Annotated in this window: 42 protein-coding genes (1 of these 42 running past the window's edge); 23 read left to right on the forward strand and 19 right to left on the reverse strand. The window is 49.3% G+C overall.

Annotated elements, in window-relative coordinates:
• The first annotated feature begins 1,010 nt into the window (after positions 1-1,010).
• From QUW60_RS10580 to QUW60_RS10610, 7 genes are all read left to right on the forward strand, one after another.
• Positions 1,011-4,175 (forward strand): SusC/RagA family TonB-linked outer membrane protein, encoded by a 3,165-nt coding sequence (locus QUW60_RS10580; RefSeq protein WP_289560341.1) that lies wholly within the window; start codon positions 1,011-1,013, stop codon positions 4,173-4,175.
• Between the two features lie 22 nt (positions 4,176-4,197).
• Positions 4,198-6,093: a RagB/SusD family nutrient uptake outer membrane protein gene (locus QUW60_RS10585; RefSeq protein WP_289560344.1), complete on the forward strand. Its 1,896-nt coding sequence runs from the start codon at positions 4,198-4,200 to the stop codon at positions 6,091-6,093.
• Between the two features lie 26 nt (positions 6,094-6,119).
• Positions 6,120-7,481: a DUF1735 domain-containing protein gene (locus QUW60_RS10590; protein WP_289560346.1), complete on the forward strand. Its 1,362-nt coding sequence runs from the start codon at positions 6,120-6,122 to the stop codon at positions 7,479-7,481.
• A 164-nt stretch (positions 7,482-7,645) separates the two neighbouring features.
• On the forward strand, positions 7,646-10,510 hold the full coding sequence (locus QUW60_RS10595) for a M60 family metallopeptidase (RefSeq protein ID WP_289560348.1): 2,865 nt from the start codon (positions 7,646-7,648) through the stop codon (positions 10,508-10,510).
• A gap of 734 nt (positions 10,511-11,244) precedes the next feature.
• Positions 11,245-13,914 carry a glycosyl hydrolase family 95 catalytic domain-containing protein gene (locus QUW60_RS10600; RefSeq protein WP_289560350.1) on the forward strand — a complete coding sequence of 890 codons (2,670 nt, stop codon included), beginning with the start codon at positions 11,245-11,247 and terminating at the stop codon, positions 13,912-13,914.
• A 134-nt stretch (positions 13,915-14,048) separates the two neighbouring features.
• Positions 14,049-14,588, forward strand: coding sequence for a GNAT family N-acetyltransferase (locus QUW60_RS10605; protein WP_289560352.1), 540 nt, complete (start codon positions 14,049-14,051; stop codon positions 14,586-14,588).
• 51 nt (positions 14,589-14,639) lie between these two features.
• The gene (locus tag QUW60_RS10610) at positions 14,640-16,043 is read left to right on the forward strand and encodes a methyltransferase RsmF C-terminal domain-like protein (protein WP_289560354.1); all 1,404 of its coding nucleotides are present in this window, start codon (positions 14,640-14,642) and stop codon (positions 16,041-16,043) included.
• A gap of 873 nt (positions 16,044-16,916) precedes the next feature.
• On the opposite strand, the gene gloA2 is transcribed toward QUW60_RS10610, so the two are convergent.
• Genes gloA2 through QUW60_RS10640 form a run of 6 tightly spaced genes read right to left on the reverse strand, consistent with a single transcriptional unit; the run spans position 16,917 to position 23,013 of the window.
• Positions 16,917-17,303 (reverse strand): SMU1112c/YaeR family gloxylase I-like metalloprotein, encoded by a 387-nt coding sequence (gloA2, locus tag QUW60_RS10615; RefSeq protein WP_289560356.1) that lies wholly within the window; start codon positions 17,301-17,303, stop codon positions 16,917-16,919.
• Between the two features lie 19 nt (positions 17,304-17,322).
• Complete coding sequence (locus tag QUW60_RS10620; RefSeq protein ID WP_289560358.1) at positions 17,323-18,657, reverse strand: TolC family protein; 1,335 nt, start codon at positions 18,655-18,657, stop codon at positions 17,323-17,325.
• A gap of 3 nt (positions 18,658-18,660) precedes the next feature.
• Entirely contained in the window at positions 18,661-19,758 is a 1,098-nt protein-coding gene (locus QUW60_RS10625; protein WP_258338144.1) for an efflux RND transporter periplasmic adaptor subunit, read from the reverse strand.
• Positions 19,759-19,790: 32 nt separating this feature from the next.
• A complete protein-coding gene (locus tag QUW60_RS10630) occupies positions 19,791-21,035 on the reverse strand; it encodes an ABC transporter permease (protein WP_258338145.1) in 1,245 nt (414 codons plus the stop codon).
• Between the two features lie 2 nt (positions 21,036-21,037).
• The gene (locus tag QUW60_RS10635) at positions 21,038-22,288 is read right to left on the reverse strand and encodes an ABC transporter permease (protein WP_258338146.1); all 1,251 of its coding nucleotides are present in this window, start codon (positions 22,286-22,288) and stop codon (positions 21,038-21,040) included.
• 5 nt (positions 22,289-22,293) lie between these two features.
• Positions 22,294-23,013, reverse strand: a complete 720-nt coding sequence (locus QUW60_RS10640) for an ABC transporter ATP-binding protein (RefSeq protein WP_258338147.1) — start codon at positions 23,011-23,013, stop codon at positions 22,294-22,296.
• A 168-nt stretch (positions 23,014-23,181) separates the two neighbouring features.
• On the opposite strand from QUW60_RS10640, the gene QUW60_RS10645 reads away from it, so the two are divergent.
• From QUW60_RS10645 to QUW60_RS10665, 5 genes are all read left to right on the forward strand, one after another.
• Positions 23,182-24,159, forward strand: a complete 978-nt coding sequence (locus QUW60_RS10645; protein ID WP_258338148.1) for an ROK family protein — start codon at positions 23,182-23,184, stop codon at positions 24,157-24,159.
• 231 nt (positions 24,160-24,390) lie between these two features.
• A complete protein-coding gene (locus tag QUW60_RS10650) occupies positions 24,391-25,248 on the forward strand; it encodes an enoyl-ACP reductase FabI (protein ID WP_258338149.1) in 858 nt (285 codons plus the stop codon).
• Positions 25,249-26,244: a gliding motility protein GldB-related protein gene (locus QUW60_RS10655; RefSeq protein WP_289560362.1), complete on the forward strand. Its 996-nt coding sequence runs from the start codon at positions 25,249-25,251 to the stop codon at positions 26,242-26,244. It abuts the gene before it with no gap.
• A gap of 16 nt (positions 26,245-26,260) precedes the next feature.
• Complete coding sequence (locus QUW60_RS10660; protein WP_289560364.1) at positions 26,261-26,965, forward strand: SAM-dependent methyltransferase; 705 nt, start codon at positions 26,261-26,263, stop codon at positions 26,963-26,965.
• Between the two features lie 61 nt (positions 26,966-27,026).
• Positions 27,027-28,421, forward strand: a complete 1,395-nt coding sequence (locus tag QUW60_RS10665; protein ID WP_289560366.1) for an alpha-L-fucosidase — start codon at positions 27,027-27,029, stop codon at positions 28,419-28,421.
• 134 nt (positions 28,422-28,555) lie between these two features.
• Here the strand turns inward: QUW60_RS10665 and QUW60_RS10670 are convergent, their stop codons facing one another.
• From QUW60_RS10670 to QUW60_RS10720, 11 genes are all read right to left on the reverse strand, one after another.
• The gene (locus QUW60_RS10670; RefSeq protein ID WP_289560368.1) at positions 28,556-29,551 is read right to left on the reverse strand and encodes a hypothetical protein; all 996 of its coding nucleotides are present in this window, start codon (positions 29,549-29,551) and stop codon (positions 28,556-28,558) included.
• 346 nt (positions 29,552-29,897) lie between these two features.
• Positions 29,898-30,740 carry a lipoyl synthase gene (gene lipA / locus QUW60_RS10675; RefSeq protein ID WP_289560370.1) on the reverse strand — a complete coding sequence of 281 codons (843 nt, stop codon included), beginning with the start codon at positions 30,738-30,740 and terminating at the stop codon, positions 29,898-29,900.
• A 9-nt stretch (positions 30,741-30,749) separates the two neighbouring features.
• Complete coding sequence (locus QUW60_RS10680) at positions 30,750-32,954, reverse strand: S9 family peptidase (RefSeq protein ID WP_434736866.1); 2,205 nt, start codon at positions 32,952-32,954, stop codon at positions 30,750-30,752.
• A 21-nt stretch (positions 32,955-32,975) separates the two neighbouring features.
• Entirely contained in the window at positions 32,976-34,313 is a 1,338-nt protein-coding gene (locus QUW60_RS10685) for a TonB family protein (protein ID WP_289560374.1), read from the reverse strand.
• A 94-nt stretch (positions 34,314-34,407) separates the two neighbouring features.
• Entirely contained in the window at positions 34,408-35,667 is a 1,260-nt protein-coding gene (locus QUW60_RS10690; RefSeq protein ID WP_289560376.1) for an ABC transporter permease, read from the reverse strand.
• Positions 35,668-35,679: 12 nt separating this feature from the next.
• On the reverse strand, positions 35,680-36,843 hold the full coding sequence (locus QUW60_RS10695; protein ID WP_375337972.1) for an ABC transporter permease: 1,164 nt from the start codon (positions 36,841-36,843) through the stop codon (positions 35,680-35,682).
• A gap of 21 nt (positions 36,844-36,864) precedes the next feature.
• Positions 36,865-37,848 carry an HlyD family secretion protein gene (locus QUW60_RS10700; RefSeq protein ID WP_258338159.1) on the reverse strand — a complete coding sequence of 328 codons (984 nt, stop codon included), beginning with the start codon at positions 37,846-37,848 and terminating at the stop codon, positions 36,865-36,867.
• A gap of 7 nt (positions 37,849-37,855) precedes the next feature.
• Complete coding sequence (locus tag QUW60_RS10705) at positions 37,856-39,322, reverse strand: TolC family protein (RefSeq protein ID WP_258338160.1); 1,467 nt, start codon at positions 39,320-39,322, stop codon at positions 37,856-37,858.
• 139 nt (positions 39,323-39,461) lie between these two features.
• Complete coding sequence (locus QUW60_RS10710; protein ID WP_289560379.1) at positions 39,462-40,904, reverse strand: S41 family peptidase; 1,443 nt, start codon at positions 40,902-40,904, stop codon at positions 39,462-39,464.
• A 10-nt stretch (positions 40,905-40,914) separates the two neighbouring features.
• Positions 40,915-41,787 (reverse strand): DUF8429 coiled-coil domain-containing protein, encoded by an 873-nt coding sequence (locus tag QUW60_RS10715; protein WP_258338162.1) that lies wholly within the window; start codon positions 41,785-41,787, stop codon positions 40,915-40,917.
• Between the two features lie 83 nt (positions 41,788-41,870).
• The gene (locus QUW60_RS10720; RefSeq protein ID WP_289560381.1) at positions 41,871-43,631 is read right to left on the reverse strand and encodes a fimbrillin family protein; all 1,761 of its coding nucleotides are present in this window, start codon (positions 43,629-43,631) and stop codon (positions 41,871-41,873) included.
• Positions 43,632-43,983: 352 nt separating this feature from the next.
• Between QUW60_RS10720 and trmB the strand changes: the two genes are divergently transcribed.
• Both trmB and QUW60_RS10730 read left to right on the forward strand, forming a co-directional pair.
• Entirely contained in the window at positions 43,984-44,742 is a 759-nt protein-coding gene (gene trmB, locus QUW60_RS10725) for a tRNA (guanosine(46)-N7)-methyltransferase TrmB (RefSeq protein WP_289560383.1), read from the forward strand.
• A 36-nt stretch (positions 44,743-44,778) separates the two neighbouring features.
• On the forward strand, positions 44,779-45,879 hold the full coding sequence (locus tag QUW60_RS10730; RefSeq protein ID WP_258338165.1) for an Mrp/NBP35 family ATP-binding protein: 1,101 nt from the start codon (positions 44,779-44,781) through the stop codon (positions 45,877-45,879).
• Between the two features lie 96 nt (positions 45,880-45,975).
• Here the strand turns inward: QUW60_RS10730 and dinB are convergent, their stop codons facing one another.
• A complete protein-coding gene (gene dinB / locus QUW60_RS10735) occupies positions 45,976-47,076 on the reverse strand; it encodes a DNA polymerase IV (RefSeq protein ID WP_258338166.1) in 1,101 nt (366 codons plus the stop codon).
• A gap of 132 nt (positions 47,077-47,208) precedes the next feature.
• Between dinB and QUW60_RS10740 the strand changes: the two genes are divergently transcribed.
• From QUW60_RS10740 to fmt, 3 genes are read left to right on the forward strand one after another with little or no spacing between them, the layout of a single operon-like run.
• Positions 47,209-47,772, forward strand: a complete 564-nt coding sequence (locus QUW60_RS10740) for an L-threonylcarbamoyladenylate synthase (RefSeq protein ID WP_258338188.1) — start codon at positions 47,209-47,211, stop codon at positions 47,770-47,772.
• A 10-nt stretch (positions 47,773-47,782) separates the two neighbouring features.
• Entirely contained in the window at positions 47,783-49,582 is a 1,800-nt protein-coding gene (locus QUW60_RS10745) for a chloride channel protein (protein WP_258338167.1), read from the forward strand.
• A 16-nt stretch (positions 49,583-49,598) separates the two neighbouring features.
• Positions 49,599-50,567 carry a methionyl-tRNA formyltransferase gene (gene fmt, locus QUW60_RS10750; RefSeq protein WP_289560388.1) on the forward strand — a complete coding sequence of 323 codons (969 nt, stop codon included), beginning with the start codon at positions 49,599-49,601 and terminating at the stop codon, positions 50,565-50,567.
• A gap of 14 nt (positions 50,568-50,581) precedes the next feature.
• Here the strand turns inward: fmt and QUW60_RS10755 are convergent, their stop codons facing one another.
• Entirely contained in the window at positions 50,582-51,364 is a 783-nt protein-coding gene (locus QUW60_RS10755; protein WP_289560390.1) for a NigD1/NigD2 family lipoprotein, read from the reverse strand.
• Positions 51,365-51,514: 150 nt separating this feature from the next.
• On the opposite strand from QUW60_RS10755, the gene QUW60_RS10760 reads away from it, so the two are divergent.
• From QUW60_RS10760 to bamK, 6 genes are all read left to right on the forward strand, one after another.
• The gene (locus tag QUW60_RS10760) at positions 51,515-52,063 is read left to right on the forward strand and encodes an RNA polymerase sigma factor (RefSeq protein WP_289560392.1); all 549 of its coding nucleotides are present in this window, start codon (positions 51,515-51,517) and stop codon (positions 52,061-52,063) included.
• Positions 52,060-53,379 (forward strand): outer membrane beta-barrel protein, encoded by a 1,320-nt coding sequence (locus tag QUW60_RS10765; RefSeq protein WP_289560394.1) that lies wholly within the window; start codon positions 52,060-52,062, stop codon positions 53,377-53,379. Before QUW60_RS10760 ends, QUW60_RS10765 begins: the two co-directional genes overlap by 4 nt.
• Positions 53,380-53,459: 80 nt before the next feature.
• On the forward strand, positions 53,460-54,116 hold the full coding sequence (gene rpe, locus QUW60_RS10770; RefSeq protein ID WP_289560396.1) for a ribulose-phosphate 3-epimerase: 657 nt from the start codon (positions 53,460-53,462) through the stop codon (positions 54,114-54,116).
• A gap of 7 nt (positions 54,117-54,123) precedes the next feature.
• On the forward strand, positions 54,124-56,109 hold the full coding sequence (locus QUW60_RS10775) for a ComEC/Rec2 family competence protein (protein ID WP_289560398.1): 1,986 nt from the start codon (positions 54,124-54,126) through the stop codon (positions 56,107-56,109).
• A 64-nt stretch (positions 56,110-56,173) separates the two neighbouring features.
• On the forward strand, positions 56,174-57,211 hold the full coding sequence (locus QUW60_RS10780; protein ID WP_289560400.1) for a DHH family phosphoesterase: 1,038 nt from the start codon (positions 56,174-56,176) through the stop codon (positions 57,209-57,211).
• Between the two features lie 100 nt (positions 57,212-57,311).
• A protein-coding gene (bamK, locus tag QUW60_RS10785) for a BamK family beta-barrel-assembly machinery protein (protein ID WP_289560402.1) crosses the window boundary here: on the forward strand, positions 57,312-57,671 show its 5' portion. It continues 306 nt past the right edge of the window; the window shows 360 of its 666 coding nt (coding positions 1-360); the start codon lies at positions 57,312-57,314; its stop codon lies off the right edge, out of view.

Consider the following 57,671-nt stretch of genomic DNA (forward strand, 5'->3'; position numbering starts at 1 on the left):
CATATGTTGGTTGTATATGGCCGTTCGTCTTCCGTGGTTTGCTCCATGTTTTTCCGGAATCCATTGAATACATAATTGTTTTAGGTATGGTAACTTAAAAATAGTCTTTTTTATAAAAGAAGAAACACTTTTCAACTTTCAAAATTCAAAATTTAAACAAGGTTTTAGTTCCTGGGATATGATGATAATCACTTAAATGTTATATTTGTCATTGTAAGTTTGACACTTCTATTTTTACATTTCTGATTTTCAGGGAAATAATTATGTTTCTTATATCAAGTTCACACAAAGATAAAAATTATTTTATAGAAATCCTTTGTAGTGTATAAAATTTGCGTATATTTGTAGAAAATGACAAAAAAATAGGTGAAGAGCCTATAGACTTTTATCAAATGCAAATCAATACTATGATTGCCATCATTCATAGTGCAAAGGTAACACGGACATTATGAAGGCCAGATAAGCACAACACTTTCGGCTGTCAGTTGCTTTCACGAGCCGCAAATTTCTGTAAAAATCCCGCATGGTTGGCAAATGAATTGAAAAGCAGAAGTAAAAGAATGAATGTCGTAAAGAGCCAGTGAAATTTTGTAGAAAGGGTATGTTGGGTTTCATCGAGTATATGGAACCGGGTTTCATTCCCGCTGGAACCGACTGCCAAGCAGTAGACCTGATTGCGAGCATTCATCAAGAAAGAGTTGCTATAAAAAAGCGCAGGCAGAAAGGCAAGGACAAATGTCTATGTCGCGCGGATAACCATATTTGCTAGAGAACCATGGGAAATAGAGTACCTGTCATTATCCGACACCAATTCTGGTAGTAATTGGAGGTCTGTTCGGGAGGCAAGCGCCAGCAACAGTTTCCGGGCAGACAAGACCGATTGTAACAACCCGGGCGGCGGGAAAAGGACAGTTCCGCTCGTCCCGTTGGAAATAACAAACCAATATAAACCTATTGTCTAACCCTAAAACAATGAACTAATGAAACGATTCTTACGTAGTAAACAGTACATGGCAGCGTGTATTGTTTTGTCGTTGCTTCTTTCGCCCACCACGTTGCGGGCTGTTACAGGAACGGGCGACAGCGAAAGCGAAACGGTTGCAGGCGTAGAGCAGCAACAAACCAAGCGCACCATCACCGGAACCGTGGTAACCGGCGACACCAATGAACCGGCTGTCGGCGCCACTGTTTATCTGCGCAACAGTACGACAGGAACCATTACCGATACCGACGGTAAGTTCTCCATCACGGTTGAAGGACTGGGCGGAGTGCTTGATTTCTCGTATATCGGCTACAAATCTCAGGAAGTAGCGCTTGTAGGCCAGACCAGTATCAACGTTACTTTGCAGCCAGACAACGAGGTGCTGGACGAAGTCGTCGTTGTGGGCTATGGCAGCCAGCGCAAGGAAAGCGTCGTGGGAGCCATCTCTACACTGGACGTGACGAAATTGATTGTGCCCACATCCAACCTCTCTACAGCTTTGGCTGGACAGCTTTCAGGTATTGTCGCCATGAGCCGTTCGGGTGAGCCGGGCAAGAACAGTGCAGCCGATTTTTACATCCGAGGTGTATCTTCGTTTACCGGCAATACTTCTCCACTGGTATTGGTGGACGGTGTTGAGCGCGACCTCGACCTGGTAGACACGGAAGACATCGCTTCGTTCTCCATCCTGAAGGATGCATCAGCCTCAGCCGTTTACGGTGTGCGCGGTGCCAACGGTGTTATTTTGATTACCACCAAAAAAGGAGCGGTGGGCAAGCCGCAAGTAAACGTACGTACGGAGTTCGGCTTTACACAGCCTACCAAGAAGCCTAAGATGGTTAATTCGGCACAGTGGGCGGAACTCTACAACGAAGCCTACAGTACCAATTACTACTCGGCCGAAGACATTGAAATGTATCGCTCGGGAGCAGATCCCGATTTGTATCCCAATGTGGACTGGTTTGACACCATGTTTAATAATATGGCTGCCAACCAGCGTGTTAACCTGAATATTACGGGTGGTAGCGACATTGTGCGTTACTACGTTGCCGGCTCGTTCTATAACGAAAGCTCCATCTACAAAAATGCGGGCAACATTTACGGCTACGACTCGTCTATCCGTTACAACAAGTTCAATTTCCGCGCCAATGTGGACCTGAACCTGACCAAGAGTACGGTTATCAATCTGAATCTGGCAAACATCTATGAGAAGTCGTTCGGTCCGGGCTTTGGCGACACTGACTCTGATATCTGGTCGTATCTTTTCATGACCTCGCCTAACGCTTTCCCTGTGGAATATTCCGACGGCCGCCTGTCCGGTCCCTCAACCGACTCGGGTTATAACCCGTGGAATATGCTGGTACACTCAGGCTACCGCGAGCAATTCTGGAACTCCGCCCAGTCGCTCATCGGCGTAACCCAAGACATCGGTGCCTTGTGGGAGCCGCTGAAAGGTTTGACCGCCAATATCAAGTTCTCATGGGACGCATGGAACACCACTTTGCAACGCCGTTCCAAGTCGCCGACCTTCTATCATGCGCGCGGACGTGCTGAAGACGGGAGCTTGATTTATGACGATGAAAACGGGGACGGCATATGGGAACCCGTGCATACGGGTGACGAAACGCTGTCCTACGGCATAGGCAGAAGTGGTACCATGACCCGCTATGTGGAAGGATCGCTGACCTACAACCGTCTGTTCGGCGAGCACCGCGTGGGAGCCCTGTTCTTGTACAACCATAAGATTTATACCGATACGCAGGCGGGCAGTTCATCAGCATCGCTGCCCTACAAGGACCAGGGTATCGCGGGCCGTCTGACTTACGCTTTCCGCGATACTTACTTCCTTGAAGTGAACATGGGTTACAACGGCTCCGAGAACTTTGCGCGCGGCCACCGTTTCGGTTTCTTCCCTGCCGTGGCTTTGGGATGGATGATGTCCAGTGAAAAATGGTTTGAACCCGCTACCAAGGTGATTGACATGCTGAAGTGGAAAGCTTCTTACGGAAAGGTTGGTAACGATGATATCGGCGGTACCCGCCGTTGGGTTTATGAGCCTACGATTGTGACTGGCGGCAGCTGGTCCTACGGACAAAGCGGCAACCAAGGCGGCAGTGGCATCCGCGTGGGCGAAGTGGAAAACCTGGAGGCTTCGTGGGAAGAGGCCCTGAAACTGAATGCGGGTGTGGAATTCTCGCTGTTCAACAAGGTGCGCGTGCAGGCCGACTACTTCCGTGAAAAACGTCAGGGTATTTTCCTGAAACGTGCCGGATTGCCTGCTATCGTAGGTGTATCTACCGTTCCTTACGTGAACATCGGTGAAACCCTGAACCAAGGTTTCGATGCTACCGTCGAATACATGCATAAAGTGAATGACGATTTGTTTATTACCGCACGCGGTAACTTCACTTTCAACCGCAACAAACTCATCAACAATGATGAACCCGATTGGGAATACAGATACCAGAACCGTATCGGCAAGCCTTTCGGCTCAGGCGGTTCTACGCAGCCGTTCGGACTGATAGCCCTTGGTTTGTTTGAAAGCGAAGAAGAAATCGCCAATAGTCCGGTACAGAACTTTGGTGAATACCGTGTGGGAGATATCAAGTATCAGGACGTAAACGGTGATGGCATTGTAGACGAACAGGATGCTGTAGCCATCGGCTACACCAACCTGCCGGAAATAACCTATGGCTTCGGTGCAACCGCGCAGTGGAAAGGTTGGGACTTCAATCTCTTCTTTCAGGGCGTAGCACGCACCAGCTTCTTCCTTTCGGGCAGCAGCATCCGCTCGCCGTTCTCAACGGGCAACATGGAACGTGCTGCCATCAATGAGGACGTGTATGGCAACGTATGGATGTCTACCAATACTGCCGAACAGAACGCTGGCGTTACCTATCCGCGTCTTAGCGCAGGAAGTGGAGGCGCAGGCTCTACCAACAACAACCGCGCTTCTACGTGGTGGTTGCGCGATGGTTCTTTCCTGCGTCTGAAGAGCATGGAAATCGGTTATTCGCTGCCGCAGCATATCCTGCAGAAGTCGTTCATCAAGTCGCTGCGCTTCTACATTTCCGGCAACAACCTGCTTTGCTTCAGTCCCTTCAAACTGTGGGATCCCGAAAAGGGAACATCCGACGGTTCGGGTTATCCGCTTAACCGCACATTCTCCATCGGTTTCAATGCTAATTTCTAACACCAACATACGAATTAAAGACATGAAAAATCTGATTAAATACTTCACCATGGGTTGCTTCGCCGCAGGCACACTGCTTTGCACCTCGTGCGAAGACTTCCTGGACAGACAGGAGGATGAAAACCTTACTTTTGATGAAATTTGGCTGTCGCGCAACTACGTGCGTCAGTACTGGCTGAACTGCATGTCGTTCCTGCCTAACTTTGACGGTTCTTTCATTGGCGATTCTGATCCATATCTTGGGGCTTCGGACGAGTGTACCATCACTTACGACCGCGCCTACCGTTATATCAACTTCGGCACGTGGAATGCTTCTACCGTGCCCTACTACAAGATGGACAGCTATTATCAGGGTATCCGCGAGTGCAACATCTTCATGCAGAACGTGTACAACTGTACCGACCCCGACGTGACGAAGGCAGAGCTTGACAAATGGTATTGGCAGACACGCTTTGCCCGTGCCTACTACTACTTCCTGATGATGTGTGATTATGGTCCCGTGTTCCTGGTGGGTGATGAACTGCTTGACTTTACCGCCAGTACAGAGGAACTCTACCGTCCGCGCAACACGTGGGAACAATGTGTGGACTATGTGGTAAGCGAAATGACCGAATGTGAGAAAGCCGACGCTGTGCAGCTTCAATACGGAGAAACCGAATACGGGCTTGCTACCAAAGGTACGTGCCGGGCTGTAATTTCACGCCTGCTGCTCTACTCAGCACGCGACCTGTTCAACGGCAACACGCTGTATCGCGACTTGCGCAATCCTGAAACACCGGACTTCCCTGAGCAGTCGGGTCAGAACCTCTTCCCGCAGACCTACGAGGCCAACAAGTGGCTGAAAGCTGCCGATGCTGCCAAAGCGGTGATGGATCTTGGCTATAGTCTGTACCGCGCAGGCAACGATAACCCCTACGAAGACTATTATGGCATAACCAACGTGACCTGGAACAGTGAGCTGATCTGGACAAACCGATATAACAATCGTTACTATTGGGGTATAAACACAGTGCCGGCTGGTGTCAGTGGATACGGTGGTGTTGGCCCCACGCAGCAACAGGTTGACGCCTACGCCATGAAAACGGGAATTTATCCTATTACCGGCTATGAGTCAGACGGTACTCCGATTGCTGACCCGGCTTCGGGCTACAATGTTGCAGCCGAATTGGAACTTTCCACTTGGAATTATCCAAGCTCCGGATGGAGTCTTATTGGCAACTACGATGTCACTGCTCCCAATATGTACAAGGACCGCGAACCGCGCTTCTACGTCACTGTGTTCTTTGGCGGTAACTATTGGCTGGCTGGAAGCAGTTCTTATGGTCCCATCTCCTTTGCCAGCGGTGGAAACGGCAACCAAAGTCACGACTATCCAAAGTCAGGTTATCTGGTGAATCGCTTTTACGACCATACGTTGAACAGCACGCAGGGCAATTGGGGCAACATCACCTTCCCGGTATTCCGTCTGGGCGAAATTTATCTGAACTTCATCGAATCCGTGCTGGAGTGCAAGAACCGCGGTGTAGCTCTGCCTTCCGGCTACGAAGATCTGGCTATGGAAGTTTGGGCTGACTTGCGTGACCGTGCCGGACTTGATCCCATCACCGATGTTTATCCCAATGCGAGCACTGCACAGCTTATTGATCTCTGCCGCAAGGAACGCCGTGTGGAACTGGCTTTCGAACGCCATCGCTACTTCGACACGCGCACATGGATGATTGCCCCCGAAACTGACGGAGGGCCCATGTATGGCATGAATACCAATGCTACTGCCGGAGGTTCAACCAATACGCCTGAGGAATTCTGGCAACGCACGGTGTTCGAGACCCGCGTCTTCAACAACAACCATTATCTCTATCCGTTCTCGCAACGCGAACTGGACCGTAACCGCTTGCTTGTACAGAATTACGGATGGTAATGCAAACCTTATAAAAATGACGATTCATGAAGAAGAATATATTATTAACAGCACTTGCCGTTGGCCTTCTGATAGTACCCACGGCATGCGAAGACAACAGGGATGAGTTCCTGAGCGACTTCAGTACCATCCTCTATTTCCGGAATAGTGGAGAAATTGCGGTAACGCTCTATAAAACAGGAGAAAATACCGACTATAATCTAACGGTAAACAAATCGGGGTCCAACTTAGGTGCCACTACTACCGCTACAATAACAGCCATGAGTGAAGCCGCATTGCAGGCTTACAACTTATCGCATGGCTACAACTATCAGGCATTGCCTGCCACTTGCTATACGTATACCGGAGGAGAAGTGACATTCGGATCTTCCGACCTTTACAAACAGGTGACAGTGTCGATGAATCCTGAACTTGTCGAAGAAAATATTGGTGCTGACGGCATTTACGTCATCCCGTTCGAAATTACTAGCAGCGCTGATTCTATCAATGCAGACAAACGGTATGCGTTTATCGTGCCCGAGGTGGAAACGCCTTCCATCGGGTTTGCCAATGCAGGTTACCACCAGACAGACATCACAAGCGACGGGGCTGTGACCATTACGCAAAACATTATAATGCCTATTGCTAACCAATGGAATTTCGATTGCGCCGTAGATGTAGACCAAAGTCTGCTGGACGAATACAATGCATCGGTTTACCCAGACTATACGCTGCTTCCTTCGAACAGCTACAGTTTGGAAGTAGGTTCTTTCGTTGTAGGTTCAAATACCGCTACGCTATCACTAACCGTTGATCGATCACAGTTGGGCTATGGACTGTATGCATTGCCGTTGCGACTGACTGGGGCATCAAACGAAAACTTTGAAATTAATACAGCCGGCCAGACGCTTATTTTGGGCATCAACTCTACAGTAGAGCGGAGTGAATTGGCCCAGATACCGCTGTCGCTCGACATGCTTTCTGGTTACGGCATCGCCGACTATGATGGTACCGGCCTCGCCGGTTTGTTTGATGGGCGTGGCAGTGCCTTGTTCATGCATGGCGACTATTATTATGGAGAAAACGATCCTGTTTATGGGCAATACGTAGACTTTGCATTGAACACACCTATCCAACATTTCGCCTACAACTTCTGGACCCGTTATTCCAATGCCGACGGAGCACCCGTCAACACGGTGATTTACGCCAGCAACAATGGAGAAACTTGGCACTGCATCGGTCAGGTAACTAATGCGTTTACTGCAGGCGATGAAGAGTATGACTCTGGCGTGTTTTCGTCAAATGAGCCGTTTACTCACGTACGTTTCTCCGTTACTGAGAGTAACGCTGGAAATGTATGCACCGGGTCTTATTGGAACTGTGGTGAAATGCAAATCTTCGGCAATTAATTGATCTCTGAATCTCTATAGGGTATGTCATGATGCAAGGCTGCTATCATTCTGTCACCTTGAGCGTGGTCGAAAGGGCTCAGGTGAAGATGACAAAATGATATGACAATTGAACTATGGCATGCCCTTATTTCCTTTCTATGTTTTACTTTAACTTCACCCCAATGAAAAGAATCATCTTTTTGTCTATCTGCATCATCTGCACAGCTTTTGTTTTGGCAGCCTGTAGCGATGATGAAGGCAATTTCGGCGGGACTCCGGTATTCAGCATCGACGAGCAGCATCTGCAGCAAGATTTTGAGCAGGGAGCATCGTATGTATCCATTCCCGTCAATACCAATATGGAACTCTCGCAATGGAGCGTCGCTTCGTCTGATGAAACCTGGTGTCTCGTGTCGCAGGAAAAACCCACATCAACCTCGTCGTCCATTCTGATTTCGGTGCGGGAAAGCGAGGAACCGGATGTGCGCACGGCAACTGTCAGCGTGACCTCCGGTGTGGCAAACTATACGATACAGGTGCGCCAGCTGGGCTATGGCCCTGCCATCCTGTTGAAAGATGAGAACCCCACAGTCTCTGCAGACGGCGGCGGACTGGACATCACGGTGACATCGAACGTTGAATATACCATAGACCTGCCTGCTGAATGTAACTGGATGCGCGAAGTGCCTACGCGCGCCCTGACCGACAAGGTGTACCGTTACACGGTGGATGCCAATCCCACGTATGAGGAACGCACGGTAACGCTGACCTATACTTATACTGAAGACCCCTCGGTAACAGCCGTCTGCACGGTAACGCAGGAAGCAAAGACATCGGGCGTGGACGATGTGGAGGTGGAAGGCGACGTGCAGGCATTTCCTACGGGTGCACAGGCCAGTGAGTACCAGCAGGGAAATGGGATAGAGTACACTTACGACGGACGGATAGACGAAAACCATTACCATTCCGTTTGGGGTCAATCGGCAGATTTTCCTGTGACGCTGGAATACTTCTTCGAGCAGAAGCCCGACATTGACTACATCGTGTATAACACGCGGAGCGGCAACGGCAACTTCGGTGAAGTGGATGTCTATGTAGCCACGGAGGAGAACCCCGACTATCAGCTGCAAGGTTCGTACAACTTTAGGATGCAGAACGCAGCGAGCCGCGTTACTTTCTCGCCCTCGTACAGCAAGGTTACTAAAATCAAGTTCTCCGTCAAGTCCGGACTGGGCGGTTTTGTGAGCTGTTCGGAAATGCAGTTCTTCCAGAAGAATCCGGACAACAAACTGGAGCGTCAACTGCTGGAAGTGTTTACCGACATAACCTGTACGGAAGTGAAGGACGATGCCACCGACGCACAGATACAGGCGCTGCCGGGATATTTTGCAAGTCTTGCCACACAACTGCGCAGAGGCACATACGACCCGTGGGAAAAGGAATTCCGCGTACAGGCATACAAACCCTACAGCGATGTGGAAGTATGGGCGGAGAAGCTGATGACCAGCCGCTACAGCAATCTGGACAATCCCACCGGCATTTATGTGGAACCGGGCGATTCGGTCATCGTACTGGTGGGCGACACGCACGGACAGTCCGTTAGCATCCAGTGCATCGGCGAAGAAACCACGAGTGATGGCACTACAAACTATGTGCAGACGGCAGCCTCGGGTGAAACACGTTTCCTGGAAGAAGGCGTGAACAAGGTTGGATTCAGCCAGCGGGGCATGCTGTTTGTCATGTATACCGCTGACCTGCTTAATCCCACTGCCCAGCCGATAACCATCCATATCCCGCCCGGCAGCGGTATCGTGAGCGGCTTCTTTGACCTGGAGACGCATAAAACAAACGACAAGTATGCCGAACTGATCGGGAAAGCAAACTACAAGTACTTCTGTGTGCGCGGCGAACGTATCATGTTCTACTTCCATCGCGTGCAGATGCAGCAGGCTGTACCCTATGATATCCTCTCTGCCATCAACCTGTGGGATGACATCATCGGCTGGCAGCAGGAACTGATGGGCATCGAAGACGTGCGTCCCTCTCAGGTCAATAACCACCTCTTCGCCATCTCGCCCGAAGGCAGCTACATGTGGGCTTCAGACTACCGCGTGGCTTTCGTCTACACGTACCTGAACAATATCTTGCTGTATGACAATGTGATGGCAGCCAAAGACAACGCCTGGGGACCTGCCCACGAAATAGGGCACGTACATCAGAAGGCCATCAACTGGCCCAGTTCAACCGAGTCTTCCAACAATTTGTTCTCCAACTACATCCTTTATAAGCTGGGCAAGTACTGTTCGCGCGGCGAGGAACTGAGTGCCCTTGCCACCGCTCATTGCATCAACCGCCAAGGCTGGTATAACATGGGCAGTGCAACCCACCAGAACGAGGACGCAGAGCTGCACATGCGCATGAACTGGCAGTTGTGGAACTATTATCACCGTTGCGGCCACAAGCCCGACTTCTGGCCCACGCTGTTCAAACTGCTGCGCGAAGACCGTATCGTGGAGAGCGATCCGGGAGCTGGACAGCTGAAGTTTGCCATGAAAGCTTGTCAGGCAGCAAACGAAAACCTCACGGACTTTTTCGAGATGTGGGGCTTCTTCGAGCCGGTAAATACTACCATCGAGCAGTACGGCACATGGAACTACGTGGTGGATGAATCCATGATTGAATCTGCCAAGCAATACATGAAGCAGTTCCCCGCGCCCAAACATGCTTTCTATTACCTGGAAGACCGCAAGAACGGCGATGTGGGCATCGAAAGCTATCAGGTGGGCGATGTAGGATATTACACGCAGTTTGAAGGCGAAGGGACGAAAATCACGAAGGAGGTGAGCTATACGCGCTCGGGCAACCGTATCAGCATCACTGACGGCGATGAGGCCGTAGCCTTTGAGATACGCCAGTCGCCAAGCAGCGAACTGCTCTACTTCTCCAACTTCCTGACATTTGATGTGCCCTCGTCTGTTGCGCTGGACGGTGCAAAGGTATATGCCGTACAGGCAGACGGAACACGCATTGAGTGCAAGAAGCGGTAACAGCCGGGCTGACAGATTCTTTTCTGGCTGTCCGAGAACCATTCAAATGCAGACATTTGGTCTGGTTAGATTTTGGCGACACGGTTATGCACTTCGGGTGCTGGCGTGTTGAGCCGCGAAGAATCTCCCACGAGCATCATGCAAGTGGGAGATTTTTTTGCATCGATTGTATAATCTGTTGGCAGTAGATTGAATGCCGTTGGCGCATTGATTTGTCTGTCCCTTGCTCTTTTATGCTTTGGCATAAGGATACATATCTGTCTAATGAGGGGATGTATTGTGTGCTGTATTAATGTTAATAACCTGTGTAAAAGATGGTTACGAAGTGAAAGATGGAGCCGGACTTTCCGCGCAGTAAAGTCTTTGTTCGTTTCATGCCTTGTTTTATGAAAAATGAAAGAAAAAGCTAAAAAGCGAATCTGATACGTACAGGTATGTATATTTGGACGCAATCTGCCGCGATGTTTTAAGATAACAGCTATTTTTATCAAAGAGTTAGCGGTTGTTTGACGTGAACTTCAAGAAAGAACTGCCGGCATTCCGTTTGTGAGTGTCCGGTCTGGCGAATCGATCAGATATTGTTAGACCGGGATTGTTGTTCTGTTAAATTCTGCATCTTTAGTCTGGAGATATGTATCTTCAGTTTAGAAATGTATATCTTTAGTCTGAAGATATGTATCTCTAGCTTAAGGACAAACCTTCTGACGTTTTGTAATTACAGATTTATATATACCATGAAACATTTGTTTTTATTGATTGCATTGGGCATTGGGAGCGGCTTGACGGTAAAGGCACAGTCGCATACACGGATTTCATTGCCTGCACTCTTCTCGGATCATGTTGTTTTGCAGCAGCAGGATTCTGTGCCGGTGTGGGGCTGGGGAGAAGCTGGCTCTAAGGTTTGTATTGTTGGAAGCTGGTCTTCAAAGGATACGGTTTCAGCCCGCGTGGGAGATGATGGCCGCTGGATGGCGAAGGTTAAGACAGCGCATTATGGAGGACCGTATACGCTTCGCATTTTCCAGCCGAAACGTGAGGCTGAAGGGATTATGCTGGAAGATGTCATGTTGGGAGAGGTATGGCTTTGCAGCGGACAGTCTAACATGGAATGGACTCCGGCAAACGGACTTGTTGACCAGGCGCAGGAGATTGGTGCAGCTGACTATCCGCAGGTGCGTTTTTTCAGTCTGAAAAAAGTGGGAAGTGAATATTTGCAGGACGATTGTCAGGCAACCTGGGAGTGCTGCTCGCCGGATGTATACGGACTGCACTTTGACCATATTCCCACGGTGTGGGACGAGGGTATACCTTTGGGCAATGGCATCATGGGAACCCTGATATGGCAAAAGGGAGAGAACCTGCGTCTTGCACTGGATCGTGCGGATTTGTGGGATTTGAGGCCTGTAAAGGAATTCAGCGGGCCGAACTATTCCTATAAATTTATCTGCGATGCGGTGGAGAAGAAAGATCTGAGGCCTGTTTATGAAATGATTGATGCGCGTACCAGCCGGGATATCGCTCCCACGAAGATTCCGGCAGGAGCCATCGAGTTTCCCGTGAAAGCCTTGGGGGAAGTTGCGAGTGTAGACCTTGACGTGCGTACAGCCGTATGTACAATTGTTTGGAAGAATGGGGTTGCAGGGCAGTTCTTTACCAGCGCTACAGACAGGACGGGACATTTCCGCTTTACCAATCTGCCCGGAAAGCTGGAATTGAACTGGCAGGCTCCTGCTTTCGAGGCGCCGGAAGGAAGCAAGGTTGCCTCGAATGCACTGGCTCGTTTGGGCTACAAGCCGGGCAGGACTGTGCGCAAAGGGAATCGCATCACTTATACGCAGAAGGCATATGGCGATGTGAAGTATGAAGTGGACATACGCTGGACTTGTCCGGATGCTCATTCGCTGGAGGGCGTTTATTGTCTTACTACACAAGGTACATGGTATAGCGAACAGACTGCCGCAGGCAAGATGATGGACGCTTATACGAAAGACTTCCGTTCAGCATTGCAAGAGCACGTTGAGTGGTGGAAAAAATATTGGGAACAGTGCCGGATAGACTTGCCGGACAAGGTTCTGGAACGGCAGTGGTATTTGGAAATGTACAAATTCGGTGCGGCATCACGCAAGGATGCGCCCCCTATCTGTCTGCAGGCCGTTTGGACTGCTGACAACGGGCAGACGCCTCCCTGGAGAGGAGATTTCCATAACGATTTGAATACCCAGCTGAGCTACTGGCCCGGATATGCGTCGAATCATTTGGAGGAGTCGGCTGTTTTTACCGATTGGTTGTGGCGTATTAAAGACAACAGCGAAGCATACACTCGTCAGTTCTTTGGAGTAGACGGGCTGAATGTGCCTTGTATCTCAACGCTGGACGGTAAGAATCTCGGCGGCTGGAATCCATACTCGCATCAGCCTGCAGCTTCCGGCTGGCTGGCACATCATTTTTATCTTCAGTGGAAATATTCTGCAGATCAGGATTTCTTGAAAGACAGAGCATATCCTTGGGTTAAAGAGGCTGCCCGCTATTTTGAGCAAATTTCCATAAAAGGTGCTGACGGGAAACGCAGACTGCCTCTTTCCAGTTCTCCGGAAATCAATGACAACAGTTTGGATGCGTGGTTCAAGGAAACGACTAATTTCGATTTGGCATGTATTCGCTTTACGCTTCGTGCGGCGCGGGAGATGGCGGAAGCTTTGGGATTGGATGAAGAAGCAGCGCACTGGAAAGATTTGGAAAGCGAGTGGCCGGATTTTGCTTCCGATGCTACCGGTCTGTGCATCGCTCCTGGTTATCCGTTGCAATATACGCACCGCCACTTGTCGCATCTGTTGGCCATACATCCGCTCGGTTTGCTGGACGTTTCGCAGGGGAAGGAAGTGGAAAGACTTGTCAGACGTTCTATCCATCACTATGAAGAGATGGGAACACGAGGTTGGGTAGGCTATTCATACAGTTGGCTGGCCAACATGCAGGCACGTGTGCTGGATGGCGACGCAGCTGCCCGTTCGCTGCATATTTTTATTAAGGCTTTCTGTTCGCCCAACAGTTTCCATCTCAACGGGGATCAGTTGAAAAAGGGTTATTCCGGGTTTACGTACCGGCCCTTTACGCTGGAAGGAAACTTTGCTTGCGCATCTGCCATTCAGGAGATGCTTCTGCAAAGCCATACGGGAGTTATACGCGTATTTCCTGCTGTGCCTGAGTATTGGCAGGATGCTTCTTTCAAGGATATGCGTGCGATGGGAGCTTTTTTAGTCAGTGCCAGTATGAAGGGGGGTAATGTAGAACGTATAACAGTTCGTTCAGAGAAGGGTGGTACGCTTAAGATATTGAATCCGTTTACCAGTCGGGTGGAGAAGAAAGCAATGAAACCGGGGGAGTGCATTGAAATCACGGAATGATATCCTTTCCGGAAATGGCTTGAATATTAGTTAATAGGTCAAAGAAATGTTTCAGAATACCGGTATAAGAGCATATCGGCATTCTGAAACATCTTTATTTCTTGAAAATAGTTATCTTTGTCCGAAAAAAGACGATGGACGGTGTAATTATGATCCGGCAGGAAACGGAAGAGGATTTCAGGCAGGTGCAGGAGGTCGTAAGACTTGCATTTCAGGGAGTGGAAGAAAGTGACCGTACGGAACATCTGCTGGTTGAACGGCTTCGCCGGTCGGATGCATACATTCCGCAACTGTCTTTGGTGGCGGAAACGGACGGTAAGATTGCAGGTCATGTCTTATTGTCGGAAGTGAAGGTGGTGTCTGGCAGCGATGTCCATACGGTGCTGTCTGTCGCCCCGTTGTCTGTGTTGCCGGCATACCAGCGGAAAGGAATAGGAGGGATGCTCCTTCGCGAAGCCCACAAGAGGGCTTTGGAACTGGGGTATGGTGCCGTGCTGCTTCTTGGGCATGAAGACTATTACCCGAGGTTCGGTTACGGAAGAGCTTCCATGTTCGGAATCAGATTTCCGTTTGACGCTCCTGACGCATGTTGCATGGCGATGGAGCTGAAGGCGGGAGGACTGGATGGCATACATGGCATGGTGCATTATCCTGATGCGTTTGGTATGGAATGACCTTTATGTGTGTGAACTGTTTTTATCTTCTCAACTAATTGTGACAAAAAGATGGACTTTCCTTTGGAATTTGTAGAGCGTACCCGGCTGCTGTTGGGCGATGAGGAGTGGAAGAAACTTGAAGCGGCGCTTGCCGGAGAACCGTCGGTGAGCATTCGTGTCAACCGGAAAAAATACGGTGGAGCGCTTGCCGATGCTCTGCCTGTGCCCTGGTGCAGGGACGGATATTATCTGCCTTCGCGTCCGGCCTTTACTTTTGATCCGTTGTTGCATGCAGGATGCTATTATGTGCAGGAAGCGGCTTCGATGTTTCTCGACAAGGTGCTCGGCGAATACGTGACATCGGAGGCTGTTATGCTCGACCTGTGTGCCGCTCCGGGAGGCAAATCAACCTTAGCCCGGAGTGCATTGCCTGAAGGGAGCCTGCTTGTAGCCAACGAGATTGTCCGTGCGAGGGCGCAGGTTCTGGCGGAGAACCTGACTAAATGGGGAAACCCGGGTGTGGTGGTGACCAATAATGCTCCCGAAGACTTTACGGAACTGGGTCCTGTGTTTGATGTGATTCTGACGGATGTCCCTTGTTCCGGCGAGGGGATGTTCCGGAAAGACGAAACGGCCGTTTCAGAGTGGAGCACGGGAAATGTGGCTCTTTGCTGGCAGCGTCAGCGCGATATCTTGTCGGCTGTCTGGCCATGCCTGAAGGAAGGCGGTCTGCTGATTTACAGCACTTGCACGTTTAACCGGGAAGAGAACGAAGACAATGTGGCGTGGATAGCCGGTGAGCTGGGGGCGGAGGTGCTTCCCGTTGGCGTTGATCCGGGCTGGAATATAACCGCAAACCTGGCCGGAGGAGAGTTTCCGGTCTATCGCTTTTTCCCGCACAAGACGGCGGGAGAAGGCCTGTTTATGGCTGTTCTGAGAAAGACTTCGGATGCGGATGAGCCGGCCGGAAGATGCCGGAAGCCGCGGAAAGACAAAGGGAAGAAGCCGGGCAAGAATCCGCTGAAGGTTCCGAAAGAAATGGGGGACTGGCTTCTTGCGGGCGGGCAGTTCCGTCTGGAGGTTGAAGGCGAATGTGCCGTGGCGTTTCCTGCCTCCCATGCCGACTTGTATGACAGGCTTAAAGAACGGCTGAAAGTGGTTTGTGCCGGAGTGACCTTGGCCGAGTGGAAAGGCAAGGACTGGCAGCCTGCTCATTCGCTGGCCATGAGCACCGGATGCCGTTGCGATGCGTTTCCGCAGGCGGAACTCAGCTATAAGGAGGCGATAGCCTATCTGCGCAAGGAAGCGGTCGTGTTGCCTTCCGACATGCCCCGCGGCTATGTGATGGTCACTTTCAGGGGGCATCCGCTGGGCTTCGTGAAGAATGTGGGCAATCGTGCCAACAACCTGTATCCGCAGGAATGGCGGATCCGGAGCGGAAGTGTGCCTGAACAGGAAGAGGTGCTGAAGTAGGGCGGAGCGAGGATTCTCAAGCGGAAGAGGAGGGAAGCGGCAAAGTTGCCTTTTTGTCAGAATGACAATCCCGTGCGGTGAGATTGGGCTGTATCGGGCTTCGGGGAAGTCTGGCGCGGAAAATCGCAGCCGTCATCTTCGGCGTAGTTTCAAATAGTCCGTGTTTTGCATCAATCTTGTTTGCTTTGGTGGTTATGGGTTCTTTTCCCTTTCTTTATGCCGCCCGTTTGGACTGTCCGGTATCTTTTCGGTTCATTTAGACGGGTTGTATTCCCGGTGTCGGGAGAGAGAAAAATGCCGTTTGGGGAGGCCTGGAAAAGATGACGGGATATGTTGCCTCGGATGATTCGTTGTTTTCCGGAAGATGTTGGGACATTTTATGTGGGATGACGGGCTGTTTTTTATCCGGAACCGTGACTTTTTTCTTCCTGTTCCGAGCGGTCTGTCCCCTTCTGATACCTTCTGAACGCGGTTTCTCTTTTTGTTTCCTTAAGAAAACAGTTGCAGGTTGATTTTTGTAAATGGATGTCCGGTCAAGGATTTCGGAGGATTTGTTTCATAATGCTTGCAGAATGCTGTTTTATGTGGAAAAATGAAAAGGCAGAAGACGAAGGGTTTGCCTCGTCCGGCGGCAAGGAATACCCTTTGCCTTCTCTTGGCCGGCTGAGGCTGTGCCAAAATGAACAGCGGCTTTCATTTTGCCTTCCTGGATAAAGCGAAAGAACTCGTGACATAAGCTGATGCATGCAAGGTGTTTCACTCCGTTCAGCGTGGCATTACTTTTTGCCGGCCAAATTTTGTTTTGACACAGCCTCAAGCGGATTGTGGCGGAGATGCGCTTGTGCCGCCGGAGAAGGATGGCGGTCCGGCATGTTATGCTTCGTAAAATTCGATGGGAAGTCCGTCCGGATCCTGCATGAAGAAGAACCGTTTACCGGTATATTCGTCCGTGCGGACGCTTTCGTGTCCTACCCCTTTGCTCTCCAGCTCCTTGGCCGCCGATTCGATGTCTGCCACTTCGAACGCCAGGTGTCTGAGTCCTGCCGCCTCAGGATAGGAGGGCCGTTCCGGAGGGTTGGGAAAAGAAAACAGTTCCACGATATAGTTTCCGTTTAATGCAAGGTCGGCCTTGTAGGAATCCCTTTCCTTGCGGTAATATTCGTGCTGCAGCTCCATTCCCAGTACACGCGTATAAAAGTCTTTCGACTTGCTGTAGTCGGAACAGATAATCGCTATGTGGTGTACTTTGTTGATTTTCATGACTGTCTGTTTGTATGCTTTATTCCAGTGTAAGCGGAATCCCTTTGTAGAAATCCAGTATTTTCGTGCGGAACAGGTATTCATATTTAGCCTGAATGCAGTCGGACAAAGCCTTCATCCAGTTTGTCCTTGCCTCGTTGTATTCGGTGGCGTTTGCCTTGCCGTTCACATATTTCTCTTTCATCAGCTGGAACGATGATTCCGCCGCTTCGTTGGCGGTTTCGCTGCTGTAGTATTGTGTCTTGGAGTTTACGGCATTATAGTATGCCTGCTGGATTTCTTTGTAGAGCGATTTTTTCGTTTCTTCCAGTTGCCACGACAGCGTTGTCTGGTCCAGGCGTGCCGACCGCACCCTGTTGCGTGTGCTTAGCCGGTTGAAAATAGGAACGCTCAGCGATACGCCTACATACTGGCTGAAGTTGTCGCGCAGCTGGGTTCTGAACTGTGCATTTTCTCTTCCCGACACTTTATAATAGTTCGTGCTCAGCCCGGCTCCGAAACTGAGCTGGGGATACCATGCGCTTTGTGCTATCTTGATGCTTTTGGCCGCTCCCTGCAGACGGTACATGGCCGCCATTACTGCCGGTTTGGTCAGTACGGCCTGATTGTAGATGTCAGTGGGCGAGGTCAGTTCCTTTTCCAGCTGGTCCATCTTCACTTCCGGTGCCTCTATGTCGAAGTTGTCGGGCGAGGGAAGTTCCAGCAGCTGGCTCAGGTCGAGCAGTGCCATGCTGAGGTTGTTGCCGGCCTGTACTGCCGAAAGCTGGTCCTGTGCCACCCGTGCCTTGGCTTCCATCCATTCCGATTCGGAGGCTTTCCCGTTCTTGAAGAACGCCTCTTTCTGCACGAGCATGTCTTTGCTCAGGCTTACCTGGTCTTCGGCAACCTTGGCCAGTTCCTGGTTGAACAAGACTTGCAGATAGGCCGAGGCCACCTGTATGCTGATGTCCTCTTTGGCCTTGTTCAAGTCTTCTACGGCCGCCATGAGGTTCAGTTTCGACAGGGCTATGGTGTTTGGTATCTGCAGGCCTGTAAACAGCGGAATGCTTGTGCTCACGCTGAATCCCGTGCTTTGCGTGTTGATGCTCTGGTATGTATTGTTCGCCTGCAGGCTTCGTCCGAAGTTGAACGAGTGCGATGCGTTTCCGTTCAGATCCGGCAGCCGGCTCCATTTGGCTGTATTCAGATCGATCGCGCTTTTATCTCGCGCTGCTTCCCGCTGCTTGACTGTCAGGTTATGGCTGACGGCATAGCTGATGCATTTTTCCAGATCCCATCTTTCTTGCGCCGCGCACGGAAGCGTCAGCGAAAAGGCGGCGATGGCTATGCCTATGGATTTGATGTTCTGTTTCATGACTTATTTCTCGTTTTTCAGTCCGCGCACGGCGTCATTTTCCTTCAAACCCTCTTTCACTTCCGTGTTGATTCCGTCGCTTATTCCAGTCACGATCTGGCGGCGTTCGAATTTTTGTTCCGGAACGCTGTCGGTCAGTATATACACGAATGTGGAATCCCCGCTGAATTCAACGGCACTTTCCGGCACGGTGAGGGCATTGTCTGCGTGCTGCAGCACCATTTCGGCGTTGGCGCTATAGCCGGAGCGGATGGTTATGCTGTCGGGCACGTTTATGGCCGCTTTGATTTCAAACTGGTTGGCTCCGTTGTTTTCTGTGCTTTTCGGCGAAATGTATTCGAGCGTGGCGTCGAACTTCATGTTCTGCAAGGCCCCCAGCGTAATCTTTACAGGGATTCCTTCGTGAATCCGTCCGACTTCCGTTTCGTCTACGTTTCCGCGGAAGATAAGGTCGCTCATGTCTGCCACGGTGGCGATTGTGGTTCCGTCATTGAACGTGTTGCTCATGATTACGGAATTTCCCACTTTGATCGGCACGTCAAGAATCAGTCCGTCGATGGTAGAGCGGATCAGTGTGCTGCTGAATGATTCGCTGTTCTTGGTGATGCCTTCTTTCACGATTTCGAGGTTGTCTTTTGCCGCCTGCAGTTCTTCGCGTGCCTGCTGCGCTGCCAGCAGTGTCTGCTCATATTCTTCACTGCTCACAAGCTTGTCATTGTAAAGCTTCTCCATGCGCTGCAGATTCGTTTCAGCCTGTTTGCCGTTCATTTCGGCCAGGCGCACACGGCTTTCCGCCGAGTTGAGCGTTCCCAGTTCAGGGATTACTTTCACTTTGGCGATAACTTCTCCTTTCCTGACCGTCTGTCCGGCTTCTTTATAAACCTCTGATATGATTCCTGAAATCTGCGGTTTGATCTCCACTTCATCGCGCGGTTCGATCTTTCCCGTGGCGACGGTGGTCTGCTTCAAGTCTTTTGTGGTGACTTTCAGAATCTGATAACTCACTTTTTCCGGTTTCGATTTCTGGTAGAGAAATGCGAATGTGCCGATGAATACCGCTGCTACTAATATGATTGCGGTGATTTTGATAAACTTCTTCATATTTTTGGTTTTATATTTTCAGCTTATGGCTATTATTCGTCACGGATGGCGTCGATCGGTTTGATTGCCATGGCCCGGTATGCAGGGGCAAGTCCGGCAAGCAGGCCCAGCATCAGCAGGAGCATGCACGCTCCCACCGCTTCCCAGAAACTTATCTGGAAGTCTGTCGGAGAGCCGGGAGAGGAAGTTCCCGCCTCGACAGCATTCAGCAGAAATACGGCAAAGGATATTCCCGCCATTCCTGCAATGATTGTCAGCACCATGCTTTCTGAAAGTATTTGTTGGAGAATGTCGTTCGGACGCGCTCCGATAGCCCGTCGTATGCCTATTTCTACGGTGCGTTCCTTCACCGTCACCATCATGATGTTGCTGACTCCGATAGCTCCGGCCAGCAGTGTGCCCAGGCCGACCATCCATCCCAGAATCCGTATTCCCGAAAACAGGTTGTCCATCATGCTGAACATGGCTTCGGCGTTCACCTGGATAATTGCCTGGCTGTCGTCCGGGTGAATATAGTGTGCCCGTTTCACTACCTGCTCCACCTTTTTTTCCACATCGCTGATGGAATATCCTTTTTTTGCCGTGTAGCAGAGCATTTGCACTTTCTGTCCGAAGTTGTAGTTTTGCTGCATGGTGGTGAACGGTATGATAACGGAAGTTTCGGATCTTCCTTGGACGGATATGTTTCCGGATGAAAGGCTGACTCCCACCACCTGGTAATAAATGCCGTTTATCTTGACGAATTTCCCGCACGGATTCTCTTTTCCGGGGAAGAGCGATTCATAGATGCGCTTTCCGATGATGCATACGCGCCGCCTGTCTTTCACATCCATGTCGTTCAGGTAACGGCCGTAGGAAATGAGCGGCTCTTCTATTTTTCCGTATTCAGGATACAGCCCTTTGAGCGTTCCGGATATTTTTTGGTCTTCATAGATGATGTCCACTCCCCATTTGGCCAGGCTGGGAGTGATGATGTCTACTTCGCTCACGCTCCGCCGTATGCGGGTCACATCACCGTTCTCCAGATCCCAGTAGCGTCCCTGCTGGAATCCCTTGTATGCCTTGCTGGTTTTGTTGGCTCCCATGAATCCCGAATTGGTTGCGAATCCTTCAAACTCCCGCGAGAGCATTTGCTGCATGCCTTTCGCTCCGCCCATAAGTGCGACAAGCATGAATATTCCCCAGAACACGCCGAATGCGGTCAGCAGGCTGCGTGTCTTGTTTCGCGTGATCGTGACAAGTATTTCTTCCCAAACGTCTAAGTCAAACAGTTTCATATTCATTCAGTTCTAAGTGCCTCTATCGGGCGTATCTTCACCGCTTTCAGTGCAGGGAAAATACCGGCCATCGTTCCGGCGATAATCAATGTGAGAGTGGCTTGTATGGCTATGGACAGATCCACTGTCGGGTTTTCGAAAAAGGTCATGGAAAACACTCCGGCATCCATGGTCTGTTTTCCGGCCACGGCATTCATGTATTCTGTGGCAGCGATGCCCGCTACCATACCGACATATCCGAAGAAAGTGGTGATGGTGACGCTTTCCGAAACAATCAGCCATAAAATGGAGGCCGGTTTTGCGCCGAGCGCTTTGCGGATGCCGAATTCGTGCGTACGCTCGCGCACAGTGATCAGCATGATGTTGCTTACTCCCACGATGCCGCTCAGCAGGGTGAATATGCCGATTACCCAAATGGCTGTATGCAGGATTCGGGTGGCCGTTTGCTGCTGCAGGTATTGCGTGAACCGGTTCCATATCCAGATGGCGCTGTCGTCGGCCGCGTCAAACTGTTTCTGGTTTCCGATAACGCGGCGATAGTCTGCTTCGAATGCGTCGTTGTCCGCCTCATCGGCGAGCGCCTTGGTCGTAAAAGTAATGTTGTCGATGCTGTCGCCCTTGGCATATACGGCCTGCAAGGTTGTGAACGGGACAAGGGCAGTGGGAGAGAAGCTGTTCTGGTCTGTATAAACCCCTACAATCTGATAGGCTACTCCTGTCGCATTGATGTACTCTCCTACGGGGCTCTTGTCTGCAAAGAGTGAGTTGGCTGTCTTTTCATGGATAACCATAACCTTCCGCTTCTCCGTCATGTCGCGCCGGTTGATGAAACGTCCTTCTTTGACTTTTATCGCTTCCAGTTCCGGGTAGTTGGGAAACACGCCGTCGATTCCGATTGAAAGATATTCCTTTCCGAATGACAGCGTTACGCTTTCCTGGCTTACCGTTGCCCCTGTAGCAATGATGTGGTCGGGAAAGGCTGCGCCTGTGACTTGCAGGTCGCTGTTGTCGAGTGAAATGCTCCTTCCTTCTTGCATGCCTTTGTAGGGGCGTGACGTGTATCCGGGAAAAATTTTCATCGAATTCATCATCATTCCTTCAGACTGCCCTTCGAAAGCGTGAATCAGTCCGTTCCCGGCTCCGAGCAGCACGATAAGCATAAATATTCCCCATGCTACCGAGAAGCCCGTAAGGGCTGTGCGCAGTTTGTTGCGCATGATGGTTCCGTAGATTTCCTGTATAAGATCGGTCATAATGCTTATTTCATGAATCCGTTTTGTCCGAAAGGTGAAGCGTTGTGGTCTGTGTTGTTTTCTATCCGTTCGATCAGTCCGTCCTTGATGTGGATGATTTTGTTGGTCTGGTTCGCCACGCCGCTTTCGTGAGTCACTACAACGATGGTCAGGCCTTCATTGTCATGCAGTTCCTTGAGGATGTTCATCACCTCTACGGATGTCTTGCTGTCGAGAGCGCCTGTCGGTTCGTCGGCTAGAATAATCTGAGGCTTCGATATCAGGGCCCGGGCGATGGCAACACGCTGCTTCTGTCCTCCCGAAAGTTCGTTCGGCATATGGTGCGCCCATTCCTTCAGTCCCAGCTTGTCGAGGTATTCCATGGCCAGCAGGTTCCTTTTCTTCCGGTTCATTCCTTGATAAAATAAAGGAAGCGCTACGTTCTCCATGGCATTCTTGAATGATATCAGGTTGAACGACTGGAAGATAAAACCGATCATCCGGTTGCGGTATTCGGCAGCCCGGGTTTCGCTCAGATTGCGTATCAGCACGTCGTTGAGATAGTATTCACCCGAATCATAATTGTCCAGAATGCCCAAGATGTTCAGCAGCGTTGATTTTCCGGATCCTGAGGCTCCCATGATAGAAACAAATTCCCCTTTTTCGATATTGAGGTTGATGCCTTTCAGTACATGAAGCGGAGCGCCGTTATGGTAGGTTTTGTTGATGTCTTTCAGCCGGATCATATCAGTCTTGTTTCTTTTCCTTTTATTTTTAGCCTTTTTGTCGTGTTAGACGCTGCTAAGGTATAAAAAAGTTACACAAACGTTTAAATAAATGCGGGAAAAATTTGCTCTGTATGATGTGATTCTTTATTTTTGCTTCAAATAATTAACCCTAAACATTAAAATGTCATGACAATAAACAATGTAGAGAAACCTTATGTGGTTGGTATGGATATCGGCGGAACGAATACAGTGTTCGGTGTCGTTGATTCCCGCGGAAATGTTCTGGCTTCCGATTCTGTAAAGACTCAGCAGTATGAGCAGATTGAAGATTATGTGGATGCTGTTTGCAAAAAGCTGATTCCCCTTATTTCTCAGTTTGGCGGAGCTGAAAAGATCAAAGGTCTGGGTGTCGGTGCGCCGAACGGCAACTATTATAACGGAACGATTGAGTTTGCTCCTAATTTGCCGTGGAAGGGCATTATTCCCCTTGCTTCCATGTTTGAAGAGCAGTTAGGCATTCCGACTACATTGACTAATGATGCCAATGCGGCGGCTATCGGTGAGATGACATATGGCGCTGCTCGCGGCATGAAAGACTTTATAATGATTACGTTGGGCACCGGCGTGGGAAGCGGCATTGTGATCAACGGACAACTGGTTTACGGACACGACGGTTTTGCCGGCGAACTGGGGCATGTGATTGTGGAACGCGGAGGACGTCAGTGCGGCTGCGGCCGTAAGGGCTGTCTTGAGACATACTGTTCTGCTACCGGTGTGGCTCGTACCGCACGCGAGATGCTGGTACAGAGCACCGAACCGAGTCTTCTGCGGAACATTCCGGCCGATGAGATCCAGTCGAAGGATGTGTATGATGCGGCCGTTAAGGGTGACAAGCTCGCTCTGGATATATTTGAATTTACAGGACGTGTTCTTGGTGAGGCTTTGGCCAACTCCATCGCTTTCTCCAGCCCTGAGGCGATCATTCTGTTCGGCGGATTGGCCAGGTCTGGCGATTACCTGATGAAACCGATTCAGAAGGCTATCAATGAGAATGTGCTGAAAATATATGCAGGAAAGACCAAACTGCTTCTTTCGCAGTTGAAAGACGCTGACGCCGCAGTGCTGGGTGCCAGTGCGTTGGGCTGGGAAACCAAGGCAGAATAGAGCTGGAGATTTCCGGCAGATGAAAAGACGGAAGGCGGGCATGCAGCCGCTTTCCGTCTTTTTTGCTTTTGTGGAAAAGCGTCCAGCCTCCGTCGTGAAGCGGCTGATTCGGTTGGTTTACTGGAGATTTCAGACAGCCTCTTGTTCTGTTTCAGATATTTTGCTTTTAAAAAGTGTGAGAAATGAAAATTAAGTTTGTATCTTTGCCCATCAATATCAAATAAAAAGAATATGGGTTATAATTTATTGAAAGGAAAACGAGGCATTGTCTTCGGTGCTTTGAACGAGCAGTCGATTGCCTGGAAGGTTGCTGAACGTGCAGTGGAAGAAGGTGCGACAATAACCTTGTCGAACACTCCCGTTGCAGTGCGTATGGGACAAGTCTCAGCTTTGTCAGAAAAACTGAATTGCGAAGTGATTCCGGCAGATGCTACTTCCGTGGAAGATTTGGAAAACGTGTTCAAGCGTTCGATGGAAGTGTTGGGCGGTAAGATAGATTTTGTGCTGCATTCAATCGGCATGTCGCCGAATGTGCGCAAAAAACGCACGTATGATGATCTGGATTATGATATGTTGGACAAGACACTTGACATTTCGGCCATTTCATTCCATAAGATGCTTCAGACCGCCAAGAAACTGGAAGCGATCAATGATTACGGCTCGGTTATAGCCTTGAGTTATGTGGCTGCACAGCGCACGTTCTACGGATACAATGATATGGCAGACGCAAAAGCTTTGCTTGAGTCGATCGCCCGCAGCTTCGGATACATTTACGGACGCGAACACAATGTCCGCATCAATACGATTTCACAGTCGCCTACCATGACTACTGCCGGATCGGGAGTGAAAGGGATGGACAAGCTGTTCGACTTTGCAAACCGTATGTCGCCTCTGGGCAATGCTTCGGCCGATGAATGTGCGGATTATTGCATTGTGATGTTCTCTGACCTGACCCGTAAGGTGACAATGCAAAACCTGTATCACGACGGAGGATTCTCCAGCGTGGGCATGAGTCTGCGTGCGATGGCGACCTACGAAAAGGGGCTGGATGAATATAAAGACGCTAACGGCAATATCATTTACGGATAAATGAACAGGCTTTTATTCATATTAATAAGTCTGGTTGCGCTTTCTGCCTGTCAGTTGGACAGGCGGAAGGGCAATCCGGCTGATGATGTGGATATAAAAGTCTTCCGCTATGACCGCCTGCAGTTTGAGGCTACAGAGCTCAACAGCCTGTTGGCGTGGCAGCGGATGAGCACGGAATGGTCGCATGCCACCCGTCTGCTCATTGAAGATGTGCTTGAACTTGGATCGGTGGATCAGCCGGATATAAACGGACGTTTCTGCACATTCTTTTCCGATTCCATATTGGTCAGGCTGATGGAAGATGCCGGCATGAAGTTCAAAGACATGACGCCGGTTGAAAAGGAATTGACGAAAGGCTTCAGAAAACTGAAAAAGGAAATCCCTTCGCTGAGGATTCCTCGTGTCTATTCTCAAATAGCTGCCTTGAACCAGTCGGTTGTCGTAACTGACAGTCTGCTGGGATTCAGCCTTGACAAATACATGGGAGCGGATTATCTTTTGTACAAGAAATTTTACTATTCTTATCAGCGGCGGTTTATGTCGCCGGAGCGTATCGTTCCGGATTGCTTTGCATTTTATCTTTTGGGACAATACCCTTTCTCTTGGGAGGAGGGGCACAGGGCATTGTTTGACATAATGATGCATCGCGGGAAAATAGCATGGATTGTGGAGCATATCTTCGGAGAGAACAAATCGGGTGCGTTTGCCTTGGGATATACGGACGAAGAACTGAAATGGTGCAGGAGTCATGGCAAGGATCTGTGGAAATGGATGTCCGACAGCAATCACTTGATGAGCACGGACCCGATGATCATCCGCTCGTACATTTCTTCCAATCCGGGGTTTGTCTTTGCCGGACAGCAGTTGCCTCCGTCTTTTGGCATATGGATCGGAATGCAGTTGGTTGAGAAATGGATGAAAAGCCATGAGGATATGTCTGTAGCCCAGTTGCTTGAGAAAACAGATTTCCGTGAGATGCTGGCTCCGTCCAATTAGTTGATTGAGAAATATTATGGAAACAGCTTTGTATTTGTTGCCTGTTACATTGGGAGAAACTCCAATAGAGCGGGTGCTTCCGTCTTATAATAAGGAGATTATTCTGAATATCAAACATTTTATTGTGGAGGATGTGCGCTCGGCACGCCGTTTTCTGAAGAAGGTGGATGCCTCGGTTGACATCAATAGCCTGACTTTCTATGAACTGAACAAGCATACGCTTCCGGAGGCTATATCTGACTATCTGCGGCCTTTGGCCGACGGGCATTCGATGGGAGTCATTTCAGAGGCGGGATGTCCGGCGGTTGCCGATCCGGGAGCGGATGTTGTGGCCATTGCGCAGAGAAAGCGTTTGAAAGTGGTTCCGCTGGTCGGGCCTTCGTCTATTATCTTGTCGGTGATGGGAGCCGGATTTAACGGACAGAATTTCGCGTTCAACGGTTACCTTCCGATAGATCCCGCCGAGCGCGCCAGACGCTTGAAGGAACTTGAAAATCGTGTCTATCAGGAAAACCAGACACAGCTTTTCATCGAAACGCCTTATCGCAACCAAAAGCTGATGGAAGAAATCCTGCATGTGTGCCGTCCTCAGACTCGCCTGTGCATTGCTGCCAACATCACCTGTGAAGGCGAGTATATCCAGACACGCACCGTAAAGGAATGGAAGGGACATTTGCCCGATCTGAATAAGATTCCGTGCATATTCCTTATTTACAAATAAGGATGTTTCTCCGGATGTATCTGGTTATTGATCGATCATCTTTGTTAATATTAAAGAGCATATGGGATTGGAAAACATTAAGCGAATCGGGTGCGCTCTGTTGCTGGGCTTTGTACTGGTTATGGGAAACGCACAATCTGTTGACACGGCTTCTTTGGCATGGTTCAAGGATGCCAAGTTCGGCTTGTTCCTGCATTGGGGACTTTACTCACAGACGGCGGGCGACTGGAAAGGGCATCCGGCCAAAGGGGGAGAGCACTTCATGCTCTACGAGCGCATTCCGCTGAAAGAGTATGCGCTGATTGCTAACGACTTTAATCCGACGGGATTCAACGCCCGCCAGTGGGCGAAGGATGCACGCCGGGCCGGCATGCGCTATGTCATTATCACATCCAAGCATCACGATGGCTTTGCCATGTATGATTCCAAATGCAGCGACTATAACATAGTGAAATGCACTCCATGGGGAAAGGATCCCATGAAGGAACTGGCGGAGGCTTGCCGGGAGGAAGGACTGAAATTCGGCTTCTACTATTCATTGGGACGTGACTGGGAAGATCCTGACGTGCCGACAAACTGGCCCGTGAAAGCCGGACGAAGCAACACGTGGGATTATCCGGACGAAGATGCCAAGCAACTGCCCCGCTATATGGAACGGAAAGTGAAGTCGCAACTGCGCGAACTGCTTACACAATACGGCCGTATCGACTTTCTGTGGTTTGATACGCCGGAGCTGGTCACGAAGGACATGAGCCGTGAGATCAGAGAGCTGATTCACTCGCTGCAGCCGCAATGTCTTATCAACAGCCGCATCGGCAACGGAATGGGCGACTATAGCATTGTGGAGCAGAAACTGACCGGCGGGATAGACAACCGTCCCTGGGAGGCTTGCCTGACCATGGGCAAGAACTGGTGTTACAACCGGCATGATACGGTCTATAAGAAACCGGATGTAATGATACGTCATTTGGCCGACATTGTGAGCAAGGGAGGTAATTTGCTGTTGAATATCGGTCCGGACGGCAAGGGCTGTTTCCCGGCATTGGCGCGTCCGGGGCTGGACGCTTTTCATCTGTGGCTGGAAATGAACGGCGAAGCCATCTACGGCACACGCCCGTGGCATACGTATGGCGAACTGTATGACCCTTCTGTTCGGGAAAAAAGCAATGAGAAGGCTTTTCATGATGCGGTGTACGACGGAACGCCTCAGGAAATTGTGCCCGACTTCCGCTATACGCAAAAGGGCAATGCCGTTTATGTCATCGTGCGCCATGTGACGGCTCCGTCTTTCACCTTGTCTGCTTTCCGTCCTTCGGACCGGGTTGTTTCGGTGGAATGCATGGATTCGCATCAGACTGCCGAATGGAGGCAGGATGCCGGCGGACTGCATATTGCGCTGGATGCCGGCGAGAAGCATTGTCCGGTCTATGTGCTGAAGGTTACGCTTGACATGTAGTGATGTGTCTGATTGAATGGTTCTCATGCTGCCGGCAGCAACCGGTCTGCCGGTGATGGCATGCAAAGCGGGCAGATGCAGCTTTCCGGCGAAGGCATGGGCTGTATCTGTCGCTTCATCGGCATGTTGCGGAATTATCTGAAATTGAATTCTTTCCATAGATTGGCAGAGATTTGCAGGTGTTCTTTCTCTGCCAGCAGTATTTCGCTGAAATTTTCGGGCGATTCGATCAGCTCTGCAAAAGTAAAGTATCTGCCTTCCGGAGCAATGCTTTTCTCTTCTTTGTCAATCGGAAGTATGAACAGTTGTATCGGATAGGGAGTCAGTCTGTCAATCCGGTACTTCAGGATCAGGCGGGGAGAGATGAACGAACACTTTCCCGGCTGTTTTTGCAGAAACGCCTTCACCTTTTCGGCGGCAAACCTTTCGCTTTTGTATGGACATTTTTCGAAGGGGAAGATCAGCGGAACATCCCATACGCGTTTTCCGGAGTCAGCCTTGGCATAGGGGATAAGGTAAATTTTTCCGTTGCATATGGGGGCTATCCTTATCACGCAGCAGGGGTTTTCGTAAGTTGACGCCGCCATGCGGATTCCGGTCATGTTTATTATCAGGCAAATGATATAGATCAAAGCTGGAGCATAAAAGACGAGGGTGTAATGCACATAGTTGGTGTGAATGGAAATCACGTTCTGGAGCAGAAACAGGCTGAGCAGGTGCAGTCCCGACAGAATGACTATCACTCTCGCCTCCAGCCGGTAGGATATGCTGGAGTCGAGCCGGAACTTTTTGAGCAGGCTGTGGTATGTTTCCGGTGCCGTTAAATAGATGAAGGCAAAGATAAGGAGCATGAATTCCAGCGTGGGAGTAATGCTGCGGGGCGGTATGTATTCGTAGCCGGTAAAGAGTCGGAGCAAGAAGCAGGTGCCTATGCCTGCGGTTCCTTGCAGTAGAAAAAAGTTGAGGGACTTAAGCTGGAAGAAATCGTAGGCCAAACCGATGAGGCTGATTGCCAGTCCGATGCCGAGCATTGCTGTGGCGGGGAAAAAATGCAGCCCTATCAGTGTGATTATAGTAGGCAGCAGGCCGAAGGATACGATCTTGTGTCTATATTTTATCAACAGTTTCATAGTGATGGCATTTTTTTATGCAACAAATTCGTTTTTTGTTTTGTTCGTTCCGGATTTGAGTTTTTTTTGTGCAGATGGCGTTGCCCGGGATTCTTGCAGTGTATGGCAGAAGTTCCTGAGGAAAGGGCTTTAAGAGCTATTGTTTTGTTGTCCGGAAATCTGATAGCTTGCGTGAAAAAGCGGAGGCTTTTCCGTAAAAAGTTTATCTCCAGCCTGAAGATATGTGTGTTCAGGCTGGAGATGCATATATTCAGGCTGGAGATTTATATCTTTAGGTTGGAGATACAGTTTGTCGCGCAGTCTGTCCGGTTTCTTTGGACCGGAAAACCTGCCGGGACTTGTTGGCTCAAAGATGCCTTTCCGCATGATAGGAAGAGCGTACAAGCGGTCCGCTTTCTACCATCTCAAAGCCTTTGCTCATACCGGTTTCCTTGTATTTCCGGAATTGTTCGGGAGTGACGTATTCTTTTACCGGATAGTGTTTTCTGCTTGGTTGCAGATACTGTCCGATGGTCAGCCGTTTGCAGCCGTTTGCAAGCAAGTCGTCCATTGTTTCTTCCACTTCTTCCGGAGTTTCTCCCAATCCCACCATGATGCTTGATTTTGACTTGATTCCGTTTTCTGCGATTTGCCGGAGCACGGCCAGGCTGGTGTCATAGCGGGCCACGCTTCTGACCTCAGGAGTGAGTCTGCGCACGGTTTCCACATTGTGTGAAAGAATCTCCGGATGCGCTTCGATGAGAAGCTGTACCAGCTCTGTTCTTCCCTGGAAATCAGGAATCAGGGCCTCTATCGTGGTCTGTGGATTAACTTGGCGCACGGTTTCTATGGTCTGCGCCCAATGATGTGCGCCCAAGTCTTCCAGGTCATCCCTGTCTACCGAAGTGATGACAGCGTGGCGGAGTTTCATCAGGCGGACAGACTCTGCCACTTGTGCCGGTTCGGAAAGGTCCAGCGGGAGCGGCTTGCCCGAGAGCGTGTTGCAGAATTTGCACGCTCTGGTGCATATGTTTCCGCCTATCATGAATGTTGCCGTACCTCTTCCCCAGCATTCTCCTAAGTTCGGGCAACGTCCGCTTGTGCAGATTGTATGCAGCTTGTGTGTGTCTACAATCTGTTTCGTTTCTGTGTAGCGGGCGTTAGTCCCGATATCTATCTTCAACCAGTCCGGTTTTCTCAAATGCTCCATAGCGTTGGCTTAAAGTTTTCTGATGAAAAATTCGGCAACGCGGTTCATCAGGTGGTTGCGTGTGTTTCCTCCTGATATGCCATGATTGCGGTTGGTATAAATCTGCGTTTCAAAATACTTGTCGGCTTGTATGAGGGCTTCGTTATACTCCATGAAGTTCTGGAAGTGAACGTTGTCGTCTGCACTGCCATGAATCAGAAGCAGGTCGCCTTTCAGTTGGTCTACACGGCCGATGGCAGAGGAGGCGTTATATCCTTCGCCGTTTTCTTTCGGGGTACGCATGAAACGTTCGGTATATACGGTGTCATAGAAATGCCAGTCGGTGGGAGCTGCAATCGCTACGCCGGCCTTGAATGCCCCCGAGCCTTCGCTCATCGACATGAGCGTGTTGTATCCCCCATAGCTCCAGCCCCATATTCCGATGCGGCTGCCGTCTACATAAGGCAGGCTTCCGAGGTATTTGGCGGCTTCAGCCTGGTCTGTGGATTCCTTCACGCCGATTGAGAGGTAGGTGCATTTTTCGAAAGCCGCTCCCCGTCCTCCGGTTCCGCGGCCATCTACGCAGACCATGATGAATCCCTTGTCGCACATATAGGCTTCAAACATTCCGCCGTCGCCGAAGCTGCCGATGCCCCATTTGTCGAGCACTTGCTGCGAGCCGGGTCCGCTGTACTGATGCATGATGACCGGATATTTCTTGTTGGGGTCGAAGTTTGCCGGCTTCATCATCCATCCGTTCAGCTCAACTCCTTCGCTGGTCTTGAATGTAAAGAATTCTTTCTGAGGCATGTTCAGCTCGGCCAGCTGTGATTTCAGCCGGCTGTTGTCGAGCAGCGTGACAAGTTCCTTTCCCTTGTTGTTGTTCAGTGTGATGAGGGTGGGAGTGCTGATGCTTGAGAAAGTATTGATGTAATACATCATGTTGGTGCTGAAGATTGCAGTGTTTGTTCCGGTGCGTGCGGACAGTTTGGTTTTCTTTCCTTTCCCGTCTATTTTATAGACTGCTGTTTTCAGCGGGCTTTCTTCGTTGCTTGTATAGTAGAATTCGTTTGTCTTCTGGTCCCATCCCAGAAAATCTTTCACTTCAAATTTTCCTTTGGTGATTTGTTTTACCAGATTCCCTCCGATGGTATAGAGATACAGGTGGTTGTATCCGTCGCGTTCGCTCATCATAACGATGTTCTCCGGATAGAACACGATGCTGGAGTAAGCCTGTTCCTTGATATACTGCTCCGATTCGTCGCGGACAGCTACCTGGCAGACGGCACTTCTCGGATTGGCCATGTAGATGTTGAACCGGTTCTGGTGGCGGTTCAGCGTCATGATTGCCAGCTTGTCGGGATCAGATGTGAACTTGATGCGCGGGATATAGGCGTCTGCTTCGATTTGCAGGTCCATCTTGCGCGTTACATGGCTTTTGATGTCGTATGTGTGTACGCTTACTTTAGAGTTGTCTGCTCCGGATTTCGGGTATTTATAGTCGTAGCTGCCCGGATAAGTGGCGTACGCTTTTTTTTCCGGAGCCAGTCCCTTGTACCATTGGAAAGAATACATGGGCACTTCGCTTTCATCGAAGCGGATATAGGCGATCATCTTGCTGTCTGCGCTGAAGTCAAATGCGCGGTTAAACGCGAACTCCTCTTCATATACCCAGTCGGGAATGCCGTTGATGACTTTATTGTATTCTCCGTCTTTTGTGACCTGAGATTCGCTGTTTCCGAACAGCAGCTTGACCAGATAGATGTTGTTGTTCCGTACAAAGGCAATCTGATGGCTGTCGGGAGAAAAGAGCGGAACTTGCTGCGGGCCGTTGTTGGAGAGCGGTTCCAACGTGCGGTTCTTCACGTTGTAGATGTAATAGACCGCAGTGAACGAACGGCGGTAGATCGGCTTGGTTTCTGTTTGGATTAAGATCAGGCTTTCGTCGGGCGACATGATGTATCCGTCGAATGATTTGAGTTCGATATTGCGTGCTGTCGCTACATCGAAAATCGTGCCGGCCTCTTTGCCTGTCTTGAACGAGTATTTCACGATGCGCTTGTGGTCGGAGCTTATCTGTGTATAATGCTCTCCGTCAAGCATCGGCTTAAGTCCGTAAATGTTCTGTGCCCGGTAAGTTCCGCCGGCCGCATCTTTCAGTGTCACGTTCTTTGCCGTTGTTCCCGATGCGAGAACAAGCAGCGAAAACAAAAGTGTGAGAATCTTTTTCATCATCTATCTTTTTTAAGTTTGTATTCATTCTGTCGATTCCGCAACTGGAATTTCTTTCTCCTCCGTCATCTCCGGCCCGGGAACATCTGCCTGCGGTTTCGCTTCTTTGTCTTTGATTCCGAACAGCCAGCGGAAGAATCTTACAAAAGCATTCCGTTTTTTGGGCTTCACTTCGGCGGCAGGTTGCTGTACGGCCTTTAAAGAATCGGTTTGCAGGCTGTCATTCTTCTGGTGAACATTCAGGCTGTCTGTGAAAAGTGAGTCTTTAGCCAATGCCAGCTTTTTCTGCAGAGAATCGAGTTTCAGCGAATCTCCGGCAGCTATGGGAGCAAAGAGTCCAAGTGAGTCGGTGTGCGTTGAGTCGGCTGCAATGCTGTCGGCCAGGAGCGAATCTTTCGGCAATACCGGTTTCTTTTCCGGTTCTTTCGGTTTCGGAAGCTTGAAAGGAACCGGTACGGAATATTTGCAGCGGACGGTCGTGCCGTGGTCTTTTGCCGGAATCCAGTCGCGCATCACGATGATTGCATCCAAAGCAGCCGTATCGAGTTCTGCCTTCAGGCTGCGCACGATATGAGGTGATGTAATGCTTCCGTCCTTTTCCACTACAAACTGTATCATGACGGTTCCTTCGGTCTGCGTCTTTTCCGCAAGTTCGGTTGTGTGTGCCTTTCGTCGGACATAGTTGAAGAACTGTTTCATGCCTCCGGGATATTGGGGCATCTGTTCTACGCTTGCATAGATGCGGTCGGCCCCCTTGCGTATCATATTGATTGTATAAGGTTTTTCGGAATGCTCCAGAAAGACATCTGCATCGAGGTATTTGTTTTCCATTTTTTCCGCGCGTATCATAACCACGTGGTTGTAGTCGGCCTCGATGACAAATTCACCGTTCGCATCTGTCGAGGCCCGTCTTCCTGTACCTTGGATGGATATTTCCGCGTTTGCTATGGGGCGTCCGCTGTTTTTGACAATGCCGCTGATCTGAAAAGTTTTTCCGCTTTGTTTGTAGCGTATCAGATCTTCCTGGCTGTTGATGCGGATTATGGTGTCTGTCGCTGCCTTGTCCAGACGCAGCGATTTTACGGATTTCTGTTTGTCGTCGGGGAAATAGAAGTTTCCTGTCCGGATATTTTTTTCGTTGATTTCATGTTCGAATTCAAACAGCCCTTCCTCGTTGCTGGTATATTCTGTTCCATAGCCTGAAATTTTCAGAATCATTCCGTTTTGGGGAGCCCCGTCGGTATTGAGCACGGTGATGCGGAACGTTTGTTTCTTTTCTTCCGCAACGTGTGCCCGTCCGTAGTTGTTCCCTGCGAAGACGGATGCAGCCAATATGAGAGCTGTGGCAATATAGTGTTTCATAAATGCTTGCAGTTAAATTGTTACAAAGCTACAAGTATTCTGTTTGATTCAATATTGCCGTTGTGTTAATAAAGCTGAACAGGCGGGTTTTGTGTCACGCCTTCCGCATTTTTGCCGACATTCTGCGGAGTCTGAGCAGGTGCAGCCGTTCGATGGCATGTTTACGGCTTAATGTAACCTGATAGCGGTATACCAGGCATGTGGTGATGAAGTATGCTCCGGACTGGATCCATAATGCCCGGTATTCGGGAAGCACTTCGTTGAGTTCCGCTCCCATGGTATTGATCCGTACAAATCCGTTGATGCCGAATGTGGAAGGGAACAGGTAAGAAAACGCTTTCCAGAATTCGGGGATGGCTGCTCCCGGCCATGAAATTCCGGATATGAACAGCAGCGGAACGGAAGTGAATACGTAAATCATCAGACACGACTCGCGGTGGTGGATGAATACCGAGCAGGTCATGGCGAAGAAGATGCATGCCAGCAGGTATGGGAAGATGAAGGCCAGCAATGTGGACGGCTGGGCGATTTGCACCAGACTGAATATCTTCGGAACCAGACACAATATGTAGGCTGATACGATGAGGTATATCAGCAGGTAGGCAAAAGATTTGCCTGCTACCACGCGCAGTGTGCCTTGGTAATGTTTGCTCGTTGGAATGAGGTCGCGGAAACGGTTGTTTTCTCTGGCAGTTCCCGCAGCCATTCCGATGCCGAGCAGCAACGTCTGCTGGATAATAAGAATGAGTACGGCGGGAATGAGAAAGCTGGCGAAACCGTCTTGCGGATTGAACAGCGAGATGTCTTCGTATTCGATCGGTGCTGTTGTTATTTCATCCTGACGGTCGGTTGTGTTTCCAGCCCTTTCAATCTGTATCTGTTTGTTGACAGACAAAGACGCATTGGTGCAGGCAAGGAGCAGCGATTTGTAGTAGAGCATTCCGCTCATGTCGCAGAACAGACTGACAGTTGCCTGCTTGCCCGTCGAAAGGTCTTTGTTGAAATCGGCGGGAATATAGATTATGCCATATACCTTTGTTTCTTTCAGCAATGTCTTTGCCTCTTCCATATCGGTGCAGTGCGACTGGATTCTTACGTCTGCACTCGCGTCAACAAGGCGGAGGAATTCCCGGCTTTGTGCCGTATTGCTTAAATCGACCACTGCCGCCGGCACATCCCTTACAACTTCGTTGGTGTAAATGAATGCGTATATTAAAGGGTAAGCCAGTGGAACCAGAAGAAAGAATATCAGCACGCCCTGATCTTTGAACACTTGTTTCAGTTCATGCGAGCAGATATGGAATAAGCCAGCCAAACCTTGTCTGATGATATGTGGAAGTGTATGATTGTTCATGAAATACAATGTTTAAGGTAGATAGACATAGTGCAGCATGATTGTGCGGAGCTGTTTCAGCACGAAGAACGGCAACAATGTGAATAGCAGCAGAGCTGCTATCGGCTCCCAGGCATAAACGACCGAGTATCCGTTGAGTGCCTGATTGACATAAATCAGGAAGTAATGCCGCAGCGGAAACAGTACGCATATGCCTTGCAGTACGGGGTGCATGGCCATGACCGGATAGGTAAAGCCTGATATCGAAAACGAGATGACTCCCCACAATGACGCAGCGCTCAAGGCTAGGCGGAAATTGCCGAACAAGCCGAACAGGAATATTCCGAATGCCTGCGAGGAAATCACGAGAAGCAGTCCGGCCAGCAGCATGGGGAAGATGCCGTTGTTGCATGGATAGTGGAGGTATCCGTAGAGATAGATATTATAGAAAACAGCAATCAGAAAGAAGATGACGGTTTGCGGAAGCAGTTTGCCGCTTATAGCCGTCGCGATAGAGTTTCCGGCCATCTGCATCCATTCTTTTGCCGTATTCTCTTTCAGTTCTGTCCCCAGTGTGTAAATTGTTGTCAGGAATATGAGCAGCATTAATATTCCTGGGAACAGCGTATTGCACAGATATACCGAATAGTTGAGCCACGGGTTGTTCAGCGCGTGGGTTTCGATTACGATTGGCTGGAGAAAAGCCATGGCTTGTGCTTCGGTGGCTCCCTTTGCCAGCAAAGTAGCTTGTCCGACAGCAGCAGAGGCCAGTTCGGACATCGTTCGTTCGTCTTTGTAAAGCAGCGACCCAGCTATCAGGTAAGAGTAGTTGATATAAAAAGACACTTTGGGCTGTCTGCCTGCCAGTGCTTTCTCCGTAGTACCCTTGGGTATGTAGTAGAATGAATAGATTTCTCCCCGTTGCATGGCTTTTCTTGCCTCTGTAACGCTGCTGTAATGAGCGGTGATTTCAATGTGCTGGAACGCATCGAGATTGCGGATGATGTTTCGTGTGGTAGCCGTATTGTCCAGATCTACCACTCCTGCGGGCATGTCGGTCGGCAACCCTTTGCTCATGAGGGTAGAGAAGAACACGAAGCAGAATATCGGAGCGATGATGATGCAGAACAGATACATCGGCTTCGTTGCAATACGGTATGTTTCCCTGCGGGCTATGTTCCACAAACTTTTCCACATATCAGATGACATTGTTGAATCTTATTTTTCGATGATTGCAGACATTCCCGGGCGCAGATTCTCTACGGTTTCCACGGGCTTTGCCTTCACTTCAAACGTTTTCAGGTCGAATTGTCCGGTTGTCTTGGTTGCTTTCCAGGCGGCATAAGTTCCTAAATCTTTCATATAGGTTATTCTGAATGTTGCATCCCTTTCCAAGGCAGGGATATATGCCTTTATCTCATTGCCTACATTGAAGTCTTTCAGGAAATCTTCGCGCACATTGAACGTAACCCAAATATCATCGAGCTGGGCTATGTTCATTATCGGTGCGCCGGTGCCGACCAGTTCTCCCACTTTCGGGAATATTTCAGAAACTTCTCCATCTGCCGAGGCCGTAAGGTATGTTTCCGAGATGTAGGATGAAACTTCTGCCACAGCCCCTTTCGCCCGTTCGACTTGTGCGGCAGCCATAGCCTTGTCTTCCCGCTGCGCTCCGTTTTTAGCCATTGTATACTGTGCGTTTGCGGCACGCTCGGTCGCTTTCATGGCATCGTACTGTGCTTTGGCTTCGTCGCGTTTCTGTGCGGTCATCACTCCTTCTTCATACAGCCGGTTTATGCGGTTGTATGATTTTTCGGCTATTTCCAGTCCCGCTTTTGCTTTCTGCCACATTTCAAAAGCTGCCTGCAATTGTTCGCTTCGTGTTCCTCTGATCGCTTTTTCGTTCATGGCCTGTGCCATCTGCTCAGCGGCTTGCGCCTGCGACAGCTTGGCCATGACATCGGGCGCTTCGAGGATTGCCAGTGTATCTCCAGCTTTGACTTTGTCGCCTTCATGGACAAAAAATTTCAGGACACGTCCCGGAACTTTGCTGGATACCCTGTATTCTGTCGCTTCGGCTTCTCCCTGAATGATTTCTGTTCCTTTTCCGAGAGTGAAGAATCCGATGATGCTGACGATTGCTACGGCTCCTGCAAGTGTGATGAATGCCAGCATGATATTGTTGCGTTGTGTCTTTTCCATATCGATGTTATTTTAATGTTCCCATTGATTTGTTTAAATAAAGTTCGCTAAGTTTTACGTCAATTTGGGCGTCTATCTTGCCAGACTGTGCAGACAGCCACGCCGTTTGAGCTTCAAGCACGTTGCTTGTCGGTATGACTCCTTCCTTGAATCCCAGATTGGCATACCGGAGGTTCTCTTCAGCCTTTTCCATGTTCTTTTCAGCCATGGTCAGCCTTTTGGCCGCTTCGTTTACTTTATAGGAACTTTGCGTAACCTGAAGCTCCACTTTTTCCTTCACATCGTCCAGCTTGTATCGGGCGATGTTCGCTTCTGCTTGGGCTGCCTTTACCTTATATATGCCTTCTCCCCAGTGGAATACCGGAATCTTTACGATGACTCCCGCTGCCCACATTCCGCGGAAACGGTTTTCAAACCCGTTGACGAGGGACGGATTCGTTACCAGATAGTTTGCTGTGACTGCAACTGAAGGGAGAAAGTCGGAGCGTACGACATTCACCTTTTGGCGATAGATTTCGGATGCGAGCTCCAGGCTTTTCAGCTCTTGTCTGTTGGCTAAAGCCGTGTTGACATTGGCTTCTGTATAAGCGTTTGGAAGCGTAAGGCTGCTCATGTCTTCATCGGCCAGTGTGATGTCTGTATCCAATGGGAGGCCGCACAGTTGGCAGAGAACCATTTTTGAAAGGCTCAGGCCGTTTTCAACCTGTGTCAGTGTCATCTCTGCCTCGTTCACCTTTACTTTTACACTTAGAGCATCAGCTTTTGTGGCCACTCCTTCGTTGACCATCTTGCTGACATCAGAGTCCAGTTTCTGGACCAGATTCAGGAAACTTTCGGCAAGTTTCTTCTTGTTTGCAAGCGAAACCACCTGCCAATATGCTTGGTCTGTGTTCAGAATGATGTCTTGCAGTCCTGTCGCATGTTGAGCTTCGGCGAGCTGTTCGGCATATTTGGTTATTTTGTTGTATGCTATGATTTTTCCTCCCATGAAAATCGGCTGGGTGAGTGTAGCCGCTCCGACAGTCAGATTTCTTGTATCGGTGCGGAGCGCATTTACGATTCCTTCGCCTACAGCGTTCAGTCCGTTTGTAACTCCTGCAACAGCCCCGGGAAGAAGTCCTTGCAGTCCGGCGGCCAGACCGGGGTTTTGGGCGGCAAGTGCCTGCAGCCCTTGCTGAAGCTGCGATCCGGCAGCTGTCCCCAGATTTCCGATTGTCTGCTTTTGTTCGTCGCTTAGCAGGGAAATTTCTTTTTGAGTGCGCATATATCCGCCCGCAAATTCAATTTTTGGGAGATAGTTGGTGAACGCTGCCTTTTTCTCATAATGAGCTGCATTCACTTTTTCTCGCGATATGAGCAGCTCTTTGTTGTTTTTCAGAGCCAGTGTCCGGCAACTGTCCAAAGTGAGCGTATGCTGTGCAAAAACGCTTAAGGAAGTACCAATGGCCAGAATAAGACTAAAAAACTTTTTCATTGTCAGAAGAACTTTGTTATTTGGTTGCTTATGCAACATTGCAAATGTATGCTTTTATAACAAATAACCAAAAAGATTTGTTGTAAAGATTCTCAATGCAGCTTATAAATTTGTTAAGTTGCACCGAGATGGGCGCATCTCAGTTCAGCAGATTCAGTTTCAGTCTGTGATTTATGGAATTGTCTATGATTTTGCATTTGCCGGCGAATGAACCGTGTCCGTTTCGGCTTGACAGACTGCTGCCTGTGTTGCTTGATCCTTCTCCCGGGACTTCGGTGACAGGAAAGCTTCCATTGGCTATGTGGTAAAATACCGGAGCCAGCAGCGAATCTCCCGGAGTGCCGAACTCTCCTAGATCTTCTCCCAAGTTCTCTTCAATCTCAAAGTCAGGAAGAAGTCCGTCTTCGTAATACTCGTAATATCCTTGCGAATTGCTCAAGTAAGTGGTTGTGAGCCAAAGTTCGATATTTGGAGAATTTGTGTCTGTAAACAATTGCTGGGCCACGTTCTTTCCGAAGGTTGGCGCTCCCACTTGGATAAGCCGTCCGTTGATGTAAGGCCTCAGGCAGTTGATCACAATCTCAGAGGCAGAAGCCGTATTGCCGGACGTGATGACATACAGATTGTTGTATTGAGCGGGAGTTCCTGTTGAGAGGAGGCTCGGGTCGAAAAGCAACGTTTCCGTTTTGTTGATTTTGTCGTTGTATGTCATGTTCAGGAAAGGCTGCCCCATGGCACTTTGTGGGGCAAGGAGCGTGCTTATCACCTGGGATGTTGAAACATAGCCTCCCGGATTGTAGCGGAGGTCGAGAATGATGTCGCTGAACTGGCCTGCATATTGTGTGAATATGCTTTCCACCGCATCGGCATTCTCGCCGAACTCATTATATAAGATGTATAGTACGTTATGCGAGCTTACTTCGATGGGCTTTGCTTCGAGCACATCCTGTTCTTCCACGTAGCGTGGAGCCGGAAGCTGGACAACTCCGATGGTGTCGAACTCAGCATAGTTGTAGTCGTCTTCAGCCGTTCCATCATCTGGAATTTCTACATAAGGATTGTATTTGCCCAATGTGAAGGTATGCGCTCCCGAAGGACGTTCGATGTAGTCTTCATAATATGAACTTTGGGAGATTTCTTCTCCGTCCACAGCAATGACCCAATCGCCGCGTTTCAGTCCGGCTTCTTTTGCAGGCGAGTCCGGCTGGACATAAAGGATGCGCATGGTATTTGTTCCTTCAGTTGTGCGGACAAGGGCCGCTTCGAATCCGAAGCACGGGTAAGTGCTTGTGGCTCGCGAACCGGTGGCTATTGAATCCACATGAGAGAAAAGCACGCCGTTTTTCTTGTCCTTGCTTGAGGCTGCCGATGACAGGAAATCCTGCGGACTGTCGAAGAAGTCCAGTTCGTCTTCCGAGGGGATGTCTTCATAAAACAGATAGTTCTCCTGCATGACATTGTATATCCAGGTTTTGGTAGTTATCAGCGCATAATATTCTCCCGAGCGGTCTTCACCGCATGAAGACAGCAGTCCTGCCAGAACAGTTCCGGCCAACACAAGTCTGTTGAAAATCGCCCTCATAACATTGCTCTTATTTCATTGAGAAAGCTCCCTGTCCGATCATGTTTCCGTCGGCAAAGATATAGATGTGGTATTCTCCTGCCGGCAGGAACTCTTCGACATCCCAGTATACGGTGACAGTTTGCTCTTCTCCTGTATATTCGATGTATTTTTTGATGGAGTAGCCTATTTCCCGGTCTTCATACTTGAACCGGTTGGCGTCGCTTTTTGTCAGGATGCTGTTGTCGGGCTTGGCGATGCGCACATAGATGGTTTTGTTTCCCGTTTCTGCCGTAATGTTCTTCACGATGGTGAATGTGACGGCTATTTTCTTTACGTTTTTCACCCTGGAAGTGTTTCTTCCGCGTTTGTTCTGCGTCTGCACCGTAACGTTTGTGGCATCCAGCTGCGCAGCGAGAGAAACCTTTTGGTGAAGGGTTTCTTTTTCCTGCGACAGGTTGGTTATTTGCACGGTAGCTGCCGAGTATTTGTTTTTTACTTCCTCATTCTCTTGCTTTAGGGCCGCGTTCAGCCGGTTGAGCGAGTCAATTTGTATGACGTAAGTGCGCAGTACTGCACGCACGGTTTTCAGCTCCTTTTTCAGGCGCATGATTTCTGCTGCGTCACTGGTCTTTACCTGACGGAGTTCTTCCAGCAGCCGCTGTGTTTTCAGCTTTTCGCTTTCCAGCTTTTCGCGGAGTGAGTCGTTGTTTATCTGGATTTGCAGTTCGTCGTATTGTGTGGCAAAATTGCTGTATTCGTTTTCCATTTCCTGTTTCTCGATGGCAAACAGTTCAGTCATTTCCTTATTCTTTTGAGTCTGGTTGAAAGCGAAGAATGAAACCCCCGCTACGATAACTGCCAGGATCACGATAACTGTAATAAGGCTCTTGTTCTTGTTCATTTCTCTATCAGTTTTGCGTTTGGCGCAAAAATACAACAATTTAGATAGACCTTCTCTTTTATTTGATTAAAAAAAACATAACGTCAGGGCAATATGAAGGTGGCAGGCCGGGTGTCGCCTTGTTTCCATCTGCAAAATTCCAGTTCGGGATAAGCAGATGCACCTGTGCTGCCGATCCACTCATTCAGCTTTTCATGGAGTTTCCGCCCGCCTTCTTCCAGAACGAATGTCCGGCTGTCGTATCTCAGGATAAATTCGTAGGCTGAATTGTGGTCATTTCCTATAAAGTCTTTCTTGTAAGTGTCCGGAAGGTAGCAGTACGCCATGTAGCTTGTTTCCCATGTGTTGAAGCAGAGAGCGTTGTATTTGCCTTCCGGGCCGTATACATAGCAGTTCTGTATATTTTTCTTGTTCTCGAAGCATAAGTGCGCTCCGTTTTCGGGGCTTTTGAAGCTTGCGTGTCCGATGCCGCAGTTCAGGATATTCCCGGCGTTGGTCCTTACCAGTCCGGCGGCCGGGTCTTTGGCGTCATCGGTTGATATTGTGACGTTTTCGGCCAGGCAGTTGAATACATCACCCTGGTTGTAGGCTATAAATCCGCTGTACTGGTTTGCGTCGGTCAATTCCATCGATCCGTTTTGGAGGGTGCAGTTATGAATCTTCCCTCTGTTTATTCCGGCCAGCAGTCCGACGTATGCAATCTTTCCGTTCTGGGTGTAAGATATGTTGCAGACATTCAGGTTTCTGACAATCCCATCCGGTGCTATGTCACCGAAGACACCATAATTGGAATATCCGTTGAGCTTCCTGTTCAGGCGGATGCCCGACAGCGTATGCCCTTCTCCGTCGAATATGTCGCTGAATGCCTTGTTCATCTTGTAGTTGATTCCGATTCCCATTATCCGGGCAGACTCTTCCTCAGAAAACGCGATGTCGCTTTTCAGGCGGTACGTGGTGATTCCGTCCGCGGTTTCTCCGAACTCCTCCAACTTTCTGTCATCGTATGCTTCTCCGTTTATCAGGTGAGTGAAGGCGATGAAATCTTCTGCCGTATATATTCCGCGTCCCGAACCTTTTGATTTCAAGTTGCAGGAATAGGCTGTTCCTTCTTTGAAGGTTATGTTTTCGACCGTTGTTTGGCAGATGCTTTGCCCGGAACCGGTCAAGGATAGTTCTACAGGAGGTGTTTCACCGGCAGGGGAGGGCGGAATGATGAAGCTGTAAGTGTTTTCTTCTGAACCGTGCAGTTCGCTTTCATGGCAATCCCGGCTGTAGATGATGTTTCCGGTTATGGGGCAGAACGATTCGATGCCGGCAGTCTTGCAGATCATGCCTGTGACTTTTTCGCTCAGCTGGCTGTCGGTATTGAAGTCTATTCTTGAAAAGCGGTGCCTGAACTTCAGGCGGATCACGTTGCCGTATGCGCACGAGTCCTGGCAGAACAGGACATCTTTCAATGTCTTTCCGCTGCTTTCGTACAATTGCTCTTTTCCGAAAAGCCCTTCTCCGTCAGTATCCATGACGGGAAAGACGGCGGTGTAGCGCATCTTTCCGTTTCCGTTCGGTCCGAAGGGCTTTTCCGGCACCCATTCTTTCCCGTCGAACGTGAGGATGCAGCCGTCCGGACTTGTGGTTCCGTCGCTGAAGAACAGAATCCGGTCGCCTGTCTGAAACGCGGTCTTGCCTGCAGATCTGCCTTGCGGGCCGAAGCCGTAAACGTCGTTTCCCAGAATCTTTATTCCGGAGGATAGGCGGGTTTCATGGTCTTCAATTCCGTTGCATCCGGAAAAGAAGAAGGCCCATATATACATTATATATATAAGAATGGATGGTGTGGAGCGCATAAGCGTGACTTTTTCATTGTGGTTTATATATGAAAACGGCAAACGTGCCGGTTGTTCACCTTTCCGGGCACAGATTTTTCCGCAGATCTTCTTTGCCGTTTCCGGTCATGCGGGGCGGAAACATGGACTTGTGCGGCGGAAATCTTTATCTCCAGCCTGGAGATATACATCCTTAGCCTGAAGATATGTGTCTTTAACCTGAAGATATGCATCTCCAGCCTGGAGATAAAGAATGCTCCGAGGCATGCTTCTGTTTTTTCCGTGCGGTGCCGGGCGATATTTTCCGCCCTTAATTTTTATTTTGCCTATTCCGTTAAAAGCCGTAACTTTGGAGCGGATTAGGAAATGACGTATGGGAAAAGGAAAATTGGCGAAATTCGCAGATATGGCGGAGTATCCGCATGTGTTTGAATATCCGTATTCGGTGGTTGATGATGTGCCTTTTGAAATGAAGGGCAGGTGGAACCGTGATTTTTTCAAGAACGGCAATCCGATTGTGCTCGAACTCGGATGCGGGCGTGGAGAATATACCGTGGGGCTTGCCCGGCGCTATCCGAACAAGAACTTTATCGGTGTAGACATCAAGGGCGCGCGCATGTGGACGGGAGCCACTGAAGCGCTGCGCGAAGGGCTGGGTAATGTGGCTTTCCTGCGGACAAACATTGAAATCATCGACCGCTTCTTTGAGCGGGACGAGGTGTGCGAGATATGGCTTACCTTTTCAGACCCTCAGATGAAGAAGGCGACCAAACGGCTTACTTCGACTTACTTCATGAACCGTTACCGCAGGTTTCTGGTTCCCGACGGGCTGGTGCATCTGAAGACGGACAGCAATTTCATGTTCACTTATACGAAGTGTATGATTGAAGAAAACCGCCTGCCCGTCGAGTTCATTACTGACGACCTGTATCATTCGGGAATGGACGATGAGATTCTGAGTATCCGCACCTATTACGAACAGCAGTGGCTCGACCGCGGGCTGAATATCAAATACATCTGTTTCCGGCTGCCCCGGGAAGGGGAACTGCATGAGCCGGACATCGAAATTGAGCTCGACGACTATCGCAGCTATAACCGCAGCAAGCGGAGCGGACTGGCCACGAGCAGATGAAAACATTGTGTATAACTTAAAAAAATACGATCAGTTATGACATTATATCCGAAATTGATTCTCGACGCACTGGCAACCGTGCGTTATCCCGGAAGCGGGAAAAACCTTGTTGAGGCTGAGATGGTGGCCGACAATCTGCGCATCGACGGAATGAAGGTCAGCTTCTCGCTGGTGTTCGACAAGCCTACCGACCCTTTCATGAAGTCGGTGGTAAAGTCGGCTGAAACAGCTATCCACACTTACGTGTCGAAAGACGTGGAAGTAAGTATATCAACAGAAAGCAGGCAGGCAGCCCGTCCCGAACCGGGGAAAATGCTTCCTCAGGTGAAGAATGTCATTGCCGTATCGTCTGGAAAAGGCGGCGTGGGAAAGTCTACGGTAGCTGCCAATCTGGCCGTAGCGCTGTCGAAGCTCGGCTATAAGGTGGGACTGCTTGACGCAGACATCTTCGGCCCTTCAGTGCCGAAAATGTTTCAGGTAGAGGATGCACGTCCCTATGCAGAGGAAATCAACGGGCGCGACATGATCATTCCGGTGGAGAAGTACGGAATCAAGCTGCTGTCTATCGGCTTCTTTGTCAATCCCGACCAAGCGACACTGTGGCGCGGAGGCATGGCAAGCAATGCGCTGAAACAGCTGGTAGGCGATGCGGAATGGGGCGAACTGGATTATTTCGTGCTGGATACTCCTCCCGGAACGAGCGACATACACCTCACGCTGTTGCAGACGCTCGCCATCACAGGCGCGGTGATTGTAAGCACTCCGCAGGAAGTGGCTCTTGCCGATGCGCGGAAAGGCATAAACATGTATACCAACGACAAGGTGAACGTTCCTATTCTCGGTTTGGTTGAGAACATGGCATGGTTCACGCCTGCCGAACTTCCCGAAAACAGATACTACCTGTTCGGAAAGGAAGGAACGAAGCGTCTGGCGGAAGAATTGCATGTGCCGCTGCTGGGACAGATTCCTATCGTGCAGAGCATCTGCGAAAACGGTGATAAAGGAACTCCGGTGGCCCTTGACGAGAACTCTGTGACCGGACAAGCGTTTATTGAACTGGCACGCAATGTGGTGTACCAGACGGAAAAGCGGAATGCAGAACTGGCTCCGACGGAGATTGTACATACGCATAAGTGATCTGCGGGGAATACGTTCCTGCGGTTATAGGATAATGAAAAAGCCCTGTCGTCCGGATGGAATGGCGGGGCATTTTTTCCGGATGGGTGCCAATCGTCATTCGTCCTTGAACTTCAATTGGAGCTGAATCCATTCCGGCCGGCGTTCGGAAGGCCAGTCGTGTTCTTCCTTCGGGTTTGAAACGGCAAGTCCCAGCAGGCGGATGGGATGGCGTTCGTAGTCGACCTCTTTCAGCAGCCTTTTTGCGAGAGGGAGTATGGTGTCCAGCTTATACAGCGGAAACGGGGTGCTTTGGCTGCGCGTTATCTGCTTGAAGTCGCTGAACTTTACCTTCAGTGTCAGCGTATATCCCTTGAAGTCTTTCGCTTTCAACCTTTCCGTCAGCTCGCAAGCCACGTGATACAGTTCGATTATTACCGATGACGTGAGCGAGATGTCCTTTTCCAGCGTATGTTCGCATCCGATGGACTTGCGTATGCGTACTGGTTCCACGGGTCGGTTGTCTATTCCCCGGGCGAAGTCGTAGTAGACGGTTCCGGCTTTTCCAAACTGCCGTTTCAGCATTTCAAGCGAGCATTCGCGCAGTGTTTTTCCGTTGAATATCCCCAGCTTGTGCATTTTTTGTGCTGTTACGGGGCCTATTCCCCAAAATGATTCGATGGGCAGCTTGTCAATGAAGTCGGTAGCCTGGTCAGGGTGGATTGTACAAAGTCCGTCCGGCTTGCGGTAGTCTGACGCTACCTTTGCGAGAAACTTGTTGTATGACACCCCTGCCGAAGCGACCAGGTTCAGTTCTTCGCGGATGCGCCGTTTGATTTCTCTGGCGATGTCTACGGCAAGTTCTATCTGCTTCTTGTTTTCCGTAACGTCCAGAAAAGCTTCGTCCAGTGAAATCGGTTCGATCAGGTCTGTATATTCATGAAAAATCTCGTGGATGCGGGCGGAAACTGCTTTGTATACTTCCATCCGTCCATGTACGAATATCAGTTGGGGGCACAGTTTCTTCGCTTTTGCCGACGACATGGCCGAACGGACACCGAACTTTCGCGCTTCGTAGCTTGCCGCAGCAACCACCCCTCTCTGTTCGACATGTCCTACAGCTATGGGCTTTCCTTTCAGCTCGGGATTGTCCCGCTGTTCCACTGATGCGTAAAAGGCATCCATGTCGATGTGAATGATTTTTCTGAAAGTGTCCATAAGGCGCTGTAGAGGCTTTTCTGCAAAATTAATCAAAGTTTTCTTCGTTTATCCTAAAAATCATTTGTATTTTTGCCGATGCAGCAGCAAAGGCTGTTTGCCGACTTGACTACTTAACGCTAAGAAGTTATGATGAAAGATGAAATTAAAAAGGCATGCGATGTCATGCGGAAGGGAGGAGTGATACTTTATCCGACCGATACCGTTTGGGGCATCGGATGCGACGCGACGAATGAAGAAGCCGTGAAGCGGGTTTTTGAAATCAAGCAGCGTGCCGACAGCAAGGCAATGCTGGTGCTTGTAGACAGTCCGGTGAAAGTGGATTTGTATGTGGAAGAAGTTCCGGATGTTGCATGGGACCTGATCGAACTGACAACGAAACCGCTGACTATCATATATGATGGGGCGAAGAATTTGGCTCCCAACCTGATAGCCGCCGATGGCAGTGTGGGAATACGCGTGACGAATGAAGCGTTTTCCAAGCAGCTTTGCTTCAGCTTCCGCAAGGCGGTTGTTTCTACATCGGCAAATGTCAGCGGGCAGCCGGCTCCTGCCGTATTCCGTGAAATCAGCGATGAAATAAAGAATGCGGTGGACTATGTCGTTGATTACCGGCGCGATGAAACCGGACATCCGAAACCGTCGAGTATCATCAAGCTCGGCAAGGGAGGCGAAGTGAAAATTATCAGAGAATAGGAGAAGGACGATGAAAACGACTGATGAAAAGAACAATTTTCTTCAAAATCTTCTTCTCTGGAGAGAGAAGCACATCAAAGACAAGCAGTTTGTCCTGCTTCTGAGCTTTCTTGTAGGAATCTTTACGGCGCTTGCGGCTTATATCCTTAAATTCCTTGTGGAATATATCAAGGAGTTTCTGACAGAAAACTTTGATACGACTGGCGCAAACTGGCTGTATCTGGTTTATCCCGTGGTGGGCATTTTCGTGACCGGCCTGTTCATCCGTAAAATCGTGCGCGATGATATCGGCCATGGAGTGACCAAGATTCTGTATGCCATCTCGCGCAAGCAGAGCCGCATCAAGCGCCACAACGTGTGGTCGTCTGTATGCGCTTCGGCCATAACCATCGGTTTCGGAGGTTCTGTGGGTGCCGAGGCTCCGATCGTATTGACAGGCTCAGCCATCGGCTCCAACCTGGGAAGTCTGTTCCGTATGGACCATAAGACGCTGATGCTGCTGGTGGGATGCGGTGCTGCCGGAGCTGTTTCTGGCATCTTCAAGGCGCCCATTGCCGGTGTGGTGTTTACGCTGGAGGTGCTGATGATGGATTTGACAATGGCGTTTCTGCTTCCGCTGCTTATCACCAGCGTGACCGCGGCGTCTGTTTCTTATCTGCTTACCGGCACCGAGGCAATGTTTCAGTTCCACCTTGATTATCCGTTTTCGCTGGAACGTATTCCGTATGCCATTGCGCTGGGAATCTTTTGCGGGCTTGTAGCCTGGTATTTTACCCGTTCGATGAATTGGATTGAAGATATCTTCAGGCGATATAAGAATCCTTACGTGAAGTTCCTTATCGGAAGTGCGATGCTGAGCGTGCTGATATTCCTTTTCCCGCCGATGTATGGCGAAGGCTATGATACGATTTCGCTTCTTCTGAACGGAGCTTCGATTTCTGATTGGGAAACGGTGATGAACAATTCGTTGTTTTATGGCAATGCCCATCTGCTGGTTCTGTATCTGATTCTGATCATTCTGTTCAAGGTGTTCGCTTCGAGCGCCACGAATGGAGGAGGCGGATGCGGAGGTATCTTTGCACCGAGCCTTTTCCTTGGCTGTATTGCAGGGTTTGTTTTTTCGTATGTGTGTAACGAATTTAATATAGGCAACACGTATATTCCCGAAAAGAACTTTGCGCTGATGGGAATGGCCGGCTTGATGTCCGGCGTGATGCACGCTCCGTTGACCGGTGTCTTCCTTATCGCGGAACTGACCGGAGGATACGGCCTCTTTCTTCCACTGATGATTGTTTCGGTCTGCGCCTATCTGACGATCATTGTGTTTGAACCGCATAGCATTTATTCGATGCGTCTGGCCAAAAGCGGCGAACTGATTACGCATCATAAGGATAAGGCGGTGCTTACGCTGATGAATATGGACAGTGTGATTGAAACGGACTTCCTGACTGTGCGTCCGGATATGGATCTGGCGCAGATGGTGAAGACCATCTCGCAGTCGGGGCGGAATCTGTTTCCTGTGGTGGATATCCGGAACGAGCTGATTGGGGTGGTGGTGCTGGATGACATCCGTAACATCATTTTCCGCCAGGAGCTGTATCACCGTTATCATGTGGCCGAGTTTATGGTGGTGCCGAAGGCAAGAATCATTACGACCGACTCGATGGAAGTGGTGATGGAAAAGTTTGATTCGACAAATTCATGGAATCTGCCTGTTGTGGATGAAAACAATAAGTATATCGGCTGTGTGTCAAAATCAAAAGTGCTGAGCACTTACCGGCAGATGATGGTGGACCTTTCGGCCGAGTGATAAAGAAGAAGTGTTTATGGAAAAGAAAGACTTGAGAATCGTTTATATGGGCACTCCCGAATTTGCGGTGGAGAGCCTGAAGCGTCTTGTAGAAGGCGGATATAATGTTGTGGCGGTAATAACAATGCCCGACAAGCCCATGGGGCGGCATGGCAGTGTGCTCCAGCCGAGTCCGGTCAAGCAATATGCCGTATCTCAGGGACTGAAAGTGCTCCAGCCGGAGAAACTGAAAGACGAGGCTTTTATCGGAGAGCTGCAGAGCCTGCATGCTGACTTGCAGATTGTAGTGGCGTTTCGGATGTTGCCCGAGGTGGTCTGGGCGATGCCGCGTCTGGGAACATTCAACTTGCATGCGTCGTTGCTTCCTCAGTATCGTGGAGCGGCTCCGATCAATTGGGCGGTAATCAACGGGGAAACCGAAACGGGAATTACTACGTTCTTCTTGAAGCACGAAATAGACACGGGAGAAATTATTGATCAGGTTCGGATTCCCATTGCTGACACAGATGATGTAGGTGTGGTTTATGACAAGCTGATGCGGCTTGGCGGTGACCTGGTGCTGAAAACTGTGGATGCGATTCTGGACGGAAATGTGAAGACAGTTCCTCAAGAAAGCGTTCCGCTGTCCGGAGAACTGCATCCGGCGCCGAAGATTTTCAAGGAAACTTGCCGGATTGACTGGACACAAGGGACGAAGCGTATTTATGACTTCATCCGCGGCCTTTCTCCTTATCCCGGCGCATGGACAGAATTTCATGTAGGAGAAACGGTTTCAACCCTCAAGCTGTTTGAAACGCAAAAGATTTTTGCAGATCATGCTTTAGAACCCGGTGCGTTTGTAACAGACGGAAAGTCTTACCTGCATATTGCGACTTCCGACGGCTATCTGAATGTACTTTCCTTGCAGTTTGCCGGGAAGAAAAGAATGGGAATCGCTGATTTCATGAAAGGCTACAGGCATTCAGCCGATGCCTTTGTCAGATGATCAGACTGTCGCATTCATTCTTTGGTAAGCAGGGGACGGGCATTGCTTGGAATCATCCTGCTTCGTGTGTTCGTAGGAGCGAATGTCACATCTTCTTCGGCTGAGGCATAGGTGAAATCTGTGTGTTTTATCTTGAATCCCTTGAATTGGGAGCTGTTGCATTCCGGAATGCTGGACAGTTCGAATGAAACGACTCCCCAAAAGGCTTCTTTCTGCAAGTCGCTTTCCGCGTTGTGGCGCAGTTCCACTGTCAGCATGCCATCCTCGCCGAGTTTGCTTTCGTCGGTGAGCAGAAGGCTGATGCGGTGTGCTATATCTGCATAGTATCCTAACACATAAAACTGAATGTTGAGATGATGTTTGCTGATAGTAGCGGTGTTGATCTGTATGGGATCGTTTCCGTACGGCGATAAATCCGGCAGCGTGTCTGTTCCGTTTGTGCGTACGTCGTTTGCAGGCTTGGTCAATACCTTATATAAATGGACGGCTTGTACGGGCTGTATGCTGTCCGGATAAATCAGAGGGTCTTTTTCAATGAAGTTGAAGTCCAGCAATACCCTTTGGCCTGTGCTGTCTGCCTTCTCGTCTTCAAAGGAAAAAGCGTTGACCGGCTCAAGCAGACCGTAGGTGTCTGATTCGATCAGCAGTTTGTCTGTACTTGTAATTGTTCCTAATGTAGAATACGAACCGAATTCGCTTTCGTACATGTCGTTGCTGTCGTTGTCAAAACATGACGGCAGCATAATGCCGGATGCGAACAGAAGAAAGATGCAGCTTATGTTTTTTGTGGAAATCATGCGAATATGTTTTTTGTTCTATAAGAAAAATAATTTTACGGGGAGATTACTGCATCTTTTTTTGTTAAAACAGCATAATGCGAAAAATAGTTGGTAAACGTGCAGTATTTTTGCATTTCATTCATTTAATAATCAAAGAACGGACCGGATATGACGGAAGAAGAACTGGCGTTTAAATGTAAACAGGCGGACAATCAGGCTCGAAAAGAATTGTATGAGCAGTATGGAGGTTCGTTGTTGGCTATATGTCTTCGTTATATCGGTGATAGAGAAACCGCCTGTGACGTGCTGCATGATGGCTTTTTACGCATCTATCAGTCTATCGGACAGTTTAAGTACCAGGGGCAAGGCTCTTTGAAGGCATGGTTGTCGCGGGTGATGGTGAATGAGGCGCTGGGATACCTGCGTAAACATGTACAGATGGCGAAGCAGGAAGTGCTTGTAGAAGAAGTTCCTGATATGGTTGATGAGAATGACGGGGTGAGCGACATTCCGCGGAAGGCATTGATGCGGATGATCAGCGAACTGCCAGACGGCTATCGTACGGTGTTTAACCTTTATGTGTTCGAAGAAAAAAGCCACAAGGAAATAGCTAACATATTAGGCATTACGGAACATACGTCATCATCACAGTTCTATCGGGCGAAAATGTTGATGGCACGTAAGATTAAGGAGTATAGAAAGGAGCATAATTCATGAAACAGGAGAACGAGGAAAAATGGATAGAGAATCTGCATAAGCGGATGGAGGATTATTCTGAGCCTCTTCCTGACGGCTTGTGGGAGGAACTGGAAACGGAATTGAACACGCCAAAAGTTGTTCCGTTCGGAGTAAGGTGGCGGGCTGCAGCGGTAGTGCTGGTCTTGCTCGTTTCCTCACTGACCGTATGGTTTTTGGTATCTCCATCTTTCAACCTTGAAGAACAAAACAGGGTTGCAGAGGAATTGCTGGCTCCTGAATCTGAAATGGCAGAGAGTCGTCCAGACGCTTTGCCTGAATATCGTTTGGCGGATGTGCAGAAACCGGACAGCGGACGGGAAACGGCATCGCCGTCTTCTGCCGTTCATTCTGCCGCTCCTTCGATAAACGCGCGCATCGGAGAATCAGATGCGAAAGAAAATACTCCGGTGCCGTCGGCTTTGTCTGTTGTCGCAGAAGAAGTTCCCGGCATAAAGGAAAAGAATGAAAAAGAAACCTCAGACAGTAAATCGTCTTCTGACGAAGAAAGCATAAAGGCAAGACGCTCTGTCGACAGAGAAGTGATGGAACGCAACGCCTACGAACTGTTTTCTGTTTCAAAGGAATCGAAAAAACGGAAGGGCTTTTCAATGGGTGTACTGGCGGGGAATACGCCGGTGTCTTCTTCTTCCACTTATAGCGGGATGGGACGTCTGGCTGCCGTATCTTCACATCGGGTGGGAAACCTGATGGGGTCCATGGACGACAAGACCGCTGCATACAGCCAGGTTCTGTTTGAAAATCGTGAACTTGAAACAAAGACTGATGTCAACCATCATTTGCCGGTAACGGTTGGCGCTTCTTTCCGTTGGAATATCAACGATGACTGGGCGTTGGAAACAGGATTGATGTATACATTGCTGGTTTCTGACTCTCGTTCGGGAGAAGCTGCATATATGGAACAGGAGCAGCGTCTTCATTACGTGGGTATCCCCTTGAAAGTTCAGCGCTCTATCTGGAAAAACGACCGGTTTGCCTTTTATGGACTGGCAGGCGGGGCTGTTGAAAAATGTGTTTCGGGCAAGGTGAAGACAGCCTATGTCACCAGCAGCGGGCTGCGCAATGAGGAGTCTGAGTCTTTGGATATCGATCCGCTGCAATGGTCGGTTATGGCGGCTTTGGGTGCGCAGGTAAACTTTACGAAGCAGGTCGGTCTGTATGTCGAACCGGGAGTCGCATACTATTTTGATGACAAAAGCGGCATTGAAACCATCCGCAAAGAACATCCTTTCAATTTTAATTTGCAACTGGGAATGCGTTTCAGCTTCGGGCAATAAATAAGTGTCGGTTGGTTGGTAAATAAAAAAAGAATGTTTAACTTTGTTCTTCAAATATAGTCCAACTGATGATTGAAGATATGAGAAATGACTTGAAGATTGCCCCTTCTTTGTTATCTGCAAATTTTGCCAACCTTGAGAAAGATCTGGATCAGATTAACCGGAGTGAAGCAGACTGGCTTCATTTGGACGTGATGGACGGCGTGTTCGTCCCTAATATTTCTTTTGGCTTTCCGGTTCTGAAAGCTGTTGCCGCTATCAGCAAGAAACCTTTGGATATGCATCTTATGATTGTAAATCCGGACAAATTCATTTCTCAGATCAGAGATCTCGGCACAATGATGATGAATGTGCACTATGAGGCATGTCCGCATCTGCACCGTGTCATTCAGCAGATAAAGGAAGCTGGAATGAAAGCTGCGGTCACACTTAATCCTGCAACGCCGGTAGCAATGCTGTCTGACATCATTCAAGATCTGGATATGGTGCTGCTGATGAGCGTGAATCCGGGTTTCGGCGGGCAGGAATTTATTCCGCATACTTTAAATAAGATACGTGAACTTCGTGAATTGAGAGCACGAAGCGGGTCGAATGCGTTAATAGAAATAGACGGCGGCGTGAATTTGCAGACTGCGCCGCTTTTGTCGGAAGCGGGAGCTGATGTGTTGGTTGCGGGAAGCGCTGTTTTTAAGGCTCCTGATATGATTGAAGTGATTCATCAATTAAAGAACGCATAGAAAAAGAGTGAGGATTGATTCTTCTTTAACGACTTATCCTATATTCCGGCTGACAGTTTTTTTGGCAGCCGGAATTTTTTTGTCTGACAGGCTGCTGTCGGGAGTCGTTTCATGGATATGTCTTCTTGGCTGTTTCCTGTTTTTTTCGGTATTGTCTTTAGCCGTGCTCCGGACTTTTTCATTTGGCAGACGTTATTTGTTCGGGTGTATGTCAGGACTTGCTTTTTTCTTCCTGGGAGCTGGTCTGGTTCTGGCCGAGCGTGAAAAAGTGAAGTTCGGATGGGAAGACAAAGCAATGTTGTATTGGGGCAAAGTGAAGGATGTGCCGTATCCGCGCGGAAAAACGATGCAGGCCAAAGTGGATGTGGCTTGTCAGATGAATCCGTTTGATACTGTCTGCCGGTCTGAAAAAGAGCCGGTCGGGCGGTCGGTTCTTTTGTCATGGATGCCGGATTCTGCGTCCCGTCCGATTCAGTGCGGCGACAGCATCTGTTTTTACGCAAAGATATCACGTCCGGTGTCTTTGGAAAAATTAAGCGGATTTGACTATGGGGATTATCTGATGAGGCAGGGAATCAGCGGGGCAGGGATAGCTTTCTCCGGTGATATCCGTGCGTTCGGGGAGAATCAGCCTGCGGTGTCACAACGTGCTTTGCTTGTGAGGCAGCGTATTGTCGGGATATATCAGGAGTGGGGACTGGAAGGAGATGTCCTTGCTGTGGTTTCCGCGCTGACAGTGGGCGACCGCACCCGGCTGACATCTGATCTGGAAGATGTGTACAGCGCGACAGGAGCGAGCCACGTGCTTTCGCTGTCCGGACTTCATATTGCCATTCTGACAGGCATTCTGTTCTTTTTGTTCCGTCCGTTGAAACGGTTTAAAGGCGGCCGTTCTGTTTCTTCGGTTTTGATTGTTCTCTTTTTGTGGGTTTTTGCTTTTGTTTCCGGGCTGAGTTCTCCTGTGATACGTTCTGTAATCATGTTTTCCTTGTATATTTTGTCATCTCTTTTGTCGAAAGATGCCTATTCCGGTGTTTTTGCCGTGAGTCTGACAGCCTTCGTGATGCTGGTGTTCAATCCGTTCTATCTGTTTGACATCAGTTTCCAACTGTCTTTCGTCGCAGTGTATTCAATACTTCTCTTTTATCCGTTGTTTTCTGGTCTGCTGAAGGCAGGCAATTCTTTTTGCAAGTATGTGTGGGATGTTCTGGCTCTTTCGATGGCTGCGCAGTTGGGAACTTTTCCGCTGATTCTTCTGTATTTCGGGGCTTTCCCTTCTTATTTTCTTTTGGCCAATCTGGTGGTGGCTCCGCTTTCGGTCTGCATACTTGGAGGAACATTGGCTGCGTTGGTCTTGTTTTCCGTCCCCGTCATTGGCACCGCCGCCATTTGGCTTGTCGACCTTTCTACATCGTTGCTGAATCTTTCGATGTCGGAGGTGCGGCAGTTATGGGGAGCTCAGATCACGTCATTGCATGTATCCGGACTTCAAGTCTTGCTGTTGTATATCATTTTGGGTCTGTTTTACAGAATCTGGGCTGTAACCGGTCTGAAGCGCGGCCGGGAGGTGGTTGTAACCCTGTCTTTTTCCGTTCTGTTTCTGCTTACATGCCTGTATGAAGTGTCAAGGCCGTCGGTTTGCTACCTTTGTTTTGCCCGATCCGGAGTCTATACGAAATGCGGCAACACCTTGACCTTGCAGCAGACGGCCGACGGGGTGTTTAATATCCGAGGAGTAAGGGTCGGGGTGATGAAGTCGGACATGTGGCAGAACAAAACCTCGGATATCCGTTTGTCTTTGGATTATGTTTATATCTGCCGTGGGTTTAAGGGCAGCGTTTCAATGCTGGCACGCATGTTTGACATCCGTTCGGTTGTTTTAGACTCGTCCTTGAGCGAGTATCTTAGAAATCGTCTGATTCGTGAATGCCAATTGCTTAAAATATCTTATACGGATTTGTCCAAGGAAGGTTCTTGTCTGATTCTGTTGTAGTTTCTGAAAATTAATTTGTACTTTTGCTCCTTCTAACAGTCAAACAGATTATTAAGAATCATATATGTTGTCAAAAGTAATACTTCAGGCTAACATTGACAAGGTGGAAACCTATTTCGAGCGTGCAGGCAAGCTTGTGATTGTGACACACGTTTCTCCTGACGGCGATGCTTTAGGTTCTTCATTGGGCTTGTATCATTTCCTTTCTTCTCAAGGCAAGACCGTCAATGTGATTGTTCCTAATGCATTTCCGGACTTCCTACGCTGGATGCCGGGCGCTAAAGATATCATACGCTATGACAAGTATGCGGAGTTTGCAGACAAATTGATCGGTGAGGCCGATGTGATTTGCTGTCTTGACTTCAACGCTCTGTCGCGTATTGATAAAATGAGTAAAGTTGTGGGCGAGGCTCCCGGCAGGAAAGTGATGGTCGACCATCACCTGGATCCGGAGCCTTTTTGCAATGTGACCATTTCGCATCCTGAAATTTCTTCAACGTCCGAACTGGTTTTCCGCTTGATTTGCCGCATGGGCTGCTTTGACGATATTTCGTTTGAGGGGGCTGAATGTATTTATACCGGCATGATGACAGACACGGGCGGTTTCACCTACAACTCGAACAGCCGGGAAATCTATTTCATTATCAGTGAACTGCTGTCGAAAGGCATCGACAAGGATGAAATTTACCGGAGGGTGTTCAACACATACTCAGAAGGCCGCCTCCGCTTGATGGGATACGTGCTTTATGAGAAGATGCAGGTGTTTGCCCAGTTCCGTTCAGCGCTGATCTGGCTGACAAAGGCCGAGCAGGGACAATTCCAGTATATGAAAGGTGATACGGAAGGTTTTGTCAACATGCCGCTTCAGATAAAGGGAATCTGCTTTTCCGTATTCTTGCGGGAAGATACAGAGAAAAACATGATCAAAGTATCGCTGCGTTCTGTCGGCAAGTTCCCTTGCAACAAAGTGGCTGCCGAGTTCTTCAATGGCGGCGGCCATCTGAATGCTTCCGGCGGAGAGTTCTATGGAACGATGGATGAGGCCATCGAACTTTTCAAGCGGGCGCTGGTCAAGTACGAGAATCTTCTGCTGCAGAATTAAACTGGATTTTATTATTGGACAATATTAGACTTTATTGGACAAAATAAGGCGTTTCCTGTGAATGGAATTCGCTATATTTGTCCACAGAAAACGACTTGAAATGAAGAAATTTTATTATTTATTGCTGGTGGTTGTCGCATTGTCGTCTGGACTTCAGAGTTGTGATAACGGAAAAACATACGCAGAGATGAAAGAAGATGAGGCAGATGCCATCAACAGTTACATTAACCAGAATGACATCAAGGTTATCAGCGAGGCGGAGTTTGCCGCTCAAGACTCGACGAATCTTGCTGACAACGAATACGTGCTGCTTGAAGAAAGCGGCGTTTATATGCATGTGTCCTATAGAGGAAACGGAAAGGAAGTCCTTTCGGACGGTTCGTATGACATAATCGCCCGCTTTGTGGAAGTGGCGTTGCAGACGCGCAGCGAGATGTTTGAGGCAGGTGACACCTTGATG

The sequence above is a fragment of the Bacteroides gallinaceum genome, from assembly GCF_030373775.1.
GTDB classification, from domain to species: domain Bacteria; phylum Bacteroidota; class Bacteroidia; order Bacteroidales; family Bacteroidaceae; genus Phocaeicola; species Phocaeicola excrementipullorum.

Excerpts from the sequence above, each read along its gene's own strand:
- QUW60_RS10630 (WP_258338145.1), bottom strand. The coding sequence starts at position 21,035 with ATGAAACTGTTTGACTTAGACGTTTGGGAAGAAATACTTGTCACGATC.
- QUW60_RS10710 (WP_289560379.1), bottom strand. The coding sequence starts at position 40,904 with ATGAGGGCGATTTTCAACAGACTTGTGTTGGCCGGAACTGTTCTGGCA.
- QUW60_RS10650 (WP_258338149.1), top strand. The coding sequence starts at position 24,391 with ATGGGTTATAATTTATTGAAAGGAAAACGAGGCATTGTCTTCGGTGCT.
- QUW60_RS10585 (WP_289560344.1), top strand. The coding sequence starts at position 4,198 with ATGAAAAATCTGATTAAATACTTCACCATGGGTTGCTTCGCCGCAGGC.
- QUW60_RS10685 (WP_289560374.1), bottom strand. The coding sequence starts at position 34,313 with ATGAAACACTATATTGCCACAGCTCTCATATTGGCTGCATCCGTCTTC.
- QUW60_RS10610 (WP_289560354.1), top strand. The coding sequence starts at position 14,640 with ATGGACTTTCCTTTGGAATTTGTAGAGCGTACCCGGCTGCTGTTGGGC.
- QUW60_RS10665 (WP_289560366.1), top strand. The coding sequence starts at position 27,027 with ATGGGATTGGAAAACATTAAGCGAATCGGGTGCGCTCTGTTGCTGGGC.
- QUW60_RS10780 (WP_289560400.1), top strand. The coding sequence starts at position 56,174 with ATGTTGTCAAAAGTAATACTTCAGGCTAACATTGACAAGGTGGAAACC.
- QUW60_RS10695 (WP_375337972.1), bottom strand. The coding sequence starts at position 36,843 with ATGTGGAAAAGTTTGTGGAACATAGCCCGCAGGGAAACATACCGTATT.
- QUW60_RS10660 (WP_289560364.1), top strand. The coding sequence starts at position 26,261 with ATGGAAACAGCTTTGTATTTGTTGCCTGTTACATTGGGAGAAACTCCA.
- QUW60_RS10605 (WP_289560352.1), top strand. The coding sequence starts at position 14,049 with ATGGACGGTGTAATTATGATCCGGCAGGAAACGGAAGAGGATTTCAGG.
- QUW60_RS10740 (WP_258338188.1), top strand. The coding sequence starts at position 47,209 with ATGAAAGATGAAATTAAAAAGGCATGCGATGTCATGCGGAAGGGAGGA.
- QUW60_RS10755 (WP_289560390.1), bottom strand. The coding sequence starts at position 51,364 with ATGATTTCCACAAAAAACATAAGCTGCATCTTTCTTCTGTTCGCATCC.
- QUW60_RS10640 (WP_258338147.1), bottom strand. The coding sequence starts at position 23,013 with ATGATCCGGCTGAAAGACATCAACAAAACCTACCATAACGGCGCTCCG.
- QUW60_RS10655 (WP_289560362.1), top strand. The coding sequence starts at position 25,249 with ATGAACAGGCTTTTATTCATATTAATAAGTCTGGTTGCGCTTTCTGCC.
- lipA (WP_289560370.1), bottom strand. The coding sequence starts at position 30,740 with ATGGAGCATTTGAGAAAACCGGACTGGTTGAAGATAGATATCGGGACT.
- trmB (WP_289560383.1), top strand. The coding sequence starts at position 43,984 with ATGGGAAAAGGAAAATTGGCGAAATTCGCAGATATGGCGGAGTATCCG.
- fmt (WP_289560388.1), top strand. The coding sequence starts at position 49,599 with ATGGAAAAGAAAGACTTGAGAATCGTTTATATGGGCACTCCCGAATTT.
- QUW60_RS10645 (WP_258338148.1), top strand. The coding sequence starts at position 23,182 with ATGACAATAAACAATGTAGAGAAACCTTATGTGGTTGGTATGGATATC.
- QUW60_RS10590 (WP_289560346.1), top strand. The coding sequence starts at position 6,120 with ATGAAGAAGAATATATTATTAACAGCACTTGCCGTTGGCCTTCTGATA.
- QUW60_RS10680 (WP_434736866.1), bottom strand. The coding sequence starts at position 32,954 with ATGATGAAAAAGATTCTCACACTTTTGTTTTCGCTGCTTGTTCTCGCA.
- QUW60_RS10715 (WP_258338162.1), bottom strand. The coding sequence starts at position 41,787 with ATGAACAAGAACAAGAGCCTTATTACAGTTATCGTGATCCTGGCAGTT.
- QUW60_RS10690 (WP_289560376.1), bottom strand. The coding sequence starts at position 35,667 with ATGAACAATCATACACTTCCACATATCATCAGACAAGGTTTGGCTGGC.
- QUW60_RS10705 (WP_258338160.1), bottom strand. The coding sequence starts at position 39,322 with ATGAAAAAGTTTTTTAGTCTTATTCTGGCCATTGGTACTTCCTTAAGC.
- QUW60_RS10600 (WP_289560350.1), top strand. The coding sequence starts at position 11,245 with ATGAAACATTTGTTTTTATTGATTGCATTGGGCATTGGGAGCGGCTTG.
- QUW60_RS10620 (WP_289560358.1), bottom strand. The coding sequence starts at position 18,657 with ATGAAACAGAACATCAAATCCATAGGCATAGCCATCGCCGCCTTTTCG.
- QUW60_RS10635 (WP_258338146.1), bottom strand. The coding sequence starts at position 22,288 with ATGACCGATCTTATACAGGAAATCTACGGAACCATCATGCGCAACAAA.
- QUW60_RS10720 (WP_289560381.1), bottom strand. The coding sequence starts at position 43,631 with ATGCGCTCCACACCATCCATTCTTATATATATAATGTATATATGGGCC.
- QUW60_RS10700 (WP_258338159.1), bottom strand. The coding sequence starts at position 37,848 with ATGGAAAAGACACAACGCAACAATATCATGCTGGCATTCATCACACTT.
- QUW60_RS10760 (WP_289560392.1), top strand. The coding sequence starts at position 51,515 with ATGACGGAAGAAGAACTGGCGTTTAAATGTAAACAGGCGGACAATCAG.
- QUW60_RS10730 (WP_258338165.1), top strand. The coding sequence starts at position 44,779 with ATGACATTATATCCGAAATTGATTCTCGACGCACTGGCAACCGTGCGT.
- gloA2 (WP_289560356.1), bottom strand. The coding sequence starts at position 17,303 with ATGAAAATCAACAAAGTACACCACATAGCGATTATCTGTTCCGACTAC.
- QUW60_RS10595 (WP_289560348.1), top strand. The coding sequence starts at position 7,646 with ATGAAAAGAATCATCTTTTTGTCTATCTGCATCATCTGCACAGCTTTT.
- QUW60_RS10745 (WP_258338167.1), top strand. The coding sequence starts at position 47,783 with ATGAAAACGACTGATGAAAAGAACAATTTTCTTCAAAATCTTCTTCTC.
- QUW60_RS10580 (WP_289560341.1), top strand. The coding sequence starts at position 1,011 with ATGGCAGCGTGTATTGTTTTGTCGTTGCTTCTTTCGCCCACCACGTTG.
- QUW60_RS10765 (WP_289560394.1), top strand. The coding sequence starts at position 52,060 with ATGAAACAGGAGAACGAGGAAAAATGGATAGAGAATCTGCATAAGCGG.
- QUW60_RS10625 (WP_258338144.1), bottom strand. The coding sequence starts at position 19,758 with ATGAAGAAGTTTATCAAAATCACCGCAATCATATTAGTAGCAGCGGTA.
- QUW60_RS10670 (WP_289560368.1), bottom strand. The coding sequence starts at position 29,551 with ATGAAACTGTTGATAAAATATAGACACAAGATCGTATCCTTCGGCCTG.
- dinB (WP_258338166.1), bottom strand. The coding sequence starts at position 47,076 with ATGGACACTTTCAGAAAAATCATTCACATCGACATGGATGCCTTTTAC.
- rpe (WP_289560396.1), top strand. The coding sequence starts at position 53,460 with ATGAGAAATGACTTGAAGATTGCCCCTTCTTTGTTATCTGCAAATTTT.